The 55,395-nt window shown below is 73.1% G+C and carries 58 protein-coding genes, 1 tRNA gene and 1 pseudogene (1 of these 60 only partly in view); 21 read left to right on the top strand and 39 right to left on the bottom strand.

Going from position 1 to position 55,395, the window contains the following annotated elements; all coding sequences use genetic code 11:
* Positions 1-18, top strand: partial view of an Rv1733c family protein gene (locus AB0L25_RS16155; RefSeq protein WP_500172657.1) — the final stretch only. 654 nt of this gene lie to the left of the window's left edge; 18 of the gene's 672 nt are visible here — the last part of the coding sequence; its start codon lies off the left edge, out of view; its stop codon occupies positions 16-18.
* 3 nt (positions 19-21) lie between these two features.
* Here the strand turns inward: AB0L25_RS16155 and AB0L25_RS16150 are convergent, their stop codons facing one another.
* Positions 22-1,335, bottom strand: a complete 1,314-nt coding sequence (locus AB0L25_RS16150) for a PucR family transcriptional regulator (RefSeq protein ID WP_500172654.1) — start codon at positions 1,333-1,335, stop codon at positions 22-24.
* A 180-nt stretch (positions 1,336-1,515) separates the two neighbouring features.
* Between AB0L25_RS16150 and AB0L25_RS16145 the strand changes: the two genes are divergently transcribed.
* Genes AB0L25_RS16145 through AB0L25_RS16125 form a run of 5 tightly spaced genes read left to right on the top strand, consistent with a single transcriptional unit; the run spans position 1,516 to position 6,460 of the window.
* Entirely contained in the window at positions 1,516-2,331 is an 816-nt protein-coding gene (locus tag AB0L25_RS16145; RefSeq protein ID WP_500172652.1) for an ABC transporter ATP-binding protein, read from the top strand.
* Positions 2,328-3,194 carry an ABC transporter ATP-binding protein gene (locus AB0L25_RS16140; RefSeq protein WP_500172650.1) on the top strand — a complete coding sequence of 289 codons (867 nt, stop codon included), beginning with the start codon at positions 2,328-2,330 and terminating at the stop codon, positions 3,192-3,194. The genes AB0L25_RS16145 and AB0L25_RS16140 overlap by 4 nt, the downstream gene beginning before the upstream one ends.
* Positions 3,191-4,081, top strand: a complete 891-nt coding sequence (locus AB0L25_RS16135) for a branched-chain amino acid ABC transporter permease (RefSeq protein WP_500172648.1) — start codon at positions 3,191-3,193, stop codon at positions 4,079-4,081. Before AB0L25_RS16140 ends, AB0L25_RS16135 begins: the two co-directional genes overlap by 4 nt.
* Entirely contained in the window at positions 4,074-5,198 is a 1,125-nt protein-coding gene (locus tag AB0L25_RS16130; protein ID WP_500172646.1) for a branched-chain amino acid ABC transporter permease, read from the top strand. The genes AB0L25_RS16135 and AB0L25_RS16130 overlap by 8 nt, the downstream gene beginning before the upstream one ends.
* Positions 5,195-6,460, top strand: a complete 1,266-nt coding sequence (locus AB0L25_RS16125) for an ABC transporter substrate-binding protein (RefSeq protein ID WP_500172644.1) — start codon at positions 5,195-5,197, stop codon at positions 6,458-6,460. Before AB0L25_RS16130 ends, AB0L25_RS16125 begins: the two co-directional genes overlap by 4 nt.
* Before the next feature lie 120 nt (positions 6,461-6,580).
* On the opposite strand, the gene AB0L25_RS16120 is transcribed toward AB0L25_RS16125, so the two are convergent.
* From AB0L25_RS16120 to AB0L25_RS16100, 5 genes are all read right to left on the bottom strand, one after another.
* Positions 6,581-7,060 carry a MarR family winged helix-turn-helix transcriptional regulator gene (locus AB0L25_RS16120; protein ID WP_500172641.1) on the bottom strand — a complete coding sequence of 160 codons (480 nt, stop codon included), beginning with the start codon at positions 7,058-7,060 and terminating at the stop codon, positions 6,581-6,583.
* The gene (locus AB0L25_RS16115) at positions 7,057-8,520 is read right to left on the bottom strand and encodes an MFS transporter (protein ID WP_500172639.1); all 1,464 of its coding nucleotides are present in this window, start codon (positions 8,518-8,520) and stop codon (positions 7,057-7,059) included. The genes AB0L25_RS16120 and AB0L25_RS16115 overlap by 4 nt, the downstream gene beginning before the upstream one ends.
* A 92-nt stretch (positions 8,521-8,612) precedes the next feature.
* On the bottom strand, positions 8,613-9,437 hold the full coding sequence (locus AB0L25_RS16110) for an ABC transporter ATP-binding protein (RefSeq protein ID WP_500172637.1): 825 nt from the start codon (positions 9,435-9,437) through the stop codon (positions 8,613-8,615).
* A gap of 2 nt (positions 9,438-9,439) precedes the next feature.
* Positions 9,440-10,492 carry a FecCD family ABC transporter permease gene (locus AB0L25_RS16105; RefSeq protein ID WP_500172635.1) on the bottom strand — a complete coding sequence of 351 codons (1,053 nt, stop codon included), beginning with the start codon at positions 10,490-10,492 and terminating at the stop codon, positions 9,440-9,442.
* Positions 10,489-11,544 carry a FecCD family ABC transporter permease gene (locus tag AB0L25_RS16100; RefSeq protein ID WP_500172633.1) on the bottom strand — a complete coding sequence of 352 codons (1,056 nt, stop codon included), beginning with the start codon at positions 11,542-11,544 and terminating at the stop codon, positions 10,489-10,491. Before AB0L25_RS16100 ends, AB0L25_RS16105 begins: the two co-directional genes overlap by 4 nt.
* Before the next feature lie 130 nt (positions 11,545-11,674).
* On the opposite strand from AB0L25_RS16100, the gene AB0L25_RS16095 reads away from it, so the two are divergent.
* Both AB0L25_RS16095 and AB0L25_RS16090 read left to right on the top strand, forming a co-directional pair.
* Positions 11,675-12,697, top strand: coding sequence for an ABC transporter substrate-binding protein (locus AB0L25_RS16095; protein WP_500172631.1), 1,023 nt, complete (start codon positions 11,675-11,677; stop codon positions 12,695-12,697).
* An 11-nt stretch (positions 12,698-12,708) separates the two neighbouring features.
* The gene (locus tag AB0L25_RS16090; RefSeq protein ID WP_500172629.1) at positions 12,709-13,533 is read left to right on the top strand and encodes a siderophore-interacting protein; all 825 of its coding nucleotides are present in this window, start codon (positions 12,709-12,711) and stop codon (positions 13,531-13,533) included.
* Here the strand turns inward: AB0L25_RS16090 and AB0L25_RS16085 are convergent, their stop codons facing one another.
* Together AB0L25_RS16085 and AB0L25_RS16080 are read right to left on the bottom strand one after the other, a co-directional pair.
* A complete protein-coding gene (locus AB0L25_RS16085) occupies positions 13,534-14,130 on the bottom strand; it encodes a response regulator transcription factor (protein ID WP_500172627.1) in 597 nt (198 codons plus the stop codon).
* On the bottom strand, positions 14,115-14,687 hold the full coding sequence (locus tag AB0L25_RS16080) for a sensor histidine kinase (RefSeq protein ID WP_500172625.1): 573 nt from the start codon (positions 14,685-14,687) through the stop codon (positions 14,115-14,117). The genes AB0L25_RS16085 and AB0L25_RS16080 overlap by 16 nt, the downstream gene beginning before the upstream one ends.
* Here AB0L25_RS16080 and AB0L25_RS16075 point away from each other — a divergent pair.
* Both AB0L25_RS16075 and AB0L25_RS16070 read left to right on the top strand, forming a co-directional pair.
* Entirely contained in the window at positions 14,649-14,942 is a 294-nt protein-coding gene (locus tag AB0L25_RS16075) for a hypothetical protein (protein WP_500172623.1), read from the top strand. The genes AB0L25_RS16080 and AB0L25_RS16075 overlap by 39 nt on opposite strands.
* A gap of 385 nt (positions 14,943-15,327) precedes the next feature.
* Positions 15,328-15,498, top strand: a complete 171-nt coding sequence (locus AB0L25_RS16070) for a hypothetical protein (protein ID WP_500172621.1) — start codon at positions 15,328-15,330, stop codon at positions 15,496-15,498.
* On the opposite strand, the gene AB0L25_RS16065 is transcribed toward AB0L25_RS16070, so the two are convergent.
* The 5 genes and pseudogenes from AB0L25_RS16065 to AB0L25_RS16045 form a co-directional block, all read right to left on the bottom strand.
* Entirely contained in the window at positions 15,473-15,595 is a 123-nt protein-coding gene (locus AB0L25_RS16065) for a DUF6939 family protein (RefSeq protein WP_500172619.1), read from the bottom strand. The two genes, AB0L25_RS16070 and AB0L25_RS16065, sit on opposite strands and share 26 nt — an antisense overlap.
* A 158-nt stretch (positions 15,596-15,753) precedes the next feature.
* Positions 15,754-16,527, bottom strand: a complete 774-nt coding sequence (locus AB0L25_RS16060) for a hypothetical protein (protein WP_500172617.1) — start codon at positions 16,525-16,527, stop codon at positions 15,754-15,756.
* 37 nt (positions 16,528-16,564) lie between these two features.
* Positions 16,565-16,714, bottom strand: a pseudogene (locus AB0L25_RS16055) (DUF397 domain-containing protein); the annotation flags it as partial.
* 62 nt (positions 16,715-16,776) lie between these two features.
* Positions 16,777-16,950, bottom strand: a complete 174-nt coding sequence (locus tag AB0L25_RS16050) for a DUF397 domain-containing protein (RefSeq protein WP_500172615.1) — start codon at positions 16,948-16,950, stop codon at positions 16,777-16,779.
* A complete protein-coding gene (locus AB0L25_RS16045; protein ID WP_500172613.1) occupies positions 16,922-17,758 on the bottom strand; it encodes a Scr1 family TA system antitoxin-like transcriptional regulator in 837 nt (278 codons plus the stop codon). Before AB0L25_RS16045 ends, AB0L25_RS16050 begins: the two co-directional genes overlap by 29 nt.
* 117 nt (positions 17,759-17,875) lie before the next feature.
* Here AB0L25_RS16045 and AB0L25_RS16040 point away from each other — a divergent pair, with 117 nt between their 5' ends.
* Positions 17,876-18,271, top strand: a complete 396-nt coding sequence (locus AB0L25_RS16040) for an ATP-binding protein (protein ID WP_500172611.1) — start codon at positions 17,876-17,878, stop codon at positions 18,269-18,271.
* 137 nt (positions 18,272-18,408) lie between these two features.
* Here AB0L25_RS16040 and AB0L25_RS16035 read toward each other — a convergent pair whose 3' ends face one another.
* Complete coding sequence (locus tag AB0L25_RS16035; protein ID WP_500172609.1) at positions 18,409-18,828, bottom strand: helix-turn-helix domain-containing protein; 420 nt, start codon at positions 18,826-18,828, stop codon at positions 18,409-18,411.
* Positions 18,829-18,894: 66 nt separating this feature from the next.
* Between AB0L25_RS16035 and AB0L25_RS16030 the strand changes: the two genes are divergently transcribed.
* Complete coding sequence (locus tag AB0L25_RS16030; RefSeq protein ID WP_500172607.1) at positions 18,895-19,701, top strand: class I SAM-dependent methyltransferase; 807 nt, start codon at positions 18,895-18,897, stop codon at positions 19,699-19,701.
* Between the two features lie 49 nt (positions 19,702-19,750).
* Here the strand turns inward: AB0L25_RS16030 and AB0L25_RS16025 are convergent, their stop codons facing one another.
* Positions 19,751-20,536, bottom strand: coding sequence for a nucleotidyl cyclase domain-containing protein (locus AB0L25_RS16025; protein ID WP_500172605.1), 786 nt, complete (start codon positions 20,534-20,536; stop codon positions 19,751-19,753).
* A 234-nt stretch (positions 20,537-20,770) separates the two neighbouring features.
* Here AB0L25_RS16025 and AB0L25_RS16020 point away from each other — a divergent pair, with 234 nt between their 5' ends.
* Both AB0L25_RS16020 and AB0L25_RS16015 read left to right on the top strand, forming a co-directional pair.
* A complete protein-coding gene (locus tag AB0L25_RS16020; RefSeq protein WP_500172603.1) occupies positions 20,771-21,784 on the top strand; it encodes a DUF5753 domain-containing protein in 1,014 nt (337 codons plus the stop codon).
* A gap of 84 nt (positions 21,785-21,868) precedes the next feature.
* Positions 21,869-22,696: an SAM-dependent methyltransferase gene (locus tag AB0L25_RS16015; RefSeq protein WP_500172601.1), complete on the top strand. Its 828-nt coding sequence runs from the start codon at positions 21,869-21,871 to the stop codon at positions 22,694-22,696.
* A 232-nt stretch (positions 22,697-22,928) separates the two neighbouring features.
* On the opposite strand, the gene AB0L25_RS16010 is transcribed toward AB0L25_RS16015, so the two are convergent.
* Positions 22,929-23,001: transfer RNA gene (locus tag AB0L25_RS16010), tRNA-Asn, on the bottom strand.
* 150 nt (positions 23,002-23,151) lie between these two features.
* Between AB0L25_RS16010 and AB0L25_RS16005 the strand changes: the two genes are divergently transcribed.
* A complete protein-coding gene (locus tag AB0L25_RS16005; RefSeq protein ID WP_500172599.1) occupies positions 23,152-23,421 on the top strand; it encodes a YtxH domain-containing protein in 270 nt (89 codons plus the stop codon).
* On the opposite strand, the gene AB0L25_RS16000 is transcribed toward AB0L25_RS16005, so the two are convergent.
* From AB0L25_RS16000 to AB0L25_RS15955, 10 genes are all read right to left on the bottom strand, one after another.
* Positions 23,418-23,909 carry a hypothetical protein gene (locus AB0L25_RS16000; RefSeq protein ID WP_125611595.1) on the bottom strand — a complete coding sequence of 164 codons (492 nt, stop codon included), beginning with the start codon at positions 23,907-23,909 and terminating at the stop codon, positions 23,418-23,420. The two genes, AB0L25_RS16005 and AB0L25_RS16000, sit on opposite strands and share 4 nt — an antisense overlap.
* A 17-nt stretch (positions 23,910-23,926) precedes the next feature.
* Positions 23,927-25,234 carry an amylo-alpha-1,6-glucosidase gene (locus AB0L25_RS15995; RefSeq protein ID WP_500172596.1) on the bottom strand — a complete coding sequence of 436 codons (1,308 nt, stop codon included), beginning with the start codon at positions 25,232-25,234 and terminating at the stop codon, positions 23,927-23,929.
* 107 nt (positions 25,235-25,341) lie between these two features.
* A complete protein-coding gene (locus AB0L25_RS15990; protein WP_500172594.1) occupies positions 25,342-26,148 on the bottom strand; it encodes an HAD family hydrolase in 807 nt (268 codons plus the stop codon).
* The gene (locus AB0L25_RS15985; protein ID WP_500172592.1) at positions 26,145-27,257 is read right to left on the bottom strand and encodes a cysteine protease StiP family protein; all 1,113 of its coding nucleotides are present in this window, start codon (positions 27,255-27,257) and stop codon (positions 26,145-26,147) included. Before AB0L25_RS15985 ends, AB0L25_RS15990 begins: the two co-directional genes overlap by 4 nt.
* On the bottom strand, positions 27,254-28,627 hold the full coding sequence (locus AB0L25_RS15980; protein ID WP_500172590.1) for a phosphoribosyltransferase family protein: 1,374 nt from the start codon (positions 28,625-28,627) through the stop codon (positions 27,254-27,256). Before AB0L25_RS15980 ends, AB0L25_RS15985 begins: the two co-directional genes overlap by 4 nt.
* 56 nt (positions 28,628-28,683) lie before the next feature.
* Positions 28,684-29,901 carry an HpcH/HpaI aldolase/citrate lyase family protein gene (locus AB0L25_RS15975; RefSeq protein ID WP_500172837.1) on the bottom strand — a complete coding sequence of 406 codons (1,218 nt, stop codon included), beginning with the start codon at positions 29,899-29,901 and terminating at the stop codon, positions 28,684-28,686.
* 28 nt (positions 29,902-29,929) lie between these two features.
* Entirely contained in the window at positions 29,930-30,508 is a 579-nt protein-coding gene (locus tag AB0L25_RS15970) for a TerD family protein (protein WP_500172588.1), read from the bottom strand.
* A 73-nt stretch (positions 30,509-30,581) separates the two neighbouring features.
* The gene (locus tag AB0L25_RS15965; RefSeq protein ID WP_500172585.1) at positions 30,582-31,697 is read right to left on the bottom strand and encodes a DUF475 domain-containing protein; all 1,116 of its coding nucleotides are present in this window, start codon (positions 31,695-31,697) and stop codon (positions 30,582-30,584) included.
* A gap of 96 nt (positions 31,698-31,793) precedes the next feature.
* On the bottom strand, positions 31,794-32,372 hold the full coding sequence (locus tag AB0L25_RS15960) for a TerD family protein (protein ID WP_500172583.1): 579 nt from the start codon (positions 32,370-32,372) through the stop codon (positions 31,794-31,796).
* 58 nt (positions 32,373-32,430) lie between these two features.
* The gene (locus AB0L25_RS15955; RefSeq protein WP_500172581.1) at positions 32,431-33,006 is read right to left on the bottom strand and encodes a TerD family protein; all 576 of its coding nucleotides are present in this window, start codon (positions 33,004-33,006) and stop codon (positions 32,431-32,433) included.
* Positions 33,007-33,169: 163 nt separating this feature from the next.
* Here AB0L25_RS15955 and AB0L25_RS15950 point away from each other — a divergent pair, with 163 nt between their 5' ends.
* Positions 33,170-34,411, top strand: a complete 1,242-nt coding sequence (locus tag AB0L25_RS15950) for a molecular chaperone DnaJ (protein ID WP_500172579.1) — start codon at positions 33,170-33,172, stop codon at positions 34,409-34,411.
* Positions 34,412-34,430: 19 nt separating this feature from the next.
* On the opposite strand, the gene AB0L25_RS15945 is transcribed toward AB0L25_RS15950, so the two are convergent.
* The 3 genes from AB0L25_RS15945 to dnaG all read right to left on the bottom strand — a co-directional run bounded on the left by AB0L25_RS15945 (position 34,431) and on the right by dnaG (position 38,240).
* Complete coding sequence (locus tag AB0L25_RS15945) at positions 34,431-34,898, bottom strand: YbjQ family protein (protein ID WP_500172576.1); 468 nt, start codon at positions 34,896-34,898, stop codon at positions 34,431-34,433.
* Between the two features lie 151 nt (positions 34,899-35,049).
* Positions 35,050-36,195, bottom strand: coding sequence for an RNA polymerase sigma factor RpoD (rpoD, locus tag AB0L25_RS15940; RefSeq protein WP_500172835.1), 1,146 nt, complete (start codon positions 36,193-36,195; stop codon positions 35,050-35,052).
* A gap of 71 nt (positions 36,196-36,266) precedes the next feature.
* Positions 36,267-38,240, bottom strand: coding sequence for a DNA primase (gene dnaG / locus AB0L25_RS15935; protein WP_500172573.1), 1,974 nt, complete (start codon positions 38,238-38,240; stop codon positions 36,267-36,269).
* A gap of 241 nt (positions 38,241-38,481) precedes the next feature.
* Between dnaG and AB0L25_RS15930 the strand changes: the two genes are divergently transcribed.
* Positions 38,482-39,759, top strand: coding sequence for an ABC transporter ATP-binding protein (locus AB0L25_RS15930; protein WP_500172571.1), 1,278 nt, complete (start codon positions 38,482-38,484; stop codon positions 39,757-39,759).
* Here the strand turns inward: AB0L25_RS15930 and pdxR are convergent.
* Positions 39,740-41,146 carry a MocR-like pyridoxine biosynthesis transcription factor PdxR gene (pdxR, locus tag AB0L25_RS15925; protein WP_500172569.1) on the bottom strand — a complete coding sequence of 469 codons (1,407 nt, stop codon included), beginning with the start codon at positions 41,144-41,146 and terminating at the stop codon, positions 39,740-39,742. The two genes, AB0L25_RS15930 and pdxR, sit on opposite strands and share 20 nt — an antisense overlap.
* Before the next feature lie 81 nt (positions 41,147-41,227).
* Between pdxR and AB0L25_RS15920 the strand changes: the two genes are divergently transcribed.
* Positions 41,228-41,833: a TIGR03086 family metal-binding protein gene (locus tag AB0L25_RS15920; protein WP_500172567.1), complete on the top strand. Its 606-nt coding sequence runs from the start codon at positions 41,228-41,230 to the stop codon at positions 41,831-41,833.
* On the top strand, positions 41,824-42,234 hold the full coding sequence (locus AB0L25_RS15915; protein WP_500172565.1) for a hypothetical protein: 411 nt from the start codon (positions 41,824-41,826) through the stop codon (positions 42,232-42,234). The genes AB0L25_RS15920 and AB0L25_RS15915 overlap by 10 nt, the downstream gene beginning before the upstream one ends.
* On the opposite strand, the gene AB0L25_RS15910 is transcribed toward AB0L25_RS15915, so the two are convergent.
* Complete coding sequence (locus AB0L25_RS15910; protein ID WP_500172563.1) at positions 42,198-42,575, bottom strand: MerR family transcriptional regulator; 378 nt, start codon at positions 42,573-42,575, stop codon at positions 42,198-42,200. The genes AB0L25_RS15915 and AB0L25_RS15910 overlap by 37 nt on opposite strands.
* 150 nt (positions 42,576-42,725) lie before the next feature.
* Between AB0L25_RS15910 and AB0L25_RS15905 the strand changes: the two genes are divergently transcribed.
* Positions 42,726-43,595, top strand: a complete 870-nt coding sequence (locus tag AB0L25_RS15905) for an LLM class F420-dependent oxidoreductase (RefSeq protein ID WP_500172561.1) — start codon at positions 42,726-42,728, stop codon at positions 43,593-43,595.
* A gap of 81 nt (positions 43,596-43,676) precedes the next feature.
* Here AB0L25_RS15905 and AB0L25_RS15900 read toward each other — a convergent pair whose 3' ends face one another.
* The 8 genes from AB0L25_RS15900 to ppdK form a co-directional block, all read right to left on the bottom strand.
* The gene (locus tag AB0L25_RS15900) at positions 43,677-44,117 is read right to left on the bottom strand and encodes a carboxymuconolactone decarboxylase family protein (RefSeq protein ID WP_500172559.1); all 441 of its coding nucleotides are present in this window, start codon (positions 44,115-44,117) and stop codon (positions 43,677-43,679) included.
* Between the two features lie 68 nt (positions 44,118-44,185).
* On the bottom strand, positions 44,186-45,049 hold the full coding sequence (gene sigJ, locus AB0L25_RS15895; RefSeq protein WP_500172556.1) for an RNA polymerase sigma factor SigJ: 864 nt from the start codon (positions 45,047-45,049) through the stop codon (positions 44,186-44,188).
* 1 nt (position 45,050) lies between these two features.
* The gene (locus tag AB0L25_RS15890; RefSeq protein WP_500172554.1) at positions 45,051-45,512 is read right to left on the bottom strand and encodes a GtrA family protein; all 462 of its coding nucleotides are present in this window, start codon (positions 45,510-45,512) and stop codon (positions 45,051-45,053) included.
* Between the two features lie 60 nt (positions 45,513-45,572).
* Positions 45,573-46,763 carry an MFS transporter gene (locus AB0L25_RS15885; RefSeq protein WP_500172552.1) on the bottom strand — a complete coding sequence of 397 codons (1,191 nt, stop codon included), beginning with the start codon at positions 46,761-46,763 and terminating at the stop codon, positions 45,573-45,575.
* A 59-nt stretch (positions 46,764-46,822) separates the two neighbouring features.
* A complete protein-coding gene (locus AB0L25_RS15880) occupies positions 46,823-48,061 on the bottom strand; it encodes an NAD(P)/FAD-dependent oxidoreductase (protein WP_500172550.1) in 1,239 nt (412 codons plus the stop codon).
* An 87-nt stretch (positions 48,062-48,148) separates the two neighbouring features.
* On the bottom strand, positions 48,149-49,423 hold the full coding sequence (locus AB0L25_RS15875; protein WP_500172548.1) for a deoxyguanosinetriphosphate triphosphohydrolase: 1,275 nt from the start codon (positions 49,421-49,423) through the stop codon (positions 48,149-48,151).
* A 61-nt stretch (positions 49,424-49,484) separates the two neighbouring features.
* Positions 49,485-50,168, bottom strand: a complete 684-nt coding sequence (locus AB0L25_RS15870; RefSeq protein WP_500172546.1) for a YdcF family protein — start codon at positions 50,166-50,168, stop codon at positions 49,485-49,487.
* Between the two features lie 220 nt (positions 50,169-50,388).
* The gene (gene ppdK, locus AB0L25_RS15865) at positions 50,389-53,079 is read right to left on the bottom strand and encodes a pyruvate, phosphate dikinase (protein ID WP_500172544.1); all 2,691 of its coding nucleotides are present in this window, start codon (positions 53,077-53,079) and stop codon (positions 50,389-50,391) included.
* 329 nt (positions 53,080-53,408) lie between these two features.
* On the opposite strand from ppdK, the gene AB0L25_RS15860 reads away from it, so the two are divergent.
* Positions 53,409-55,295: a glycoside hydrolase family 15 protein gene (locus tag AB0L25_RS15860; protein ID WP_500172542.1), complete on the top strand. Its 1,887-nt coding sequence runs from the start codon at positions 53,409-53,411 to the stop codon at positions 55,293-55,295.
* Positions 55,296-55,395: the final 100 nt, after the last annotated feature.

The following is a 55,395-nucleotide window of genomic DNA, read 5'->3' as shown; positions in this document are numbered from 1 at the left end:
CACGGCCCCCGCTTCTGAGCGTCAGGGCCGCGCGGCGCCCGCGAACCGGGCCGCATCGAGCGCGAGCGACAGCTCCACCACGTCGCGCGGGCGCTGCAGCGACCGGGACGTCAGCTGCTCCAGCCGCCGCAGCCGGTTGAACACCGTGTTGCGGTGGCAGTAGAGGCGGCCCGCGGTGCGCATCGCCGACCCCTCGCACTCCAGCCACGTCTCCAGGGTCTCCAGCAGGATCTCCCGGTCGGCGGCGTCGAGCCCGTCGAGCGGGCCGAGGACCTGCGCGTTCAGCAGCCCGGCCAGCTCGGGCTGGGCGGCGACGAGGGCGCCGGGCAGCCGGTCGTCGAGCCGGACGACCCGCCGCTCCCCCGGCCGGCAGGTGGCCAGCGCGGTCTCGGCGAGCCAGCGGGCGCGGCCGAGCCCGGCGAGCCCGTCCACGACGGTGCTGACCCCGGCCTCGCCCGGGACGAGGTCGCGCAGCGCGGCGGCGACGTCCTGCGGCTCGCGGTCGCCGAGCGCGACGACGCCGACCTCGCCGTCGGTGCGCATCCGCCAGACGAACCGCAGCCCGTCCACCTCGTCGGGGCGCTCGAAGCCGGGGTCGCGGCGGACCGCGCGCAGCACCACCACCGCGTACCGGCCGCGTTCGGGCAGGTCGAGGGCGGCGGACGCGGCCTGCGCGAGCCCGCCGTCGGCGCCGCGGCCCTCCAGCAGGGCGTCCAGCAGGGCCTGGACGCGCTCGTCGCTGCGCCGCAGCATCTCCGACTCGGTGCGCCGGTACACCTCGGACGCGACCGTGGACTGCTGCTCGACGGTGTGCCAGACGGTGCTGGCGTAGCGCAGCAGCTCGGCCATCGCGTCGGGGCCCTCGTCGGACACCTCCTCGATCAGCGCCTCCCAGACGACGCGCCCGCCGATGCGGAAGCTGCGCAGCAGCGACTCCAGCGGCATGCCCTGCTCGGCGCGGCGCCGCCCGACCCGCTCGGCCTCCGTCAGATCGGGGCGGCGGCCGCTCGCCTCCGGCCCGCGCTGGACGATGCCGGCCTCGAGGCAGGCGCGGACCGACTCCCAGAACTCCTCGCGGGAGACGAAGTCGGTGTAGAGCGGGTCCTCGGCCAGGACCTCGGCGACGAGCCGGTCGGCGAGCTCGGGGATCCGGTCGTGCATCCGGCCGACGAGCGCCCGCAGCATCCGGACGCGCGCCGCGCGGGCGGCGTCGGCCCGCGGGGCGTCCGGGGCTGCGGTTCCGGGCGCGGCGCCGCCGGCGGACTCGGCGGCGGCACCGGTGTCCAGGGCGGCATCGGCGCTGGTGAGCGGCATGTACGACCTCCGGTCAGGCATCTGCCGACACAGTGTCATGGATCACACCGAATGAACGCAATGCCCTGCTTTCGAGGCTGTGCTCCGCACACAACCCGAATGCCGTTCGATTGGACGCCTGCCCCGTCTTGCCGCGCGCCCGTAGACGCCCCCGCGGGGCCCGTGCTGGGGTGCCTGCCACACGACTTGCAGGAGGCGCGCATGGCGAACGGGACCCTCGAGGTCCGTGATCTGTCGGTGAGCTACGGCCGGGCCGTCCGGGCCCTGCGCGGGGTATCGCTGGAGGTTCCCGCGGGCTCGGTCACGGCCGTGCTCGGCGCGAACGGGGCGGGCAAGACGACGCTGCTCCGGGCGATCTCGGGCACGCTCCCGTTCCACCGCGGCGCGGTGGAGTCGGGCGGCGTCCGGTTGGGCGACCGCACACTCTCCGGGCTCCGTCCCGCGGCCGTGGTGGCCGCCGGGGTGGTGCAGGTCCCGGAGGGGCGGCGGGTGTTCGGGCGGCTCACGGTCGAGGAGAACCTGCGGGCCGGCGCCCTCGGCGCCCGCGACCGGTCGGGGACGGCGAAGTCCCGGGCGCGCGTGCTGGAGCTCTTCCCCATCCTGGCCGAGCGGGCCGGGCAGCGGGCGGGCCTGCTGTCGGGCGGCGAGCAGCAGATGCTCGCGATCGGCCGGGCGCTGATGGCGCGCCCGTCCGTCCTGCTGCTGGACGAGCCGACCCTCGGCCTCGCGCCGCTGATGGCCGAGCGGATCGCGGAGACGATCACCGAGATCAACCGGCAGGGCACCGCGATCCTGCTGATCGAGCAGAACGCGGCCCTCGCGCTGGAGCTGTCGTCGACCGCGCACGTGCTCGAGGTCGGCGCGGTGACGCTGCACGGGCCGTCCGCCGAGCTGGCGGCGAGCGACGAGGTGCGGCGCCGCTACCTGGGCGTCGCCGACGACGACGCGGCCGCGGACGCCGCGGAGGCCGAGCGGACGGCCGGCTCCGCCCCGACGCTCGAGAGGTGGGCGGGATGAGCGAGCTGACGGTCACCGGCCTCACGGTCCGGTTCGCGGGGCTGACGGCGCTGGACGGCGTCGCGTTCACGGTCGCGCCCGGCAGCGTGCACGCGATCATCGGGCCGAACGGCGCCGGGAAGTCCACCTGCTTCAACGTCCTGTCCGGCGTCTACAAGGCGACGGAGGGCAGCGTCCGGTTCGACGGGACGGAGCTGACCGCGCTGCGCCCGGACAAGATCGCCGCGCTGGGCGTGGCGCGGACGTTCCAGAACATCGCGCTGTCGCGGAACCTCACGGTCGAGAACAACCTCATGCTCGGGCGGCACCGCCTCACCAAGGCGGGGTTCGTCGCGGCGGGGCTGCGGCTGCCGCACGCCCGCCGCGAGGACGCCCGGCACCGGGCGCGGGTCCGCGACATCGCCCGGTTCGTGGGCGTCGAGGAGTACCTCGCGGCGCCCGTCGCGGGGCTGTCGTACGGCGTGCAGAAGCGGCTCGAACTGGCCCGCGCCCTCGCGCTGGAACCCCGCCTGCTGCTGCTGGACGAACCGGTCGCCGGGATGAACGGCGCCGAGCGGGTCCGGATGGCCGAGGTGATCCGCCGCGCCCGCGCCGACCTCGGCGTCTCGATCCTGCTGGTGGAGCACGACATGGGGATGGTCATGCGGCTCGCCGACCAGGTGACCGTCCTGAACTTCGGCAAGCGCATCGCGAGCGGCCCGCCGGACGAGGTACAGCGCGATCCCGCGGTGATCCGGGCGTACCTCGGCGGCGCACACACAGAGACCGGCACGCAGACCGGTCCCCCGACCGGCGCACAGACCGGCACCGAGACCGGCGCACCGCCCGGCTCGCAGGCCGGCACGGAAGAGGAGAAGGCTTGAGCACCTTCATCGAGCTGGTGATCAACGGGCTCTCGATGGGGGCGGTGTACGCGCTGATCGCCCTCGGCTTCGTGATCATCTTCAAGGCCACCGAGGTGGTGAACTTCGCGCACGCCTCGCTGCTGCTCGTCGGCGGCTTCATCACGGCGAAGCTGCACGAGCACATCGGCTTCTGGCTCGCGCTCGGCGCGGGCATCGCGGGCGCCGCGCTGATCGGCGCGCTCGTCGAGGTGCTGGTGCTGCGGCGGGCGCGCGCCGAGAACCACGCGGTGCTGGCCATCGTCACCATCGGCGTCGACATCGTGCTGACGACCGAGCTGACGCGGCAGATCGGCACCGAGGTGCTGTCGATGGGCGACCCGTGGAAGAACCAGGTCGTCACGATCGGCGGCGTCAGCATCGCGCAGACCCGCATCGCGGCGCTGCTCGTCGCGGCGCTGCTGATCACGGCGTTCCTGGTGGCGTTCCGCTACACGTCGTGGGGCGTGGCGATGCGCGCCGCCGCCGAGGACGGCGAGACGGCCGCGCTCATGGGCATCCGGCTGACCCGGGTGTCGCTGACCGCGTGGGCCATCGCCGGAGGGCTGGCGGCGGTCGCCGCGCTCTTCCTCACCGTGTTCCCCACCCCCGGACTGGATCGCAGTACCTCGTTCGCCGCGATGAAGGCGTTCCCGGCGGCGATCCTCGGCGGCCTGGACTCCACGACCGGGGCGCTGGCGGGCGGGCTGATCATCGGGCTCACCGAGTCGCTCGTCACCGGCTACCAGGGCGACCTGACGTTCCTCGGCCGCGGGATCGGCGAGGTCGCCCCGTTCGTGGTGATGATCGCGATCCTGCTGATCCGGCCCGCCGGGCTGTTCGGCACGAGGGAGCTGACCCGTGTCTGAGCGCGCGTCCCGCCGTGTCGGCGGCCCCCTGCTCGCGACGGTCGCCGCGACGGCCGTCCTGCTCGCCGTCCCGTTCTACGTGGACGCGTTCTGGCTGCAGACCGGCCTGTTCGCGATGTCCGCGGCGATCGGCGCGATCGGCCTGAACCTGCTGACCGGCGCGACCGGGCAGCTGTCCCTCGGGCACGCGTTCTTCCTGGCGGTGGGCGCGTACGGGTACGTGTACCTGGCGTCGGACTCCGACTCCGGCCACGAGCTGAGCGGGCTCGGGCTGCCGACGCCGCTGGCGTTCGTCGGCGCGATCCTGCTCGCCGGCATCGCGGGCGGCCTGTTCAGCCCGATCTCCGGGCGGCTGCGCGGCACCTACCTCGGCATCGCGTCGCTCGCGCTGATCTTCATCGGGCAGCACGTGCTGTTCAACGCCGAGAGCGTCACCGGCGGGTTCAACGGCCGGGACGTCCCGCCGATGGAGATCTTCGGGTTCACGTTCGCCGACAGCCCCGAGTTCGTCCTGTTCAACGTGCCGCTGGGCGCGCTGGAGCGGCTGTGGTTCCTCGGGGTCGCGCTGCTGATCCCGGCGATCTGGATCGCCCGGGGCATCCTGCGGGGCCGTCCGGGACGGGCGATGAACACGATCCGCGACCACGAGGTGGCGGCGTCGGTCATGGGCGTCCCGGTGGCCCGCTACCGCAGCGGCGTGTTCGTCCTGTCGTCGATGTACGCGGGGGCGGCGGGCGCGCTGCTGGCGCTGGCGTTCCGCCGCACCGTCCCCGAGTACTTCGGCATGTTCCTGTCCCTGGACTACCTGGCGATGATCGTCATCGGCGGACTCGGGTCCGCGGCCGGGGCGGTGGCGGGAGCGGTGTTCGTCTCCGTGCTCCCGCAGCTCCTCACCCGCTTCGGCAACGATCTCCCCCTGGTCGCGGAGCCGGGCTCGGAGGGGGTCTCCCCCGCCGAGGCCGCCCGCATCCTGTACGGCGCCGCCGTCGTCGCCGTCGTCCTGTTCCTGCCCGGCGGACTGCTCGGGCTCTGGGCGCGGCTGCGTCTCGCCGCGGCCCGGCGCCGGTCCGCCCGATCCCTGCACCGACTCGACAAACAAGAGGAGCAACCGGCATGAAGCGTAAGGTGCGCATCGCGGCGGCGGCGGCCCTGGCCGTCGTCCTGCCGCTGGGCGTGACGGCCTGCAGCGACAAGGCGACGGGCGGCTCGGGCGGCACCGACGCCGACGGCGTCAAGGTCGGCACCGGGGTCACCGACGACGTCATCAAGATCGGCGTCGAGACCGACCTGACCGGCGTGTACGCGCCGCTCGGCAAGAGCCTCACGCAGGCGCAGCAGATGTACGTCGAGGAGATCAACAAGGCCGGCGGCGTCTGCGGCCGGAACCTGGAGCTGGTCGTCCGCGACCACGGCTACGACGTGCAGAAGGCCGTCTCCGCCTACAGCGAGCTGCAGGGCGAGGTCATCGGCATGCCGCAGTTCATCGGCTCGCCGATGGTGACGGCGCTCAAGCAGCGCATCGAGACCGACAAGATGTTCATCCTCCCCAACGCCTGGTCGACGACGCTGCTCGGCAGCAAGTACATCCAGGTCACCGGCACCACCTACGACGTCGACATGATCAACGGCGTCTCCTGGCTGGTGGAGGAGGGGATGATCAAGAAGGGCGACAAGGTCGGCCACGTGTACTTCGAGGGCGACTACGGCGAGAGCGCGCTGAACGGCTCCAAGGCCGCGGCCGAGAAGTACGGCCTCGAGCTGGTCGAGCAGAAGATCAAAGCGACCGCGACCGACATGACGGCGCAGGCGTCCGCCCTGGAGAGCGCGGACGTGAAGGCGATCCTGATGAGCGCGGGCCCGCGCCAGTCGGCGTCGCTCGCCGGGATCGTCCGCAGCCGCGGCGTGACCGCCCCGATCGTCGCCAGCAACTCCGGGTTCTCCCCGCAGCTGCTGGAGACCGAGGCCGCGCCCGCGCTGCTCAAGGGCTTCTACCTCACCAGCGCCGGCGCGCCGATCGGCTCCGACCTGCCGGCGGTCAAGAAGCTCGCGGACGCGTACGGCAAGAAGTACCCGGGGCAGCCGCTCGACAACGCGGTCGTCAACGGCTACACCAACGCGGTGATCTTCGTGGACGCGCTGAAGGAGGCGTGCGAGGCCAAGGACCTCACCCGCGACGGCGTCATCAACGCCCACCGGGCCCGCAAGTCCTACGACACCGGCTACGGCACCCCGATGGACTTCTCCACGTGGACCGAGCCCGCCACCCGCAAGACCTACATCCTGCGGGCGGACAAGGAGGCCCTCGGCGGCCTGGTCGTCGAGCGGGAGGCCGCGGCGTCCGAGACCGCGACCGCCTACAAGGTCCCGGTCGGCAAGTGACCCGCTGACCGATCGACCTGCCGACCGATCGACCCGGCCCGCCCGGCCGGTCCGCTCCCCCGCGCGCCCGGCGCCCGCCCTCCCCGGCGGACGCCGGGCGCACGCGCGTCCGGGACCCGTTCAGAGTCCGGCGGCGAGGCGGGCCGCGATGCGGTCGAGGGCGGCGAGGTCCTCGGGCGGCAGGTCGTGCAGGGCGGGCGGCGGGGTGTCGAGGATGCGCTCGGCCTCCGCCGCCGCGGCGCGCCCGGCGGCGGTGGCCGTGACGAGCTTGGAGCGCCGGTCGCCGGGGTTGACGGTCCGCTCGGCGAGGCCGCGGCCGACGAGGTCGTCCACCACGAGGGTCGCGTAGGGGCGGTCGGTGACCAGGTCGTGGGCGAGGTCGCGCAGCGTCATCGGGACGGGCGCGGCGGCGATGCGGCACAGCGCCTTCACCCGGAAGAAGCTCATCCCGAGCGCCTCGGTGGCCTCGCGGCGGCGGTCGCCGCGCTCCAGGATCGCGAGCCGCAGGTTGCGCCAGGCGCGGGCGGCGGGATCGGTCCCGGGAGCGGACGCCGGGACGGGCGCGGCGCCGCGGCCCCGGGGGCGCTCGGTCTCGGTCATCGGATGCTCGCTCCGGTGCTGGCCCCGGTCACGGGGCGTTCGGCGGGGTCGAACAGGTCGGCGACGCGCGCCGCGCTGCGGACGGCCCGGCGACCGGTGGTGACCGTCCCGAGCAGCAGCACGGCGGCGGAGCAGCCGACCACCACCCAGTATGCCGGGCGGGCCGCCGCCGCGAAGGCGGGCGCGGCGGACGTCCCGGTGGTTCCGACGGCGAGCACGGCGCCGATGACCGCGACGCCGAGCGCGCTGCCGATCTGCCGGCTGGTGGAGGTGACGGCGGCGGCGACGCCGGCCTGCGCGCGAGGCATCCCGGACACCGCGGTGTTGGTGATCGGCGCGTTGACCATGCCGAACCCGATGCCGAACAGCACGTACGCGGTGAACAGCGCGGCGTCGTGCGCCTGGGCGTCGGCGACGGCGAACAGCAGGGCGCTCGCGAGCATCGTCGCGCCGGCGATCTGCAGCGGGAGCCGCGGGCCCCGGGCTGCGACGATCCGCCCGGACAGCGCGGCGCACACGGCCGTCGTCGCCGCCATCGGCAGCAGGTAGAGCCCGGCGTGCAGCGCGGACAGGCCGCGGACGTTCTGCAGGTAGATCGTGTTGATGAACAGGAACCCGGCGAAGCCGGCGAAACCGGTGATCGCGATCAGCGTCGCGCCGGAGAACGGGACACTGCGGAAGAACCGCAGGTCGATCAGCGGTTCGGGGACGCGGCGGGCGTTCCAGCCGAACGTGCCGAGCGCCGCGACGGCCGCGGCGGCGGCGCCGAGCACGGCGGGGTGCGTCCAGCCGAGCCCCGCCCCCTCGATGATCGCGAACGTCGTCCCGCCGAGCAGCAGGATCATCATGCCCTGCCCGACCGGGTCCGGACGGCGGGGCCGCTCGGCGCGCGACTCGGGGACGAACAGGGCGGTGAGCACGAGCGCGGCCAGCGCGATCGGCACGTTCAGCCAGAAGATCGCGCGCCAGCCGACGGAGTCGACCAGCAGCCCGCCGACGAGCGGCCCGAGCGCCATGCCGAGGCCGACGACGGCGCCCCACACGCCGATGGCGCGGGCCCGCTCGCGCGGTTCGGTGAACACGTTCGTGATGATCGACATCGCGACGGGGTTGAGCATGGACCCGCCGACCGCCTGGACGACGCGGGCGGCGACGAGCCAGCCGAGGGACGGCGCGAGGCTGCACAGCACCGAGCCGAGCGCGAACACGGCGAGGCCCGTCTGGAACGTCCGGCGGCGGCCGAGCCGGTCGGCGGTCGCGCCGGACATGATCAGCAGCGAGGCGAGCACGATCAGGTAGGCGTCGATCGTCCACTGCAGCCCGGACAGCGAGGTGTCGAACTCGCGCTGCAGCGTGGGGAGCGCGACGTTGAGGATGGTGTTGTCCAGGCTGACGATCAGGAGGCTCATCGAGCAGATCGCCAGGACCAGCAGTTTCCGCCGCGGACCGAGTTCGGTCACGACCCTCCGATCGTTGTACGCCTACAATCGTTTTAAGCGTACAACGATCTCGGGGACGCCCCGGGCGGCGCATGGGCCCGGGGCCGGGGCGGTCAGCTCAGCGCGGGGGTGCGGGCGCGGGCGGCCGGGACGACCAGCGGCGTGCCCGTCTCAGGGCAGTCGATCACCCGGCACGGCAGCCCGAACACCTTCTCGACGAGGTCGGCGGTGACGACGTCGGCGGGCTCGCCCTCCGCGACGATCCGCCCGTCCCGCATCGCGATCATGTGGGTGGCGTACCGCGAGGCGTGGTTCAGGTCGTGCAGGACGGCCACGACCGTGCGGCCCTCCTCGTGCAGGCGCGCGCACAGGTCGAGGATCTCGATCTGGTGGGCGATGTCCAGGTAGGTGGTGGGCTCGTCCAGCAGCAGCAGGGGCGTCTGCTGGGCCAGCGCCATCGCGATCCACACGCGCTGCCGCTGCCCGCCGGACAGCTCGTCCACGCTGCGGTCCGCCAGCGTCTCGACGCCCGTCGCGGCCATCGACTCGCCGACGACCCGCTCGTCCTCCTTCGACCACTGCCGCAGCAGGCCCTGGTGCGGGTACCGGCCGCGCGCGACGAGGTCGGCGACCGAGATGCCCTCGGGCGCGATCGACGACTGGGGCAGCAGCCCGAGCGTCCGCGCGAGCTTCTTCGCCGGCCAGCCCGCGATCGGCTCGCCGTCCAGCACGACCGACCCGGCGGACGGCTTGAGGATGCGGGCGAGCGCGCGCAGCAGCGTCGACTTGCCGCACGCGTTCGGCCCGACGATCACCGTGAACGAGCCGTCCGGGACGACGACGTCGAGCTCCCGCGTGATGGTGCGCTTGTCGTAGGCGAGCGTGAGGCCGCTCGCGGACAGCCGCGCGTCCCCGCCGGGACGAGGCTCGTTCTTCATCGTCAAATCCGTCCCCTCTTGCGTTCGGCCACCAGGAGCCAGACCAGATATCCGCCGCCGAGCAGCCCGGTCACGACGCCGACCGGGAGCTGCCGTCCCGGGAAGGCGTTCTGCGCGATCCAGTCGGCGGCCACCAGCAGCGCCGCGCCCATGCACATCGCGGGCAGCAGCCCGGGGCCGGTCGCCCGGGTCAGCCGCCGGGCGAGCTGCGGCGCGGTCAGCGCGACGAACGCGACCGGGCCGGCCGCCGCGGCGGCGAACGAGGTCAGCAGCACCGCGGCGCCCAGCATGATCAGCCGGGCGCGCTCGATCGGGACGCCGAGCCCGTGCGCGGCGTCGTCCCCCATCTCCAGCATCCGCAGCGCGCGGCCGCAGCCGACCACGACCAGCGGCCCGAGCACGGCCAGCGCGACCAGGACGGGCGCGACGTCGGCCCAGTCTCGGCCGTCCAGGCTGCCGGTCAGCCACAGCACCGCCCGGGCCGCCTCGGTGATGTGCGCCTGGGTGAGCAGGTAGCCGTTGACGCCGGTGAGGATCGCGGCGGTCCCGATGCCGACGAGGATGAGCCGCTGCCCGTGCGCGCCGTTCCGCCCGGCCACCGCGTAGATCAGCAGGCCGGTCGCGACGCCGCCCGCGGCGGCGCCCGCCGCGACCGCCACGCCGCCGCCCCCGGCCAGCACGATCATCACCAGGACGCCGGTGGACGCGCCCGAGGTGAAGCCGAGGATGTCGGGGCTGCCGAGCGGGTTGCGGGTGAGCGACTGGAAGATCGCGCCACCGAGCCCGAGCGCCGCGCCGACGGCGAGACCGGTCGCCACCCGCGGCAGCCGGATCTCGTTGACGATCAGCGACTCGGCCGGCCCGCCCCGCCCGAGCAGCGTGCGGATCACCTCGGCGGGCGTCATCGGGAAGTCGCCGGTGCCGATGAGCAGCACCCCGACGGCGAGCGCGACGACCGTGCAGCCGCCCGCGACGGCGAGGGCGCGCGGCTGGTACCGGAGCGAGACCCCGGCGGGCGTGCGCAGCACGGCCGTGCGCGCGGTGCGGGCCGTCACGCGGCCTCCTTTCCGGACCGCCGGCGCGGGCGGCGGACGAAGTAGAGGAACACCGGCCCGCCCACGACGGCCATGACGACGCCCACCTGCAGTTCCGAGGGCCGCACCACGAGCCGTCCGAGCACGTCCGCGGCGAGCATCAGCGCCGGGGACAGCACCGCGCAGTACGGCAGCAGCCAGCGCAGGTCGGGGCCGGTGAGGGCGCGGACGAAGTGCGGCACCATCAGCCCCACGAAGACGATCGGGCCGCACGCCGCCGTGGCCGCGCCGCACAGCAGCGTCACCGTGACGATCGCGGCGGCGCGGGCGCGCGCGGGCCGTGCGCCCAGCGCGCGCGCCGCGTCCTCACCCATCGCGAGGGCGTTCAGCGGACGGGCCAGGAGCAGCGCCATGACGAGTCCGACGGCGACGAACGGGGCGACCCGCACGACGGTGTAGTCCTGCGCGGCGGCGAGGGACCCGACCGTCCAGAAGCGCATGCGGTCCAGGGACGCGGTGTCGAGGAGCTGGACGGCGTTGACGTAGGAGAACAGGGCCGCGTTCAGCGCGGACCCGGCGAGCGCGAGCCGCGCCGGGGTGGCGCCGCGCCCGCCGCCGACCGCGTAGAGCAGGACGGCGACGACGCCGGCGCCCGCGAACGAGAACCACACGAAGCCGGTGAACGAGGTGACGCCGAGGAACGAGATGGCCGAGACGACCGCGGCGGCGGCGCCCGCGTTGATGCCGAGGATGCCGGGGTCGGCGAGCGGGTTGCGGGTGAGCGCCTGCATCACCGCGCCGGCGAGCCCGAGGGCCGTCCCGGCGAGCAGCCCGAGCAGCGTGCGCGGCAGGCGCATCTCGTGGACGACCGTGTAGGCGTCCGACGCCGGGTCGATGAGACCGTTCCACGCCTCGCCGAGCGACAGGGGTTTCGCGCCGACCGCGAGGCTCAGCAGCGCGATCACCAGGAGCAGCGCCGCCGCGCCCGCCAGCCCGGCGGCGCGCGCGGATCCGCGCGGTCCCCTCGGCGGGACGTCCACCGGCACGGCCGGCGGGGACTGCGTCAACGTCACGGGCGGTCTCCGGGGAGGGCGGGACGCCGCGCGGGCCCCACGCTATGGACAACGGCTTAGGTTAGGTTAACCTAAGCCACCGTCGGGGGCGCAATACGACCATCTTATTTGATTGAGAGATAAGTCCGAAATGTCTGGTTTTTCTGCTCGTCCGTTCACCCGCCGCGGTTTCCTCGGCGCGAGCGGCGCCGCGGCGCTCGGCGCCTTCCTGGCGGCCTGCGGCGGTGACGGCGGCGGAAGCGTGTCCTCCGGTGGCGGCGCCTGGTCCTTCACCGACGACCGCGGTGAGAAGGTCGACCTGAAGGCGCGGCCCACCCGCGTGGTCGGCTACGTCGGGACGGCGGCCGCCCTCTACGACTTCGGCGTCGACGAGCAGCTCGTCGGGGTGTTCGGCCCCACCAAGCTCCAGGACGGCTCCCCCGACCCGCAGGCCGGCGAGCTCCCGGTGGACCGCCTGGAGATCATCGGCAACGCGTTCGGCGAGTTCAACATCGAGAAGTACGCCGCGCTCCGTCCCGAACTGCTCGTCGACAACATGTTCGTCGACGGCGAGCTGTTCTACGTCCCGGTCGAGAGCGCCGACAAGATCTACGCGCTGGCCCCGAGCGTCGCGATCTCCACCGGCGCGGTCTCGCTGACCAAGCCGCTGCAGCGCATGGCCGAGCTGGCCGGGGCGCTCGGCGCCGACCTCGGCGCCGCCAAGGTCACCGAGGCGAAGGCCCGGTTCGACAAGGCCGCCGAGTCGGTGCGCGCCGCCGTCAAGGCCAACCCGGGCGTCCGGGTGCTCGCCGCGTCCGCGAGCCCCGACCTGTTCTACGCGTCCAGCCCCGACAAGAACAGCGACCTCATCTACTTCAAGGAGCTCGGCGTCGAGCTCATCACTCCCGAAAAGCCCGGCGCGAACGGCTACTTCGAGGAGCTGAGCTGGGAGAACGCCGACCGCTACCCCGCCGACGTCATCCTGCTGGACAGCCGCACCCAGGCCCTCCAGCCGAAGGACCTCGGCGACAAGGCGTCCTGGAAGGACCTGCCCGCCGTCAAGGCCGGACAGGTCTTCCCGTGGGAGGCCGAGCCCCGCTTCTCCTACCTCGGGTGCGCCCCGATCCTCGAGAACCTGGCCAAGGCCATCGAGTCCGCCAAGAAGACCGGCTGAAAGGCTCCGTCATGACGACTCCCACTGACCCCTACGGCCTGTTCGACCTGCACGTCGTGCGCACCGAGCGGCTCGGCCCGTCCATGGTCCGCGTCACCCTCGGCGGCCCCGGACTGGACGGCTTCGTGTCCGCCGGGCGCGACCAGCGCATCAAGCTGTTCTTCCCGCACCCGCACCAGGACGCCCCCGTCATGCCGCAGAACTGGACGGCCGAGACCTGGTTCGAGGACTGGCGCGCCATGGACCCGGACGAGCGCGGCATCATGCGCTCCTACACCGTGCGGGACCAGCGCCCCGGCGAACTCGACATCGACTTCGCCCTGCACCTGGACGGCGGCGCCGGGCCCGCCGCGAACTGGGCCGCGTCCGCCGCGCCCGGCGCCCGCATCGCCGTCCTCGGCCCGACCGGCCCCGACAACGGCGGCTACGACTTCCGCCCGCCCGAGGGCGCGCCCGTCGTCATCGCCGGGGACATCACCGCGCTCCCCGCCATCGCCGGGAACCTCGCCTGGCTGCCCGCCGGGACCCCCGCGCAGGTGTTCGTCCACGTCCCGCACGACGACGACCGCCAGGACCTCCCCACCAAGGCCGACGCCGAGATCGCCTGGGTCCCCGACCTGCTCGAGGCCGTCCGCGCCGCCGACGTCCCGGACGGCGCCTACGCGTGGATCGCCGGCGAGTCGTCGGCCGTCAAGGCCCTGCGCCGCCACCTCGTGAACGAGCGCGGCGTCCACCGGCGGTCGGTCACGTTCTGCGGCTACTGGCGGCGCGGCGCCAGCGAGGAGGACCTCCTCGCCGAGGTCGTCGCCGGCGGCAGCCCGCACACCGAGGAGTGATCACGGGGCGCGGATCGCCCCGCGCCCCAGGGCCGCCACCACCGCCGCCGTCCGGTCGGACACGCCGAGCTTCGCGAACGCCCGCAGCAGATGCGTCTTCACCGTCGCCTCGCCGATGTGCAGGCGCGCGCCGATCTCGGCGTTCGTGAGCCCCTCCGCGACCAGCCCGAGGACCTCCGCCTCCCGCGCCGACAGGACGGGCGGCGGAACCTCCCGGCCGGGCCGGGCCGGGCGCGGCGCCCGGCGGCCCGCCGCGACGTCCCGCACCGCCGCCGCCAGCTCCGCGCGCGACGCGTCCTTCAGCAGGCACCCCATGGCGCCCGCCTCGATCGCGCGGCCGATCTCCCCCGGATCGTCGTACGTCGTGAGCACCAGGATCCCGCGGCCCGGCAGCCGCCGGATCGCGCTCACCCCGTCCCCCGACGGCATCCGCAGGTCCATGAGGATCACGTCCGGATCGAGCCGCGGCGCCAGCGCGACCGCCTCCTCCCCCGACGCCGCCTCCCCCGCCACCTCGATGTCCCGCTCCGCCGCGAGCATCCCCCGCAGGCCCTCCCGGACGACCGGGTGATCGTCCACGATCAGCACCCGGAGCACGGCACCTCCACCACGATCTCCGTACCGCCCGGTGCGCTCCGCACCTCGAACGTCCCGCCCGACCGCCGCACCCGGGCCCGCATGCTCCGCAGGCCGAACCCCGTCCGCACGTCCCCGGGGGCGAACCCGCACCCGTCGTCCGCGATCGTCAGCCGGACCCCCGCCCCGTACTCGAGCGCCACCCGCACGTTCCGGGCGCCCGCGTGCTTCCGCACGTTCGCGAACGACTCCTGCACCACGCGGAGGAGCGTCACCTCGACGCCGCCCAGCGGGCGCGGGTCCCCGTCCACGCGGAACCCCACCGGGAGGTCGAACTCCCGGGCGAGCCGTCCGAGCGCCTCCGGCAGCGACGTCCCGTCCAGCGCGGGCGGCGCCAGCGCCGCCACGAGCCCCCGCGTCTCGGCGAGGTTCTCCTTCGCCGTCCGCCGCGCGCTCTCCAGGTACCGGTTGCCCCCGACCTCCGCCTCGGCGGCCTGCAGCAGCATGAGGATCCCCGCGAAGCCCTGCGCGAGCGTGTCGTGGATGTCCCGCGCGAGCCGCTCCCGCTCGGCGAGCACCCCGCCTCCCGGCTCACCTCCGCCAGCTCGTCCCGGGTCCGGTCCAGCTCCGCGATCAGCCGCGCCCGTTCCCGGTTCTGCTCGCCGAGCCGTCCGACGAAGACCGCGATCAGCACACCGGACGCCAGCGCCGCGGCCATCACGACCACGCCCAGCGCGACGTCCGCGCCGGACGCCGCCAGCAGCATCACCGTCGGGCCGGAGCACAGCGCCGCCATCACCGCGAGCCCGCGGCCCGCCCGGTACAGCATGTAGGTCATCGGGGACAGAGCGGCCAGCCCCGTCGCGGCCACCGGCGCCAGCAGCGTCGCCGGGACGAACAGCGCGATCAGCGCCGCCGCGAACGCCCGGTGCCCCGGCCACCGCCCGTCCGCCCGCAGCCCCGCCCGTCCCCACCGGGCGTACACGAGCCCCAGGGCCACCAGCAGCCCAACGGCCGCCGCCCGCCGCGGCCGCGGCGCGTCCTCCACCGCCGTCAGCGCGACCGCGCCGACCAGCACCATCGCGAAATACGCTTCCCACAGGGGATACGCGCGGTGCCACACGTCTTCGGCCCGCGCCGCCTCCGGACCGGCCATGCCCATCCCGTCCACCGTTCGGTGGATACCACTGTCCCACCTCCCGGCCGAACATCAAGGGCATGAACAAGAACATCCTGCTCGCCGTGACGATCGCCTACGGTCTCGTCATCGCCCTGCTCGCGGTGCTGGACGTCGAGTCCCTCGGGGTGATCGCCGCGGTCGGCGCGATCGTCGTCGGCGGCGCGTGGGGCGTCCTCGGGATCTTCAGCGGCCGACGTCCCCAGAGCTGACCCACGACCGGACGAGCGCCGCGTCCCGGGACGGGCACGCCCCGTGCGGCCAGAACGGACTGAACCGCACCCAGGGCTCGGGCCCCTTCGACGTCACGTCCAGAACGGCCGCGCCGGAAACTCGGCCTCCAGCGACTTCGCCCCCCGCCGCCGGCTCGCCACCCAGATCGCCATCCCCCCACACTCCCACCCGCCTCCGAATACACGACGAGCCTCACGTGCCCCTCCCACGGCGAGCACAAGCGACCGCCCAGATCAGAACGGCGGCTCGTCCGCCGACGAGGAGGTGGGGAAGTTCGCGCGCCGCTCCGCCTCGCGCTTCTCGTACTCGAGCATCTCCGTGTGGGCGTCCAGCATCGAGGTGTCCTCGCCCCACGACCGCAGGCCGCGCACCGCGGCGAACCGGTAACCCCGGTCGGAGCTGACGGCGAGCTCACTGCGCAGGACGGGAGCGAGTGTCGCCCGGTGGTGGACCAACTCGGGAGCGTCCAGCAGCGGAACCGCCGCCGCGATAGCCGCCTCCCGGACGTCCGGATCACCATCGGCGAAGCAGGCGGACACCCCCGGGAACAAGGCCGGACGCAACGCGCGGACCTCCCGCACACCGGTCAGTGTGCCCCACGAGGGCACCCATCGTTTCCGGCGCGCCTCCTCGGCATCGCTCGCCAGATCGGCCACCGCCGCGAGCCAGTCCAGCAGCTTGAGGCGCAGCGGCACCCGGCCGGCCTCCCACTCGGGAGTCAGCGCGTCCCGGCTGCCGGGGTCCGCGAGGAGCGCGGCGACATACAGCGCCGCCGGGCCCGTCTGCCCGTAGATCGTCCCCTGGTGGAGAAGGTTGTCGGCGAGGTGGAAGAGGGCACCGGCGACGGCCTCCCGGTCGCCGGAGGTCAGAGCCGCCAACGCCACCGGCGTGGACGGCACCGCTCCCCAGGGATGGTCGGACCCCCGCTCGGGAAAGGCGCTGTCCAGCGCGTCCCAGTCGGTCTCCGCGAGCACCGCACGCGGATCCGGCAGCTTAACGATCGTCACCCGACGATCATCCCAACCCGGCGCACAGATGCGAGCGTCAACGCTTCAACGCGGCCACCAACGCCCGGAAGGACTGGCGCTCCAGCGTCAGGTGCCCCGCCTCCGGCGCTTTGGAGTCACGGACGCCGACGCCATCGACGAGTTGAGCCACCTCGACACAAGCACTCCCGGCCTGGGTCCCGCTGTGACTGCTCTTGCGCTACCCGGCGTCCATCACGAATCACCGTCCCACGAACGAACCGGGGCAGGTCAGCGCTTCAATTCGGCCAGCAGCGCCCGGAACACCTGGCGGTCCAACGCAAGGTGCCCAGCCTCCGGCGCCTTGGAGTCGCGTACAGCGATCTCCTCGGCGAAGCGAGCAACCTCAACACACTCGCTTCCTACCTGGGTGCCGCTATAGCTGCTCTTGCGCCACGTCGTCATCACCGAACGCCTCCATCACCTGCTTGATCAACGCTGCGGACTGATGCTCAGCAATGGCCTTGGCACTGATCCGAGCGAAGGTGATCGCAAACTCCGCGACCTCCACTGGCGACGATATAAGACGGCCACCCCCGAGGGATTCGGTGTAGACCACCTCCCCGAAGTCATCGCCGGTCACAAGCTTGAAACCGCCGTCCAACCCGGGATAGGCCCCGGTGGCGAATGTTTGCGGGATCACGTGGACGACCACATTGGGTCGGCTCGCCACGTCCAGAATGTGCGCAAGCTGTGCACGCATGATCTTTGGGCTCCCCACCGGCCAGCGCAGGGCGCTCTCACTCAGCAGCACCATGACGAACGCGGAGTCGAGAATGGTTTGGCGCCCTACCCGCTCTGCAACCGCCGGGTCCGGATCCGAGGCACCCCCGCCCAGGAATAGCGCCCTGGCATAGTCCTCGGTCTGGAGGAGGCCGGTTATCAGCGACGGCTCGAAGATCCTGATCATGCGGGCCTGCTGCTCGAAGGTCTTGTATTCGGCCAGCCACTGGGGATCATGGCCGATGCTGGCGTACCAGACCAGGAGCGAGAAGACGCCGCCTGTATTCCACTCCTTGTCCAGGAGGGCGGCGCGTTGCCCGTCGAGGCGGTCCACGCCGTTCTCGATGCGGGAAACGGTCGCCTTGCTCGTCTTGATGACGCGGCCGACGGCCTCGCCGGACAGGCCGCGCTGGTTACGGCAGAAGCGCAGGTAGAAGGCTATGAAGTCCCACATGCTGCGCTTGGGGTCGGGGGGAGGGTTGGTCGCCACGGGCGTTCTCCACACGTCTCGTGTTGTTACGAGTGCGCTCGGTACACACCCCAGCGTAAGCGCGTTGCGTGACTCTGTGTCGTGGTTCACACATTCTCCGACACGGAGGTCACGCGCATGTCAGGTACGGCTATCGCGCCGGAGGTGCCCACGTTGGTGCTGGAGGCGGACGAGCGGGCGCCGGGGGCGGCTCGGCGGTTCGTGTCCGGGGTGTTCCTGGAGCTGGGGATACCCGACGACTTCACGGGGCGGCTCGTCGTCTGCGAGCTCGTCACGAACGCGCTGCGGCACGGCGCGGGCCCGATCGTGGTCCGGGTGTTCCGGGACGAGCGGGACGGGCTCGTCGTCATCGACGTCTGGGACGCGGGGACGGGACGTCCGGTGGTGCGGCCGGAGAATCACGCCGCGACGTCGGGGCGCGGGCTGCCGCTGGTGTCCGCGCTGACGCGGGAGTGGGGCGTCCGGGAGTTGAACGGGGGCGCGAAGGCGGTCTGGGCGAAGTGCGACTGCTGACCGGTCCCGTCCGTTTCCTCGTCGTGCGTTACCTGCGGCGGGAGGCGATCGGGCGGATGCACGAGGCGTTCGACCTCGCCCGGCGGCAGGACATGACGGGGGCCGCCGACCGGTACGCGGCCTCGCGGGCGGTGTGGCTATGCGTTGAGGCCCTGTCTCCGGGGGATACGGCCGGGCAGGGCGTCGTGCAGGATGGCGCGGAAGGTGGGGCACTCGGTGTGGCGGGGCGCGGGGCAGGCGGCGGCGTGGCGCAGGGAGTCGCGCAGGACGTCGAGTTCCGCGATCTTCCGGTCGAGTTCGCCGGCCTTCGCGGCGAGCATCTCGCGGTCGATGGCGGGGCGCCCGTCCGGCCCGAACATGCGGGCGATCTCGTCCAGGGAGAAGCCCGCGGCGCGGCCGAGGGCGATGAGGGCGAGCCGCTCCAGCACGCCGGGGTCGAACTGGCGGCGCAGGCCCCGCCGTCCGGACGAGGCGATCAGACCCCGGCCTTCGTAGTACCGCAGGGTCGAGGCGGGGACGCCTGCGCGCCGCGCCACCTCGGCGATGTCCATGTCCATCTTGACCTCAAGTCGACTTCAAGTAGCAGAGTGGTGGCAACGGATCGCGAAGTCAAGGAGGCGGACGTGGCGGAAGCGGCGTCGCACTGGAACAAGAACGCCGGGCAGGCGTGGGTCGAGACCCAGGGCCTGGTGGACGAGCTGTTCAAGCCCATCGAGGAGCTGATCGTCGAGGCGGTTCCGGACGGGGGCCGGGTGCTCGACGTGGGGTGCGGGACGGGCTCGACGACCGTGGCGGTGGCGCGGCGGGCGGAGTGCACGGGGATCGACATCTCGGAGCCGATGATCGAGGCGGCGCGGGCCCGTGCCGAGCGGGCGGGGGTCGAGGCCCGGTTCGTCCGGGCCGACGCGGAAGACCACGCGTTCGAGCCGGGGTCGTTCGACACGGTGATGTCGCGCTTCGGCGTCATGTTCTTCGGCGACCCGGTGAAGGCGTTCGCGAACCTGCGGCGGGCCACGAGGGACGGGGGCGCGCTGCGGCTCGTGGTGTGGCGCGGCGCGGAGGAGAACCCGTACATGACGACGGCCGAGCGCGCGGCGGCGCCGCTGGTGCCGAACATCCCCGAGCGGCGGCCGGACGCGCCCGGGCAGTTCGCGTTCGCCGACGCCGACAAGGTCCGCGGCATTCTGGAGGACGGCGGCTGGGGCGACGTCGACATCCGGCCGGTCGACGTGGAGTGCGTCATGCCCGAGAAGGAGCTCGTCACCTACATCACGCGGTTCGGGCCGCTGGGCCTGGTGATGCACGAGGTGGACGAGGCGGCGCGCGAGGAGGTCGTCGAGACGGTGCGGGCCGCGTTCGACCCGTACGTGCACGGCGACGAGGTGCGGTTCACCGCGGCCCTCTGGACGATCGCCGCCCGGGCCTCCTGAGACGTGCGACGCCCCGTCCGGACGCGCCGGGCGGGGCGCTCGGCCGGCTCTATGCGGTCCTCCGCGGCTGGAGCACCGGCGGCATCCAGACGCGGGCCTCGATGCGCATGCCCTTGCTGACGACGCGGAGGCGCCCGTACGCCTCGGGCATGATCAGCCCGCCCTGGCCCGCCGCCTCGGCGAACAGGCGGTCGGGGACGATCAGGCCGGCCTCGGCGTCGGGGTGCGCGTCCAGCAGGTTCTTGAACGCGCGGGCGTCCAGGAGCCGGAACAGCTCCAGCGCGGTGTCGCCGGCCACGCCGTGGGCGTCGCGGACGACGGGCCCGTGGTGGACCGCCAGGCGGAGCCGCAGGCGGGCGTTCGGCCCGGCGTAGCGGTTCTCGCGCCGCAGGACCGCGGTCAGGTGGTACGCGAGCGGGTCCAGGAGGACGTTCGGGTCGATGTCGGCCGGGAACACGATCAGCGCCCCGTCGCCGCGGTCCTCTCGGTGGCAGTCGTCCAGCGCCAAACCGGTGATCTTCAAGGCGTCGCCGAGCACCTGGTACATGCCCAGGCGCAGCCGCCGGCGCAGGCCCGCGTCGCGGGGCCGGGCGCCGAAGCCGACGATGTCGACGGCGACCAGAGATGTGCGCATACAACTCTCCTTCGAGTCGATATGGACGTCCGTTGCTTCGTCGTCGGCCCAGAAGTCCTCGAGTTGCCCGGGAGTCAGTTCCGACACCGGCACATGCGGCAGGGTCCGGCCGGTGCGGACGGCCCAGGAGCTGAACAGCAGCCGGGCCACGTCCCGCCAGCACGCCTCGTCGGCGTCGAATACCGGCAACAGGGGCAACACGCACGGGCCTCTCTGGTCGACGCATCGAAGATGGGACGAATCATGGAGGCGATCAGTCCGGTTCGTACCGACTTTCCGGGCATGTAGAAGAAGAGAGAAGAACGATCTTGCATGGCCGCCCGCCGGCGCCTGAACAGAATCACGTTCTATGGCAGATGACACTGTCGTCCCGTCACGCCACTGGGACGCTACCCTCGACCAGGAGCATTCCCCCTTTACAGAACGAGATTCTCATTGGACCCACGACGCGCCGCGATCCTCGCCGAGTTCCGCAGCCTCCTGGAGAGGGCCTTGGAAATCGCAAAGGTGAACTTCGCCGCCACCGAACGGCTTTCCTTACGGCTCACCGGAAAGCCGGGCATCCATGGAGAGCCCCTGGGGTTCGTCTCGAAGTCGACGTTCCACGCGCACGCGCGCACCACGCGCCGGCAGAGCCTGCCGTCGTGGCCGTGGGTGGTCAACCTGTGGGCGGTCCTCGTCGCGGCGGCCGTCGACAACAAGGTCGACCCGGCTCCGCTCGGCACGCTGAAGGACTGGCAGGACGTCTACGACCGGACCGAGAGCAGGCTGCGCCGACTCCGCATGGAGCCCGCCGGCGCCGACGTGGAGACCGGGCCGGCGGCACCGCCGCCCGACCCCGAGATCGACCCGCTCGCGACCTGGTGGGCCGCGTACGCGGACGTCGTGGGTCCGTCGTTCCGGCGCTTCCTCAACCTCGAACCGCTTTGCGGGGACGTCCGCTGCTACGAGACCGCCTACATTCCCGGGCTCCTGCAGACCGAGGAGTACACCGAGGCGGTCGTCCGACTCCGGCACGGCGACGCGTCCGACGCCGAGGTCCGCCGGCGGGTGGAACTGCGGATGCTGCGCCAGAAGCTCATGCCGTACGGCGGCCGCCGGGTATGGGCGCTCGTCAACGGGCTGGCGCTGGCGAACCCGGCCATCGACACGGCCGTCATGAAACGGCAGTTGCGGCACCTGCTCGACGCGCCGTCCCACATGCCGGTCCAGGTCGTCCCGGTGAACGCCCGCGCCGCCCATCTGGCGAGCGGGCCCATCACGATTTTGCGCTTCGACCACGAGGGCATACCCGACACCGTTTATTTGGAGCACGACGATGGCGCGCTCTATCCGGCCGACCTCCATATACGCGCGGAATACCTCAGGCGATTCAACGACCTCGCGATCATGGCGCATCCCCGCCACGTGTCCCGGCACATCATCGAACGGCTGATCAACGGGATGTGAACGGCCGTCACCGGTCTCCGTGCCGGGGTTGCCCGCACGGGGAGCACCGCAGAGGATGGGGGCTCCCCCCACCTTGGAGAGCACGTGACGAACGGCGACTTCCCCTGGGCCGAGGCTGAAAACGAGCTGTCCGAAATCGACACTTCGGTCCCGCACTCCGCGCGCATCTGGAACTACTGGCTCGGCGGTAAGGACAACTTTCCGGTCGATCAGGCGGCGGGCGACGAATACGTCCGGACGTTCCCCGGCATCCTCGACATCGCGCGCCTGACGCGCGGCTTCCTCAAGCGGTCGGTGCGGTTCCTCGCCGGGGAGGCCGGCATCCGGCAGTTCCTCGACGTCGGCACGGGGCTGCCCACCGTCGACAACACCCACGAGGTGGCGCAGCGCGTCGCCCCCGACGCGAAGGTCGTCTACGTCGACAACGACCCGCTGGTGCTCGCGCACGCGCACGCCCTTCTCACCGGCACGCCCGAAGGCGCCACCGACTACGTCGACGCCGACATGCACGTCCCGGAGAAGATCCTGGAGGCGGCGGAGCGGACGCTCGATCTGAGCCGGCCGGTCGGGCTCACCTTCATGGGCGTGCTCGGCCACGTCACCGACGACGACGAGGCGCGGCGCATCGTCGGCGCCCTCATGGACGGTCTCGCACCGGGCAGCCACCTGGCGGTCTGCGACGGCTACGCCGTCGCCTCCCCCGAGTTCGCCGCCGCCCAGCAGGGCTACGACGAGGGCGGCTCCGTCCCCTACAAGCTCCGCGACGGCGAGCAGATCGCGACGTTCTTCGCCGGGCTCGAGCTCCTTCCACCGGGCCTGGTGGCCGTCTCCGAGTGGCGTCCGGAGACGGAGGCCATCGGCGACCCCCCGCAGGTCCAGCCGCTCGGCGGAATCGGAGTGAAGCGCACCTAACGCCCGCTCATGATCATCAGAACGGCCCCAGAAACCGGAGGACGCCCGACCGTAAGGCGCGACGCCCCGCTCGGTGCGACGGGGCGAAGCACCCTTCGAGCCCCCGGACCCCCGAACGAGAAAACCCCCCGAGCGAATCGGGGGGTTCCGGGGGGGCGCCCCCGGGCGAGCACTGCGGGCCCCGGCGAAGCTGACGCCCGAAGGGCTCAGCGAGCAGGATTCCCCGCCTCGGCTCCCGCGATTGGACTCGAACCAATAACCTGCCGGTTAACAGCCGGCTGCTCTGCCGATTGAGCTACGCGGGATCGTCGTGCGCGTCGGGGGGTTTCGGTCCCCCTCGGCGCGTCTAGGTTAGCGCATCTCGGGGGTGGTTCGCGCACGCGTTATGGGTGGCGACGGCGATCGTGGGTATGGGGTTCGGCATCATCCGCTCTTACCCGGGGGTTGGAACCACCATGAAGCACCGCATGACGTTCATCGCGGGCGCCGCGATCGGCTACGTCCTCGGGACGAAGGCCGGTCAGGAGCGCTACGAGCAGCTCAAGCGGTTCACGCGGCAGCTGCAGGAGAACCCCAACGTGCAGGAGGCCACCGGCATGCTGCGGGCCAAGGGCGAGGAGTTCGCCGGGGCCGCGAAGAGCAAGGCCGGGAACATGCGCAACGCGAAGGGGCACGTGCCGGAGCAGGCCGAGCACCAGGAGCGCCCGACGGTCCACCCCGGTTAGAGGCCCGTCTGGCGCCGCAGGTCCTCGAGGATCTGCTCGGCGCGGGCGCGCAGGCCCGGGTCGTCCGGGTCGAGGCCCGCGTCGAACACGAACGTCCAGCGCACGTCGCCGCCGGTGGCCGGGCGGCGCCCGGCGATGCGGACCCCGCCGCCGCCGGGCAGCTCGGCCCGGTGGCTGACGGCGACGGTCGCGGTGACGCGCTCGCGGATCGTCTCCGGGACGGAACCGGGTTCGGTGAGCCGCACGTGGTGCGCGGCGCGCGAGGTCTCGGTGACGTGCAGCCAGCCGTCCTTCCACGCGGCGGTGTCGACGCGCTCGTAGGGGATGCGGGCGAACCCGCCCTCGGGGGTCGGCAGGTGCAGGGCCGTCGTGGTGGCGGCGACGTGCGAGCCGCCGCGGGTGGGGGCGTGGGCGAGGACGCGCTCGCCCCGCTCGAGCGGGAGCGCGGCGCGGAGGTCGGCGGGCAGGGAGCCCCGGAGTAGGCGCATGCCCCGAATGTAGGCGATCAGGCGGCGCGCGGGGCGCGGCGGGCGCCGAGGAGGTCGAGGACGAGCGCGGCCGACCAGGAGTGGTCGTGGCCGCCGCGGCCGGAGCCGTCGAACGGGTCGAAGAACTCGCGGAAGCCCGACTGGCGGACGAGCCGGAGCGTGGAGCCGTACAGCAGGTCGGCGACGACGGGGAGCCCGTGGACGAGGGCGCCGTACCAGATCAGCCAGTTCGTGCTGATCCAGGTGGGCCCGCGCCAGTAGCCGGTGCGGTCGAACGAGGGCGACTGGATGTCGCACGTGGGGATCGGGTACCCGGCGGCCCCGGCGAAGCGGGCCGACAGCAGCAGGTCGACGAGGGCGCGGACGATCGGGCCGGGCAGTTCGGGGTCGAGCAGGGGCCCGAACGCGTTGATCGTCACGGTGGGCAGGAGCCGGCCGCCGCGCAGGTCGCGGGCGCGGAAGCAGCCGGTGTCGGGGTCCCACAGGCGGTCGAGGAGGGCCCGGTGGACGCGCGCGGCGCGTTCCCGGTGGGGCGCGGGGTCGGCGCCGACGATCTCGGCGAGTTCGGCGAGGGCGTGCGTGGACGCGAGGTAGGCGGCGTTGACGAGCGGGTCCTCGACGGCGAACGGGTGCGTCTCGCGGATGTGGCCGGGGCTGTAGGCGGTGTCGCGGAGCAGGGTGACGAGCCGGACGTACCGGTCGTAGTCCTCGCCGGTGGGGAGCGCGCGGGGGCCGCGGGCGGGCGCGAAGGCGTCCGGCGGCAGTTCGAGGGCGCCGAGCGGACGGTCCCAGGCGGGGCTGTTGTCGAGGCCGGACTCCCACGGGTGGCAGATCGCGATGAGGCCGCTGGACTCCAGGTCGCGCACCTGGGCGAGGTAGCGGTGCTGGGCGGCGAGCATCGGGTAGATGCGGGCGGCGAATGCGGGGTCGGGCGCGGCCTGGTGCAGGCGCAGGGCGACGAGGGCGTGCAGCGGCGGCTGGGTGAGGCCGGACGTGCGGACGCCGCGGGGCGCGGCGGGCTGCCGGTCGCTGCACCACAGTTCGGGGCCGGGGAAGAACGCGCGCCGGTCGAGGTCGGAGTTGAACACGATGTGCGGGAGCATCCCGTCGGCCCACTGGCCGCGGAACAGGGACAGCAGCTCGCGGCGGGCGCGGTCGGGGCGGTGCCGGGCGAGGCCGAGGGCGACGAACGCCGAGTCCCAGCTCCACTGGTGCGGGTAGAGGCCGGGCGACGCGGCGGTCGCGGCGCCGGTCCAGTTGGCGTCCAGCACGCACGCCGCGGCCTGCCACAGCGCGGTCTCGTCTCCGGTCAGCCGGGAGCTCATGTGTTCAGACGGCCTCCTTCTTGACGATTGTGACGCCATATCCGTGCCGCGACGAGCCCTCCGCGAAAGTCGGTTCTCCACGGTTCACGGGGAAGGCCCGTGATTTTTCACGGTGCGGTGGCGCGCGCCAGGAGCCATTCCGCGATGTCCTGCCCCGCGAGGACTCCCGCGGACGCCGTGACGCTCGTGCTCGGGGACGTCCAGCCGGTGTCGTGCAGTTCGCCGTGGGCGGGACGGACGGCGGCGTCGGCGGCTTCGAGGAGTTCGATGTCGAGGAGGGAGTCGCCGGCGGCGAGCATGGTCGCGGCGCCGGTGCGGCGGGCGACCTCTTCGGCGGCGGCGGCCTTGGTGAGGCCGGACGGCAGGCAGTACACCTTGCGGCCCTGCAGGGACGTGCGCCAGCCGCGGTCGGCGCACCAGCCGGTGAGGTCGTCCACCCAGCCGGCGGGGAGCGCGGCGCGGTCGACGACGGTGTAGGCGAACAGGTCGGAGGCGGTGCGGCGCTTGAGGACGAAGTCGCCCGAAACGCCGGTGAGGTGCGCCCGGACCTCGGCGAGCGGCGCGCACCCGGCGGACACCCGGGACCGGACGAGCGCGGACCACTCGGGATCGTCGGCGCCGTCCACCAGCAGGTGCCCGCCGTTCGCGCAGATCGCGTACGCCGGCGGCTTCTCGAGGAGGTGGACGCGGCGGTACTGCTCGGGCGTGCGCGTCGTGGTGGGGACGAACACCGCGGCGGCGGCGAGGGCCTCCACGGTGCGGGCCGCGGCCTCCGTCATGTAGGAGAGCGGTTTCCCCTGGTAGAACTCCACGCACAGGAGGCGCGGCATCGCCTCGTCCGGGCCGTCCAGGGCGAACGCGGCCTGCGAGTAGATGAGCGTGCGGTCCAGGTCGGAGCACACCAGGACGGTCACTGAACGGCCCCCTTGCCGAACTTGGGGTGGATGAAGCCCATGCAGGCGTACGGGAAGGCGTCCGGCCCGACCTCTTCGACGGGGACGCCCCGTTCGCGGGCGAGGAGCCGGATGTGCGTCACTTCCGGGCCCGCGTCGGAGCGGATCAGGATCTTCCAGGGGACGCGGCGCAGCAGCACGCGGGTCGTCTCCCCGATGCCCGGTTTCACGAGGTTGAGGTCGTCGGTGCCCTGCGCGCGCGCCCAGCGCCGGACGGCCTCCCAGCCGGACCAGTCGGGCGTCCGGTCGGCGGCGCGGAGGCCGGGCAGGTCCTTCGCGACGCGTTCGGCGACGTCGTCGAAGCGGGCGCGCACGGTGTCGAGGAAGAGCGCGGAGACGTCGTCGGCGGCGAGGTCCGCATAGAACTTCGCGCCGTGGAAGTCGCCGGGCCCGATCAGATCGGCGTTCAGGACGGTACGGCTGACCAGGCCGGACACCGTCGAGTTCAGGCAGGCGGACGGGACGAGGAAGTCGTCGCGGGTGCCGTGCAGCGGCGTGCAGCGCCCGGGATCGGCCAGGACGGCGAGGTCGGGCCGGAACGGGGTCCCGCGGAGCGCCGCGGTGAGCTCCCGGGTGATCGCGCCCTTGCCCGTCCAGCCGTCGACGAACATCACCGCGGACGGGTCGTGGTGGTCGGCGAGGTACCGGAGGGCGACGGTGTCGATGCCCCGGGCGCGGACGATGCTGATCGCGTAGTGCGGCAGGTCGAGGCCGTGCGCGAAGCGCGCCCAGCCCCGCATCAGGATCCCGACGGGCGTCCCGGCGCGGGCGAGCGAGACGAGGACGGCGTCCGGGCCGCGCTCGGCGAGGACCAGTTCGGTGACGAGGCCCGTCGCGTACGCGATGCGCTCGGCGGAGGCGTCCAGGGCCTCGTGGAACAGCCGCCGGTACTCGGGGCCCGGCTGGTACTCGACGGGCAGGGACTCCGCGTAGTGGGCGCGGCCCGCCTGGATCGCGGCCTCGCGTTCCTCGGTGGGCGCCTCCAGTTCCGCGTGGGAGAGGTCCTTGAGCAGCCACGTGACGTCCGCGGCGGGGTAGCTGCCGAATTCCGGGCCGTGCAGCGGCTTCACGCCTGCCTCCTGCGGGACGGGACGGCGGCGACCGTCACCGGGGCGAGCGCCCGCAGCCGGGGCAGGAGGCCGCCGGCGAGGGCGCCGGTGTCGCCGGCGTCGTCCACGACGAACACGATGCGGTCGAACCTCGGGGACACGTTGTAGGCGTACCGCTCCCCCGGCCCGTCGGCGGGGTCGTCGTGCGCGGGGAACGCGAGGCGGGTGCGGATGGCGTACCCGGGGTCGTCCACGGCGAGGACGGGCGAGCGCGTCGTCGTCGAGTACCGGACGTCCGCGTCCGGCAGGGCGTCCGCGAGCGCCTCGGCGAGGCGCAGGGGCGCGTACATCAGCTCTTCGAAGCCGAGGACGAGCACGCGGGAGAAGCCGTCGCCGAGTCCGTCCGCGATGGCGTCGGCCATGCGCGGCAGGTCCTTCTCCAAGCGCGCGCGGTGCGGGGGGAGGAAACCGTGGCGTCCGCCGTCGGGGAGGCCGGACGGCCAGTCGAGCCGGGCCCGCGTCACCGGGTGCGCGCCGGCGGCCGGGGCCGGCGGGTCCGCCGCGGGCTCGCCGAGGCTCGCCACGAGCGCCTGCCCGGCGTCCAGGATGCCGTCGGGCAGTTCGACGCGTCCCCCGGCGAGCGCGACGGCGTCGATGCGGACGCCCAGGCGGGCGGCGAGCGCGTCCGTGCGGGCCCGGTCGGCGTCGCCCCGCAGGTCGACGAGGGCGGCCACGACGTAGCGGCGGCGGGGGCGGACGGCGTGCAGCGCCTCGATCGTGTTCAGGACGGTGCGTCCGGTCGACAGCTCGTCGTCCACCAGGACGACCGGGACGCCGCGGTCGAGGTCGGCGGGGTCGGCGGGGAGCAGCAGATGGCTCGTGGCGTGGCTGTGCTCCTCCTCGAACCCGCCGTACGCGGTGAAGCCGGGGACCGGGCGGCGCGTGGAGTGCAGGTAGTAGGCGCCGCCCAGAGCGTCCGCCACGGAGTGCCCCAAGGCGGTCGCGGTCTCCGCGTAGCCGAACACGATCGCGTCCAAGGGTTCCCGGGGCTCGCACAGGACGTCCCGTAGCGCGGCCGCCGCACCCGGCGCGCCGCCCAAGGCGTCTCCGAGGAACGAACCCGCGCGGGACGGCGCGTCCACATCGCGCAGGCGCGCGCGCACGAGATCGCCCAGCAGCAGGCCCGCCCCGTACACCAGGCGCGGGTCGGTGGGGACGTGCTTGCCCAGCACCGCCGACACCAGCAGGTGCGCGCGACGCGGGTTGCGGCGGACCGCGAGCCCGACGAGGTCGGACAGCCCGACGCCGACCGGGCGCGCGCCGTCCGACAGCCGCACGCCGAGCCGCTCCGCGACCCACGCGCCGGCCCACGTCGTGTCGGGTCGCGTCATGTCGGGGCGTGCCATCTCGGGTCGCGCCATCTCGGGTCGCCTCCCCACATTTCGCATCATCGCACGTCGGCCGCTTCGAGCAGCTCGACGAACGTGACGTCCTCGGCCGCAACGCCGAACACGCGGGCCCGCAGCATCAGCCGCTCCGCCCACGCCCGGTGCGGCTTCGCCTCGTTCATCTTGTTGGCGTAGGCGCTCGCCATCGCCCCGCCCCCGGCGACGCCGAGGATGTCGGCGGCGTCGCAGTACTCCTCGTGCGTGACGACCGACAGCGCGTGGACGGCCGCGACGTGGCTCGGATGGATCACCGTCTTGCCGGTGAGGCCGTTCGCCTTGTCGAGGTGCACCTCGCGGATCAGCCCGTCCAGGTCGGAGGTGATGAGCCGCTGCCGCAGCGGCGCGGCCCGCTGCTCGTCGAACGGGGTGCGGCGCAGCTGCGGCTTGAACATCCGCTCGCCCGCCGCGAAGTACTCCCAGACCGGCCCGGTGATCACGAAGCCGGTGCCGTCGGCGCGGCCGAGCACGTTGACGACGTCGCTGATCACGCCCGCCACCGGCCCGATGTCGTAGATGGTCAGGTCCGGCGGGCGGCGCAGCCCGTACGCGGCGGACATGTCCGTGGCGCCGAGCCGGACCGCGAGGATCCGGTCGCGGTGCTTGGCGAGCAGCCGCGCGATGTCGTCCAGCATCGCGGCGCGCGTCTCGGCGTACACCGTCTCGGGGCTCTCGATGACCGGCATCGCCAGCAGCCGCAGGCCCGTCCGGACGGCGGTGTCGGCGAGGGCGTCCAGGAACGCTCCACCGGTGGACGCGCCGAACTTCGGCAGCACGAACCCGGTGACCAGCTCTGCGGCGTCGCCGAGCCGGTCGATCAGGTCACCGATCTGCCGGGGGGCGCGGACGCGGACGAACAGCAGCGGTGCCGCGGCGCCGCCCGCGTGCAGGCCCGCGAACGCGTCGATCAGGTTGGCCTCGCCCCGGACGACGTCGGTGTCGGCGATCGCGTCCTCCAGGCACACGACCATGCTCTTCACCCCGCGCCGCGCGGCCTTCACCATGTCGTCGGCGAGGGTCGGGCGGGTGGCCGGGGTGTAGAGCGTCGCGCCGAGCGCGACGGCCAGCACCGCCGGGTCGTCGTGCCGGGTGAACGACCGCGGGTGCCGGTAGAACAGGTGCTTGCGGCGGGCGGCGTCGACATGGTCGAAATGCCGCATCGCCGACCGCCGCGCGCACTCGTCCGGCGTCGCGAGACGTTCCGTGCCGGGGTGGTGCATGCCCGTCACGGCCGCCGGTTCGGGTCGCTCACAGGTGCGCCGACACGGCGGGCAGCAGGTGCTGGAAGGTCCGCCCGGTCGCGGTCGCGCCGATCGCCGTCATCGACCAGCCGCTCCCGTCCCGGGACACCTTCGCCATGATCTGCGCGTTGTGCCGGCCGCCCTCGCTCAGCTCGTACCGGGCGATCTCCTGCCCGGTGCCCTCGTCCACCAGCCGGCAGAACGCGTTCGCGATCTGCGAGAAGTCCTGGCCGGTGAACGAGTTCACGGTGAACACGAGCTGCTGGACGTTGTCGGGGACGCGCTGCAGGTCGACGTTGATGACCTCGTCGTCGCCCTCGCCCTCCCCGGTCAGGTTGTCGCCGGTGTGGCGGACGGCCCCGTCCTTGCTCTGCAGCTGGCGGAACCACACCTGGTCGGCGAGGTTCCCGGCGGCGTCGAACAGCAGGCACGACGCGTCCAGGTCGATGGACTGGGCGCGGCTCTTGCCGAACAGGCCCTTCTTCGCGACGGCGTCCCAGCCCAGGCCCATCCGGACGCGGGTGAGGCTGCCGCCCCCGGGCTTGGCCAGCGAGACCTTCTGCCCCTTCTGCAGCGAGATCGACATCGTCGGCTCCTTCGGTGATCGATGGGGATTCGCGTGAGTCGTCGGACGGGGGACGGGGTGGGCGGGGCGGGGGTCAGACCTTTCCGGCGTGGAGCTCCTTGTCCTCGCCGGACGCGGCGGCCGAGCCGCCGTCCGACCCCCGGTTGCGCAGCACCGAGCTGATGAACGCGGCGATGATGAGGCCCGCGCCGAGTCCGCCGGTGATCCACTCGGGGACGTGGCCGCCGATGCCGATCAGCATGCAGACGGCGAGGGCGCCGATCGCCCAGTGGGCGCCGTGGTCCAGGTAGACGTAGGTGTGCAGGGTGCCCTTGCGGACGAGGAACACCGTCAGCGACCGGATGTACATGGCGCCGATGCCGAGGCCGATCGCGATGACGATCGGGTCGGTGCTGATCGCGAACGCGCCGATGACGCCGTCGAAGCTGAACGAGGCGTCCAGCACCTCCAGGTAGAGGAACAGGAAGAAGCCGGCCTTGCCGGTGGCCTTGGCGAGGTCGCTCGGGCCCCGCCGGATCGTGACCTCGCCCTCGGGGCCCTCGTCGTCATCGCCGAGGTCCAGGCTGCTGGCCTCGGAGAACAGCTCGCCGAGCCCGTTGACGAGGATGTAGGTCACCATGCCGAGCACGCCGGCGATCATGACCTCGCCGGGGTCGTCGGCCCAGATCGAGGCGACCAGCGCCAGCGCGCCGCCGGCGATGACGACCGGGAGCTGGTCCAGCCGGCCCATGATCGCGAGCGGCTTCTCCAGCCACACCAGCCAGTGGATCTCGCGCTCCTCGAACACGAAGTTGAGGAACAGCATCATCAGGAACATGCCGCCGAACGCCGCGATGGTCGGGTAGGCCTGCTCCATCAGGTGGTGGTACCGGTCGGAGTCGTTCAACGCCAGGTCGAACGCCTCGATCGGCCCGAGCTGGGCGGTGATCCCCACGATGACGAGCGGGAACACCAGCCGCATGCCGAACACCGCGATGGCGATGCCGATCGTCAGGAAGATCTTCTGCCAGAAGGGGCTCATCCGGTCGAGCACCTTGGCGTTGACGACGGCGTTGTCGAACGACAGGGAGATCTCGAGGACGGCCAGGACCGCGACGAGCGCGAGCCCCGTGGGCCCGCCGTAGAAGAAGGCGGCCACGAGGCCCGCGGCCGTGACGCCGAAGGACCACCCGAAGGTGCGAAGAATCATACGAGTATTTCTGCTAGTCAGTTGGGCCGGACGGGTCTCGCCCGGCTCGCGGGGGCGGCCGGCGGCCGGCCCGCGTCTCGGTCGGCCGACCTGCGGTCAGCCGACGTTGACGCCGAAGTCCATGGCGATGCCCGCCAGCCCCGAGGCGTACCCCTGGCCGACGGCCCTGAACTTCCACTCACCGTTGTGACGGTACAGCTCTCCGAACACCATCGCGGTCTCCGTCGAGGCGTCCTCGGTCAGGTCGAAGCGCGCCAGTTCGGCGCCGTCGGCGCGGTTGACGATGCGGATGAAGGCGTTGCGGACCTGCCCGAAGTTCTGGTGCCGGTTGTCGGCGTCGTAGATGGAGACGGGGAACACGATGCGCTCGCACTCGGCGGGCACCCCGCTGAGGTCGACGTTGACGACCTCGTCGTCGCCGTCGCCCTCACCGGTCAGGTTGTCGCCGGTGTGCTCGACCGAGCCGTCCGGGCTCGTCAGGTTGTTGAAGAACACGAAGTGGTGGTCGGACAGCACCTTCCCGGACGCGCCGAGCATCAGCGCGGACGCGTCCAGGTCGAAGTCGGCGCCGGTGGTGGCCCGGACGTCCCAGCCGAGGCCGACGGCGACCGCCGTGAGATTGGGCGCGGCCTTCGTCAGCGAGACGTTGCCGCCCTTGGCGAGTGAGACACCCATGTACGGGCCACCCCTTCCGTGCAGACAGATCGGATCCCTGCGACGCTCGAGCGAGCGATCAGATGTTGACGCCGAAGTCCGCCGCGATCCCGGCGAGCCCGGACGCGTAGCCCTGGCCCACGGCGCGGAACTTCCAGTCGGTCCCCGCGCGGTACAGCTCGCCGAAGACCATCGCCGTCTCCATGGAGGCGTCCTCCGAGAGGTCGTAGCGGGCCAGCTCGGTGCCGTCGGCCTGGTTCATCACGCGGATGTAGGCGTTGCGGACCTGCCCGAAGTTCTGGCCGCGCGAGTCGCCGTCGTAGATCGACACGGCGAACGCGACGCGCTCGGCGGTGCCCGGCATCGCGCCGAAGTTGACGTTCAGCCGCTCGTCGTCGCCCTCGCCGGCGCCGGTCGTGTTGTCGCCGCTGTGCTCCACCGCGCCGTCCGGCGTGCGGAGGTTGTTGAAGAACACGAAGTGCTGATCCGTGATGATCTTGCCGGACGCGTCGAGCACGAGCGCGGACGCGTCGAGGTCGAAGTCGGTCCCGGTGGTGGTGCGCAGGTCCCAGCCCAGGCCGACGGTCACCGCCGTCAGCCCCGGCGCCTGCTTGGTGAGCGATACGTTGCCGCCCTTGCTGAGACTGACGCCCACAGGTTCCTCCAAGATCGCTGTCGTCACCGGACGCACCACTGTTCGTACGGGCGTCCAGGTATATCGACGTAGCAGCGATGCTATCCGTTCCAATCGGGCCGCCGGCATTACCGGAGAGGCGGTCCCCTGCGCGACACTGGGCAGTGGACGAAGGGAGGCGGCGTTGCGGGGCGACCAGCGCAGGCGAGGCCGGGGGGCGCAGGAGGCGGCGGCGGCGATCGAGGCGAGGGAGGCGGCCGCGTCCGCCTTCTACGACATGGACCAGGCGCAGAAGTTCATCGACGGCCGCGTCACCGTCTTCGAGGACCTGGACGCCCGCGCGGCCGAGCCGGCGCGGCGCGAGTTCGCGGGCCTGTCGGAGGCCGCGGACGCCGCCGCCCTCGCCTACATCTCCGTCGTCGACGCGCACGACGTGAGCGACCAGGATCGGTCACCGGCGGAGTACGACGCCGCGCGGCGCGCGTTCGTCGGCTGCGAGGAACGGCTGCGGAAGGCCGCCCGCGACCTGAACGGGTTCGCCGAGCGGCTCTCCCCCAAGATGGCGCGGCTGGAGTCGGCCCTCGACCTGCTCCCGCCGAAGCTGGCGACCGCGCGGGACGCGGTGGCCGCCGCCGAGGCCGCGGTGGCGGCGGCGCGGGAGGCCGGGATGGACGCCTCCGACCCGGCGGCCGAGCTCGACCGGGCGCGCGAGTCCCTCGGCGTCCTGTCGTCCCGCGGCCTCGGCGGGCTCGGGCTGGACGGCGCGCTGCGCCAGGCCGAGGAGGTCCGGGAGATCGCCGAGCGGGCGCGGGAGGCCGCGGCCGAGCTGCCGAAGCAGGGTGAGAAGGTCCGCAACTCGCTGAACTCCGTCAAGACTCGGGTGGACGTCGTCGCGAACCGGGTCGAGACGGTCCGGGCGGCGATGAAGACGATGCTGCGCGAGTACTCGCAGGCCTGCTGGCAGGATCTGCGCGGCGCGCCCGAGGCGATCGAGGCGGGGGTGGGGCGCGCCCGGGAGCGGATGGACGAGGCCGCCGAGCACGCCGCCCGCGGCGAGTGGAAGGGGGCGCAGCGGGCGCTGACCGCCGCCCGCACGGAGCTGAACGCCGCCGACCGCCGCGCGGGCCAGGTCACCGGGCGGGTGCGGAGCCTCGCGGAGGTCGCGGCCGACCCGAGCGCGCCCGTCGAGGGCGTCCGGTTCGCCGTGCGGGACGCGCAGCGCCTCGCCGTCGCGCAGCCGGGGGGCGCGGCCCCGCACCACGCGCGCGTCTTGGACGGGCTGGTGGAACGCCTGGAGAGGGCGCCCGAGCGCCTCACCGGCACGCACCCCGACTACTGGGCGTACCTGCGGGAACTGGAGTCGATCAAGACGGCGGCGGGCGACGTCGTCACCCGCATCCGCGAGGAGCGCGCCGCCCAGGGATGACCCCGGGCTGGCCCGGGGGCTAGCGCGGACGGTCGTGCAGGCCCATCGTCAGGTTCCGCGCGGCCATCGGCGGGCCGCCGGGGGCGGCGTCCTTGTAGGGCGGCACCTGCCCGTGCTGCTGCCCGTGCTGCGGCATCGGCGGCGCCTGGTCGCGGGGCTGCGCGGCGGGCTCGGCCCACACGGCCGTGCCGTAGGCGCACACCTCGTACGCGCCGCCGCCGATCGGGGCGGTGTCGAACCGCATGCCGACGACCGAGTTGGCGCCCTTGCGGCGGGCCTCCTCGCCGAGCCGGTCCACCGCCTCGCGGCGGGCCGCGGACAGCCCGGCGGCCGGCCGCTCCCCCGTCACCCGGAACGTGGCGCTGCTGCCGGCGGGCCCGTGCTGCGGCGCCACGCCCTGGTCGGCCTGGACGGCCGTGCCCAGGACGTCGCCGAGCACGCTGCGGATCTCGTAGCCCGCCAGGCCGTCAGTGGTCACGATCAGCATGGCCACAACGGTAATCGACGGGACGGACGAAATGCGACGTGCGTCCTCTTTCGGGCGGCGGCTCCGGTGACCGGCTCCTGCCACCTCCCCGGCACGGGCGGGCGCGCCGGGCGCGCACCGGCCCGGCGCGCACCCGCCCGTGGCCGAGAATTCACTCGAGGTACTCCCGCAGCATCTGCGCGCGGGACGGGTGCCGCAGCTTCGCCAGCGTCTTGGACTCGATCTGCCGGATCCGCTCGCGGGTGACGCCGAACTCCCGGCCGACCTCCTCGAGCGTGCGCGGATGGCCGTCGGTCAGGCCGAAGCGCAGCTGGATGATGCGCTGCTCCCGTTCCGACAGCGTGCCGAGGATGTCCTCCAGCTGGTCCTGCAGCAGGATGAACGCCGCGGCCTCGATCGGGACGACGGCGTCCGCGTCCTCGATGAAGTCGCCGAGGTCGGAGTCCTCCTCGCCGATCGGGGACTGCAGCGACACCGGCTCCTGGGAGATCCGCTGGATCTCCACGACGCGGACCGGCGTCAGCCCCATCTCCAGGCCGATCTCCTCGGGCGTCGGCTCCCGCCCGAGGTCCTGGTGGAGCTGGCGCTGCACGCGGACGAGCTTGTTGATCGTCTCCACCATGTGCACCGGGATCCGGATCGTCCGGGCCTGGTCGGCGATGGCCCGGGTGATCGCCTGGCGGATCCACCACGTGGCGTAGGTGGAGAACTTGAACCCCTTCGTGTAGTCGAATTTCTCGACCGCCCGGATGAGTCCGAGATTTCCCTCCTGGATCAGGTCGAGGAACAGCATTCCCCGGCCGACGTAGCGTTTGGCGATCGAGACCACCAGCCGCAGGTTGGCCTCGATCAGGCGTTGCTTCGCCCGTCTGCCCTCGCGGGCGAGCAGTTCGAGGTCGATCCGTTCGCCGCGGTCGAGGACGGCGGCGCGCGCCGTCTTTTCCTCCGCGAACAGTCCCGCCTCGATCGACTTCGCGAGTTCTACTTCATCTTCTGCCGTGAGCAGCGGTACGCGACCGATCTCTCTCAGATAGATCCGGACCAGGTCGCTCGTCGGCGCCCGCTTGCCGAGGTCTCCCTCATCAACCCGCGCGACGTCCTCGTTCTCCTGCTGGGGTTCGAGGACGTCCACCCCCTGCTCCGCGAGCATCCGGACCACCCGCTCCAGCGAGTCGTCCGGCAAGTCCGAGCGGTCGAGCGCGGCAGCGACGTCCGCGACGGTCACACCGCCGCGCTCTCTGCCGCGTGCGACGAGGTCCGCCACCTGATCAACCGATGGCGCCTCGCTAGGCAGCACCGAAGGGCTCACGCAGACAGTCTGCGATAAATGCGGCCTAGATCACAGGACCCATTTTGCCGGTGCTTGACTCACTGCGCTCCAAGACCGCGCTCACGCAACACCCGTCGCTGCTGCTCAAGCGCTACAAGATCGCCGAAGAGCCGGTTGTACTCTTCCGGATTCTCGGCCGGATTCAGCCGCCCGAGTTTAGATTTCGCGTCGGCGATCATGCGGGTGAGCTGGCGTTCCTGGATTCGGGCCAGCAGTTCCGCGGCATAACGGTCGTCCGCTTCGGCTGCGGACCGTACCGGCTCGACTCCGAGCATGGTGATCAGGTCCCTGACCTGGTCGTTCGGGGACAGTTCCAGGAGCGCCCCGACCCATTCGGTGACCGCGCCGGCCGCCGTCACCCCGCCCGCCGAGCCGATCACCGCGCGGACGGCGGCGTGCTGCGGCGCGATGAACGCCTCGGGCAGGACCTCCTCGTCGAACCCCGGCCCGAGCAGCGCCGGGCGCTGCACGGCCAGTTTGAGCAGCTCCCGCTCCCGCTGCACCTCGGGGTCGTTCGGATCGACGGCCGGACGGGCGGGCGCCCCGGGGCCGCCGCCGGGCCCGCCGTCGCGGCCGTTCGCGTTCCGCCCGTTCGGGCCGTTCGGGGCGCCGCCGGGAGCGCCCCGCCGGGGGTCGCCGGGCCGGCCGGCGTTGCGCCCGTTCGCGGCGCCGCCGTGCCGGCGGACCGCCAGCTCGCGGACGCGGCGCAGCACGAACTGCTCGTCCATGATGCCGAGCCAGCGGTCCAGGTTGATCGCGTACATGTGGCGGCGCGACCGGTCCTTGATCGCGGCGACGACCGGGGCCGCGGCGTCCAGCGCGGCGAGCCGCCCCTCGACGGTGTCGAGGTCGTGCCGCTCGATGGCGCTGCGCACCGCGAACTCGAACAGCGGCACCCGGGACGCCACCAGGTCGCGGACGGCCGCGTCGCCGTGCCGGATGCGCAGGTCGCACGGGTCGAGGCCGTCCGGCTGGACGGCCACGAAGGTCTGGCTGACGAACTTCTGCTCGTCGTCGAAGGCCCGCAGCGCCGCCTTCTGCCCCGCCGCGTCGCCGTCGAACGTGAAGATCACCTCGCCGCGGAACTCGTCCTGGTCCATCAGGAGGCGGCGCAGCACCTTGATGTGGTCGTCGCCGAACGCGGTGCCGGACGTGGCGATGGCCGTCTCGACGCCCGCCAGGTGGCAGGCCATCACGTCGGTGTAGCCCTCGACCACCACGGCCTGCCGCCGCCGCGCGATCGCCTTCTTGGCGAGGTCGGCCCCGTACAGGACCGAGCCCTTGTGGAAGAGCGGCGTCTCGGGGGTGTTGAGGTACTTGGGGCCGTCATCGTCGTCGTACAGGCGGCGCGCGCCGAACCCGATGACGTCGCCGCCGAGGTCGCGGATCGGCCACATCAGCCGGCCGCGGAACCGGTCCATCGGCCCGCGCCGCCCCTCCTTGGCGAGGCCGCCCGCGACGACGTCCCGGTCGGCGAAGCCGCGGCCGCGCAGGTGCCGGACGAGGCCCTCCCACTCGCGCGGCGCGAACCCGACGCCGAACCGGGCGGCGTCGGCGGGCTCGAAGCCGCGCTCGGACAGGAAGCGGCGGGCGATCTCGCCCTCGGGCGCGGCGAGCCGCTCGGCGTAGAACTCGGCGGCGGCCTTGTGCGCCTCCAGGAGCCGGGCGCGCTGCCCGCCGTCCTGGCGGGGGCCGCGCCGCCCGTCGTCCTCGTAGCGGAGCTGGATGCCGGCCTGCGACGCGAGCCGCTCCACCGCCTCGGAGAACGACAGGTGGTCGATCTCCTGGACGAACTTGATGACGTCGCCGCCCGCCTCGCAGCCGAAGCAGTAGTACAGGCCGCGCGAGGGGGTCACGTTGAACGAGGGGGACTTCTCGTCGTGGAAGGGGCACAGGCCCTTCAGGTTGCCGCCGCCCGCACTGCGAAGCTGCAGGTACTCGCCGATCACGGCGTCGATGGACGAGCGCTCGCGGACGAGCGCGATGTCCTCATTGCGAATACGGCCTGCCACGTCGATGGAGTCTACGGCCGGGCGACGACATCCGAGGCATCCCACCGGGAACGGGCGTCCCCCGCGGCCCGGCGGCGGCCGCCCGGGGACACCGTCGAACCGCGGTCGAATCGCCACGTCCGCGCCGCTGACCGGACCCGGCCCGGTTAACCGTCGGTAACCCTGTGACGGCTATGGACAACCGGGACCGGTGCGCGGTGAGATGGCGAACCGAGATTATGCCCACCCCCAGGCGGACCCGATGACGGATGTTGTGCTGGACGGCGTCGAGAAGATCTATCCCGGCGGGCATGCCGCCGTCCGGAACGTGCGGCTCCGGATCAACGACGGCGAGCTGTTCGTGCTGCTGGGGCCGTCCGGATGCGGCAAGTCGACGATCCTGCGGATGATCGCGGGCCTGGAGGAGATCACCTCCGGCGACTTGTGGCTGAACGGCTCCGTGGCGAACGAGCTCACGCCCCGCGAACGGAACGTCGCCATGGTGTTCCAGGAGGGCGCGCTCTACCCGCACCGCACCGTCAAGGGGAACATGATGTTCCCGCTGGAGGTGTCGGGGGACGATCGCGCCGAGGCGTCCGCACGGGTGGTGGAGCTGGCGCGCGCGCTGGGCCTGAACACGATGATCGACCGGCTGCCGGGCACGCTGTCGGGCGGGCAGCGGCAGCGCGCCGCGATCGGCCGGGCGCTGATCCGCGAGCCGTCGCTGTTCCTGATGGACGAGCCGCTGTCGAGCCTCGACGCGGGGCTGCGCACCGAGCTGCGGGTGGAGATCTCCGCGCTGGTGCGCTCCAGCGGCACCACCACGGTCTACGTCACGCACGACCAGGTCGAGGCGATGACGATGGCCGACCGCATGGCCGTCCTGCGCGACGGGGTGCTCGAGGACGTCGGCACGCCCGAGCAGATCTACGAGGACCCGGCGACCGTGTTCGTCGCGGCGTTCCTCAGCTCGCCGCCCATCAACCTGCTGCAGGCGACGCTCTGGGCGGTCGAGGGCGAGGGCCTGCAGCTCGACTTCGGCGCGCAGCGGCTGCTGCTCCCGTGGGACGACCCGCGCGCGTCCTGGCTGATCAGCCAGCACGGCCGCCCGGTGATCGTGGGGATCCGCCCGGACACGCTGACGCCGATCGAGTCCGGCGCGCCGGCCCGGCCGGGCACGGTCCTGTCGGGGCAGGTCCGGTCGCTGGAGTTCCACGGGCACGAGTGGCTCGCCTACGCCGGGGCGGGGATCCCGGTCGTGGACGCGAACCAGGTGGGCCGTCCGGTCCGCGCCGGGTACACCGAGCCCGAGCGGCCGGGGATCCGCGACCGGGTGCGGACGATGCTGGGCCGTCCCGCCGCGGACGCCGCGCCGCCCGAGGAGGAGCACGCGGGCCACCACCGGCGCTCCGACCTCGTCTTCCGCATCGGTCCCGGGCAGCGGCCGAACCCGGGCGACCACGTGGCGCTCACCGTCGCGTTCGACCGGATGCTGATTTTCGACGCGGCCGGGAAGCGCGTCACGCCCGTCCAGCGATGATCCGTTCCAGCCGCGCGAGGGCCGCGCCGATCGCGGCCTCGTCGGCGGCGCCGTAGCCGAGGACGAGGCCGCGCGCGGCGGGCCCGGTCACGGCGAACTCCGACAGCGCGAACAGCCCGACGCCGGCGTCGAGGGCGCGCCGCGCGACGGCGGCGTCGTCCGTCCCGGCGGGCAGCGGCGCGCTCAGGTGCAGCCCCGCCTCGGCCGGGACGGGCCGCGACCAGCGGCCCGCGAGCTCGGCCATCCGCTCGTGCCGGGCCTGGTAGGCGCGGCGCGAGCGGCGGACGTGCCGGGCGAACAGGCCCTCGTCGAGGAACCGGGCGAGCGCGGCCTGCGCGGGCAGCTCGGCGTGCCAGCTCGACGCGTACCGGGCCAGCCGGAGCGCCCGGTGCAGGGACGGCGGCGCGACGAGGAACCCGAGGCGCAGCACCGGCCGCATGACCTTGGAGAACGTCCCGGTGTAAAGCACGCGGCCGTCCTCGTCGATGCTCTGCAGCGGCTCGATCGGGCGCCCGCCGTACCGGAACTCGGTGTCGTAGTCGTCCTCGACGATCACCGCGTCGCGGCGCCGTGCCCAGTCCAGCAGCGCGCGGCGGCGGGGCAGCGACATGGGCATGCCCAGCGGGAACTGGTGGGACGGCGTGACGTAGACGGCGCGGGCCGCGCCGGGCAGCTCGTCCACCCGCAGCCCCTCCGCGTCGACGGGCACGCCGACGACCCGGAGCCCCGCCGCGCGCAGCAGCATCACGACCGGCGGGTAGCCGGGGTCCTCGACGGCCACGACGTCGCCCGGCTCCAGCAGCACCCGGACGATCAGGTCGATCGCCTGCTGCGTGCCCGAGGTGACCAGGACGTCCGCCGCGCCGGCCCGCACCGAGCGGGAGACGCCGACGTGCCGCGCGATCGCCTCCCGCAGGTGCGCGAGCCCGGCCGGGTCGCCGGCCGACGCGGCGTCCCGCAGCCCGGACGGGCGCAGCACACCGGCGGTGATGCGCCGCCACGCCTCGAACGGGAACAGCCGCACGTCCGGGACCCCGGCGCGCAGGTCCCAGCGGATCCCGGGCATGGGGCGCGGCCAGACCTCCAGGCCGTCCCAGATCCGGCGCGGCCGCAGCGGCGACGCGGCCGGGGCCCCGCGCGGCGCCGCGCCCGCGTCCTGGACGAACGTGCCCGCGCCCGCGCGGCCGTAGAGGAACCCTTCGGCGGCGAGGCGGTCGTAGGCGACGGCGACGGTGTTGCGGGAGACGGCGAGCCGCCGGGCCAGCTCCCGCGTCGGCGGCACCGCCTCGCCCGCGCGCAGCCGCCCGTCCAGGATCGCGTCCCGGAGCTGCCGGTAGATCTGCCCGGACAGGTCCTTCCGGCCGACCAGGCTCACGTGAAGGTCCACCGCACGACCGTAAAGCGGCTCAGTCATTTACCGCAATTTTGGCCCTGTCATTGGGCCGATCGGCCCCTCTACGGTGACCGCATGACCCTGATGAAAGAGCTGCTTTCCACCGATTTCCGCGCCCTCGACCGGCGGGCCCTCGACCTCTGGGTCGGCACCGTCGCGCAGGTGAAACCGGACATGCTGGCCCTCCCCACACCCTGCCCGGACTGGACCCTGCACGGCCTGATCCGGCATCAGCTGAACCAGGACGCGGGCTTCGCCGCCGCCGCGCGGGGCGAGGGCGCGCGGCCGTCCGCCTGGCGCGGCGCCGACCTCGGGGACGACCCCCGCGCGTCCGCGGCGGCGTCCGCCGACCTGGTGACCGCCGCGTTCGCCGCGACCGGCCCGCGCGACCCGTTCCACCTGCCCGAGATCGGCGACGGCACCACCGTCCCCGCGGCGCTGGCGATCGGTTTCCACCTCGTGGACGCCGTCGTCCACGCGTGGGACGCGGCCGTCGCGATCGGCGTCCCGTGGGAACCGGACGACGACCTCGTCGAGGCGTCGCTGAAGATCGCCGCGATCGTCCCGGAGGACGGGCGGGTGCCGGGCGAGGCGTTCGCGCCGCGCGTCCCGGTCGCCGACGGCGCCGCACCGCGCGACCGGCTGCTCGCCCTCCTCGGCCGCTCCCCCGCATGGCGGTGAGGACGCACTGGCTCGCCGGTCCCGCGACGGCCCCGGGACCGGTCCTGGTCAGCGTCACCGACTTCACGTGCACCCGCGCGCGCGACCTGCCGGGCGTCGTCCGGGCCGGCATGGCCCTGCGCCGTTCGTGGCCGGAACTGCCGGGCGCCGTCGGGCTCTGGCTGTGGTCGCTCCCGCGGGAACGCCGGTGCGGCTCGGTGTCGGTCTGGAGGGACGGCGCCGCCCTGCACGGGTTCGTGCGGCTGCCGGAGCACGTCGCGATCATGCGGCGGTACCGCGGCCGCGGCGAGATCCGCACGGTGACCTGGGAGGCGGACGCCTTCGACCCGGCCGCGACGTGGGCGCGCGCCGCCCGGGTGATCGATCAGCCGGGGGTGCCGTCGCAGACCGACCCCCGGTAGAGGTCGATCTTCCACTGGATCTGCTTCTGCTGGTCGCGCAGCCGGGCGATCCGCTCCTCGACCCGCCGGTCGTGGGCCTCCAGGAGCTCGACGCGTTCCCGCACGGTCCCGGACCCGCCGCGGGCGAGTTCGGAGTAGCGGAGCATCTCGGCGATCGGCATGCCGGTCTCCCGCAGGCACCGCAGCATGCCGAGCCACTGCAGGTCGTCGTCGCTGAACACGCGGCGTCCCGAGGCGTTCCGCGCGATCCGCGAGAGCAGCCCGATCTTCTCGTAGTAGCGCAGGGTGTCGATGCTGAAGCCGCTCTTCTCGGCGGTCTCGGCCGGAGAGTAGGAACTCACGCCCCCAGCGTTCCACCTGGAGTCCGCTCCAGGTCAAGCGTTCGCGCGTCCCGGCGGCGGGTAGGGGCCCCGGAGCGCGCTTGACCTGGAGCGCGCTCCAGATCGCAGAGTGGTGACGACAGCCGCCATCGGCACTGACGAAGGACAGGCATGCGCATCGGACTTCAGGTTCCCAGCTTCACCTTCCCCGGCGGGCCCGAGCGGATCGGCCCGACGTTCGGGAACGTCGCCCGCGACGCCGACCAGGCCGGGCTCCACTCGCTGTGGGTGATGGACCACTTCTTCCAGATCAGCATGGTCGGACCGGCCGAGGATCCGATGCTCGAGGGCTACTCGGCGCTCGCGTACGCGGCGGCGCTCACGGAGAACATCACGCTCGGGACGCTGGTCACCGGCGTCACCTACCGGCACCCGGGGATCCTCGTGAAGACGGTCACCACCCTCGACGTCCTGTCGGGCGGACGGGCGTGGCTCGGCATCGGCGCCGCGTGGAACGACGAGGAGTCGCGGGGTCTCGGCGTCGCGTTCCCGCCGACGTCGGAGCGGTTCGAGCGGCTGGAGGAGACCCTCGAGATCGCGCACCGGATGTGGAAGGGCGACGAGTCGCCGTTCGAGGGCCGGCACTACCGGCTGGAGCGCCCGCTCAACTCGCCGCCCGCGCTGCGCCGCCCGCACCCGCCGATCCTGATCGGCGGCACCGGCGAGAAGAAGACGCTGCGGCTCGTCGCGAAGTACGCCGACGCCTGCAACGTCTTCGACGGCGACGAGCTGCCGCGCAAGCTAGACGTCCTGCGGGAGCACTGCGAGCGGGAGGGCCGCGACTACGCCGACATCGAGAAGACGTCGCTGACGTACTTCGAGGACGCGCCGTCGGTGGACGCGGCCGTCGACACGATCGGCCGGCTCGCCGAGGCGGGCGTCGACCACGTGATGTTCTCGCAGGGCACCGGCCAGGACCTGGTCGGCCTGCTCGCCGAGGCGCGGGCGCAGACGGAGAAGATCGTCCCCGCCGGCCGGTGAGGCGGGCCGGTGAAGCGCTTGGGGGACGTCCCCGCATGGGGGCGCGGGGACGTCCGCGGCGATCAGCCCTCGATCATCTGATCAGCCCTCGATCATCTCGTGGTAGTGCAGCGGGACGCCGAACAGGTTCAGCGCGTTGATGACCGCCACCAGCCCCACGAGGTCGCCGGCCTCCCGGTCGTCCGGGTAGTGCCGGCGCAGCGTCTCCCACATCTCGTCGGTCACCGGCTCCCGCCGCGTGACCGCCTCGGTGTAGGCGAGCGCCGCCCGCTCGGCGTCGGTGTAGAGCGGCGACTCCCGCCACACGGGCAGGTGGTGCAGGCGCTCCTCCCGCTCGCCGTTGCGGCGCGCGTCCCGGGAGTGAACGTCGACGCAGTAGGCGCACCCGTTGAGCTGGGACGCCCGCAGTTTGACCAGCTCCTGGACGGCGCGGTCGAGCGGCCCGCCGTGGATCACCACGGCCGTCTTGATGATCCCCTGGTAGACCTCGGGACTCGCGTCCTTCAGCAGCATGCGAGGCATGATCGTCTCCTTTCGTCATCAGGGAGACGGCGCACCCCCGCCGGTTGTGACAACCGGGATCGGCCGGTTCAGCCCGTCCCGTCCCGCAGTCCGGGAGCGCCGAGCTTGGCGGGGTTGAGGACGCGGCGGTAGGCGACGACGCGGCCGTCCGCGATCTCGAGCGTGTCGACGGCGGCGAGCCGGCCGTCCCGCAGGATCAGCAGGCCGGGCCCGCCGTTGACCTCGGCGGGGACCGCCCGGAACGTGTGCCGGACGGCCGTCCGGAGCAGCGCGGTGGCGATCCGGGCGGCGCCGAAAATGACCTTGCGGGCGGCGAAGACGCGGCCTCCGCCGTCGGTGGTGTAGGCGGCGTCCGGGTCGAGCAGCTCGAGCAGCGCGGCCTCGTCGCGGCGCTCGTAGGCGGCGCGGAACGCGGCCAGCACGCGGGCGCCCTCGGGCCCGCCGGACGGCGGCGGCGCCGCGGCGACCTTGCGGCGCGCCCGGGACACCAGCTGCCGGCACGCGGCGGGCGTCTTCCCGAGCACCTCCGCGATCCGGTCGTACGGGACGTCGAACGCCCGGTACAGGACGAACGCGACGCGCTCGGGCGGCGACAGCTCCTCCATCACCAGCAGCATCGCGGTGCCGAGCGTGTCGTCGACGAGCACCGGCTCGGCCGCGTCCGGGCCGGTGAGCAGCGGCTCGGGCAGCCACGGGCCCACGTAGTCGACGCGGCGGGCGCGCGCCGACCCGAGGACGTCGTAGGCGCGGCGCGCGGCGACCGTGATCAGCCAGGCGCGCAGGTCGCGGACGTCGTCCAGGGACGCCTTCGCCGCGCGCAGCCACGTGTCCTGGACGATGTCCTCGGCGTCGGCGGCCGAGCCGGTGATGCGGTACGCGGCGCCGAACACCGCCGGGCGGTGCAGCGCCCACTCGTCGTCCAGCCGCCCCATGTCAGCCGGTGGCGAGAGTGAAGACCCACCTCTTGTACGACCAGTAGCGCCACGCGGCGCCGAGGCCGACGCCCGCCAGCAGCGCCGCGTTGTAGGCGAGGCCGCTCTGCAGGCCGAGGGTGTAGTGGGTGAAGCCGGTGCACGCCACCTGGATGAGCATCCCGATGCCGTTCAGCGTGAAGAAGACGACGACCTCGCGGCCGGACCCGTCGCTGTCGCGGTGCCGGAACGTCCAGAAGCGGTTGGCGAGGTAGGACGTCAGGGTGGAGGCGATCCCGGGCACGACGACGCTCGTGATGGGGCTGCCGCCGAGCCAGGCGCGCATCAGGTTGGCGCCCAGGATCATGATCAGCGTGCCGACGCAGCCGACGAAGCCGAAGGTGAGCAGCTCGCGCAGGAATGCGCGGTGCGGCCGGACGGTCGCGACCGTTTCGGGCGGTCTGGACCGTTGTATGGTGCTCACTCGCCCAGACCTTACCCGAGGGGAACTCCTACCTTGGGAGGACCCTCGGGAAACGCGTGGTCAGCGGCCCGCCGTCGCGGTCGCCGGGGCGAGCAGGACGATCAGCCCGACCATCGCGACCGGGACCGCGAGCGCCCAGCCGAGCCCGACGCCCTGCGCGACGAACCCGATGACCGGCGGGCCGCCGAGCACCCCGAGGTAGCCGACGGCGGTGACGCGGGAGATGCCGGTCGCGGCGGGCACCCCCGGCAGGTTCCCGGCCGCGCTGAACGTCACCGGCGCCACCGCCGCGACGCCGAGGCCGAACAGCGTGAACCCGGCGACGGCGGCGGCCGGGTGGTGCACCGCCAGCCCGAGCCCGAGCCCCGCGGCGGCGACGAGCGACCCGGCGCGCAGCACCCGGACGGGCCCGAAGCGCGCGACGATCCGGTCGCCGGTGAAGCGGCCGATCGTCATCGCGATCGCGCAGCCCGCGTACCCGAGCCCGGCCGTGCCCGGACCGGTCCCGAGGTCCTCCCGCAGGTAGATCGCGCTCCAGTCGGCGACGGCCCCCTCGCCGACGAACGAGCACAGCCCGATGATCCCGAGCAGCGCCAGCGACCACCGCGCCGTCCGGACCGTCCCGCCGCGGTCGGGGCCGCCCGGGACGACGGCCTCCGGTTCGGGCGTCGCGTCCGCCGACCGGTCGAGGAGGTCGCGGCAGCCGGCCAGCAGCACGGCCGTCAGTACGGCCGCGACCGCCGCGAAGTGCAGCGGGACCGGCACCGCCGCGTGCGCGGCGGCCGAGCCGATCAGCGCGGCCAGCAGCGTCCCGATGCTGTACCAGGCGTGCAGCCCCGACATCAGCGGGCGCCCGTACGACCGCTCCACCGCGACGCCCTGCGCGTTCATCGCCACGTCCATCAGCCCCAGCGACGCGCCCATCAGCGCCAGTGCGCAGACCAGCGTGCCGAGGTTGCCCGCCAGGCCCAGCGGGATCAGCGACACCGCGCAGGAGACGCCCGTGGCGAGCGTCATCGCCCGGCTCCCCCACCGCCCGATCAGCGCGCCCGCCGACCGGACCGCCAGGACGAGCCCGATCGGGGCGCCGAGCAGCGCGAGGCCCATCGTGCCCTCGCTCAGCCCGAGATCGTCCTTGATCTGCGGGATGCGGGCCACCCACGCGGCGGTGAACAGCCCGTGCACGGCGAAGGCGATCGTGACCGCGAGCCGCGCGCGCGGCGACGGCGGCGCGATCTTGTCGGTAATCACCCGGCCGACTGTACGTCCCTTACCGCACGGCCGACAGAGCCGATTCCGGGACGTTTCCGTCAGTGCAGGTCGGCGAGCGGGACGCCCGGATCGGCGAGCCGCGCCGCGTCCACCGGCCGTCCCGACCGGATGAGGGCCTGGACGTCCGCCGTGACGTCCCACACGTTCACGTTCATGCCCGCGACGACCCGCCCGCCGGCCAGCCAGAACGCGACGAACTCGCCGGACGCCCGGTCGCCCCGGTACACCACCTCGTCGTACTCGCCCGGCGCCGCGACGCCCGACATCTCCATGCCGAGGTCGAACTGGTCGCTGAAGAAGTACGGGACGCGGTCGTAGACGACCTCGCGGCCCAGCATCGCGCGCGCCGCGGCGGGGCCGCCGTTCAGCGCGTTCGCCCAGTGCTCGACGCGGATCCGGCGCCCCAGCAGCGGGTTGTAGGCGTTCGCGACGTCGCCCGCCGCGAACACGTCCGGGTCGGACGTGCGCAGCGACTGGTCCACGAGGATCCCGTCCGACACCTCCAGCCCCGCGGCCTCCGCCAGCCGGGTGTTCGGCCGCACCCCGATGCCGACGATCACGACGTCCGCGGGCACCTCCGCGCCGCCGGACGTCACCGCCGCCGACACCTGCCCGGCGCCCCAGAACCCCGCGACGCCCTGCTCCAGCCGCAGGTCGACGCCGTTGTCGCGGTGCAGGTCGGCGAACATCCCGCCGATCTCGGGCCCGACGGCCTGATGCAGCGGGACCGGCTCCGGCTCGATGACCGTCACGTCGTTGCCGTGCGCGCGCGCCGCCGCGGCCGTCTCCAGCCCGATCCAGCCCGCCCCGGCCACCACCACCCGGCGGCCGCCGTGCACGAGCGCCTGCTTCAGCGCCGCCGCGTCCGCCATCGTCCGCAGGTAGTGGATGCCCTGGAGCCGCGCGCCCGGGACGTCCAGGCGCCGCGGGGTCGCGCCGGTCGCGAGCAGCGCCCGGTCGTAGCCGATCCGCTCGCCCGTCGCCAGCCGGACGACGTGCGCCGCGGCGTCGAGCGCGTCCACCGCCACCCCGAGCCGGACCTCGACGCCGTGCTCGCCGTACCACTCGGGATCGTGCACGTGGGCCTTCTCCCGCGGCTCCGCGCCCAGCAGGAAACCCTTCGACAGCGGGGGCCGCTCGTACGGGCGCTCGATCTCCTCGCCGATCAGCAGGATCCGGCCCGCGAAGCCCTCCTCCCGGAGCGTCTCGGCGGCCTTGGCTCCGGCCAGGCCGGCGCCGACGATGACGAACGTCCCCTCGGGCATGATGCCTCCCATGGTCACCTTGAGTCATCTTCACAGTGACATCCGTGATGAGACAAGGGCCCGGCGGAGGGCGCACCGGACGGGGCGTCCCTCCCGAGGTCAGCCGGTGAGCAGCCGGTGGCGGGCGATCGCGGAGATGTCGGTGAGCGAGGCGATCTGGTCGACGACCGCGCGCAGCCGGCCGGCGTCGTCGCCGGCCTCCTCGAACGCGGCGCGGAAGCCCGGCTCGAGGGTGCCCGGGGCGCCCGCGAGCATCAGCTCGGCCAGCTCGGTGATCAGCGTGCGCTGCCGGGCCCGGACCTCCTCGTGGCTGATCCACACGTAGTGCGCGGTGATGCCCTTGAGCAGCGCGTTCTCCAGCCGGGCCGCGCGCGGGACGATCAGGTCGGCGGCGTAGCGGGTCAGCGGGCGGTCGCCGTGGGCCGCGCGGGTCGCGTCCTCGGCGGCCAGGCAGAACCGGCCGATCAGCGTGCTCGTGAGGTTCTTCAGGGCGGCGAGGCTGCGCGGCGTCCCGTCGTAGCGGGACGGCCAGTACGGCTCGGCGAGCAGCGCCGCGAAGCGCTCCTCGAGTTCGGTCATGTCGGCGTCGGCGCAGTACAGCTTGCGGGCGGTCGCGGCGACGAGGCGGCGCTCGGCGGGGTCGGCGAGCCGCGCGAAGTCGATGTGCCCGGCGACCAGGGCGTCCTCCAGGTCGTGGACGGAGTAGGCGACGTCGTCGCTCCAGTCCATGACCTGGGCCTCGAAGCACGTGCGGCCGGGTTCGGCGCCCTCCCGCACCCAGCGCGCGACGTCCCGGTCGTCCTCGTACACGCCGAATTTCCCGTTTGCGGCGTCGGCAGGCGCCGTGCCGGCCGTCCAGGGGTACTTCATCGCGGCGTCCAGCGCGGCCCGCGTCAGGTTGAGGCCCACGCTGCGGCCGTGCAGGGGCGGGCCGTCGGGCGCGAACGACTTGGGCTCCAGCCTGGTCAGGATCCGCAGGCTCTGCGCGTTGCCCTCGAACCCGCCGCAGCCGCGCGCGACGACGTCCAGGGCGGCCTCCCCGTTGTGCCCGAACGGCGGGTGCCCGATGTCGTGCGACAGGCAGGCCGTCTCCACCAGGTCGGGGTCGCAGCCCAGCGCCTTGCCCAGTTCGCGGCCCACCTGGGCGCACTCCAGCGAGTGGGTGAGGCGGGTGCGCAGGCTCTGCACGGTGTCGTCGCCGGCGTCCGACCCCGGCGACGCGACCTGCGTCTTGGCGGCCAGGCGGCGCAGCGCGGCGCTGTGCAGGACGCGCGCCCGGTCGCGTTCGAAGGCGGTGCGGTCGCGCCGCTTGGACGGTTCGGGCGCCCAGCGGCGCCGGTCGTGCTCGGTGTAGTGCTCGATGTAAGCGGTCATCTCCCGTCCAGGGTAAGCGGCGGCCGTGACACCCCGGGGGCCCGCGGGCGACGGCTCCGCGTCACCGCGCGGACGACCCGGTGCCGCCGTCCCCCGCCGCGCCCTCGGCGGGCCCGCCGGTGGGGCGGTCGTCGGCGGGCGGCGAGGCGGGCTCGCCGTCGCCGCCGAGGAACGCGTACGACAGGTAGGCGCCCGTCTCCCGGACGATGTAGTACGCCTGCGTCTCGCGGGTCTGGACGCTCGGGCCGCTGCGCGTCGGGGACGCCGCGGCCTCGATGCCGTGGTCCGCGGCGAGCCGCTTCGACCGGAACGAGTGCCACGGGTCGGAGACGACAACGCCGGACGACCAGCCGCGCTCGTCGTACAGCCGCCCGACGGCCGCGAAGCTCTCGAGCGTGTCGCGTCCGGTGGGCACCGCGACGACGTCCCCGGCGGGCACCCCGCCCTTCTCGACCAGCCAGCGGCGGCCCGACCCCGCCTCGGTGTAGTTGTCGCCGGGGAGCTTGCCGCCGACGGTGACGATCGTGGGCGCGACGCCGTCCCGGTACAGGTTCAGCGCGTGCTGCAGGCGCCACTGCAGCGTCGGCGACGGTTTCCCGTTGTACTGCGCGGCGCCGAGGACGATGATCGCGTCCGAGCGCGGCCGCTCGTCCTGGCGCGCCTCGTACCAGATGCGCGCGGCGATGGTGATGGGGGTGAGCAGGGCGACGATCAGCAGGCCGAGGACGAGACCGACCGGGATCACCGCCCGGGACGATCCGCCTCGCCGACCGTGCCGTCCGCCCCGGCCCCCGGGTGCGTGTTCCGGCAACTCCAGTTCCAACGTCATCGTGTCGGCCACGCTAGTTAGATGGCCCGGCGGATGTGCGAAGTTCCCGGATCGAGCGTGTCGCCCGCACCACACGTCCGTCCCGATGCCGCTCCGCGCGGTGGCCGGCGCGCCCGGCCGCCGCGCGGAGCGCCGGTCAGCGGCCGCCGGCCGCGTCCGCCGCGGCGATCGCGGCGCGGCCCGCCTCGAGCCGCGCCACGGGTACCCGGAACGGCGAGCACGACACGTAGTCGAGGCCGACCTCGTGGCAGAAGTGGACCGAGTCGGGGTCGCCGCCGTGCTCCCCGCAGATCCCGAGCTTGAGGCCCGGACGGGCGCGGCGTCCCTCCTCGGCGGCGATCCGGACGAGCCGCCCGACGCCGTCGCGGTCGAGCGTCTCGAACGGGGACGCGCCGAAGATGCCGAGTTCGAGGTAGCGGGAGAAGAACGCGGCCTCGACGTCGTCGCGGGAGAAGCCCCACGTCGTCTGGGTGAGGTCGTTCGTGCCGAAGGAGAAGAACTCGGCGGCCTCGGCGATCTGCCCGGCGGTCAGCGCCGCCCGCGGCAGCTCGATCATGGTGCCGATCAGCGCGGAGACGTCCGTGCCGGTCTCCCGGGCCACGTCGGCGAGGACCTCGCGGGCCTCGTCGCGGACGGCCTCCAGCTCCTGCACCGCGCCGACGAGCGGGATCATGATCTCGGGGCGCGGGTCGCCGCCCGCGGCCCGCCGCGCCGCCGCGGCCTCGGCGATCGCGCGCACCTGCATGGAGAACAGGCCGGGAATCACCAAACCCAGCCGCACACCCCGCAATCCCAACATAGGGTTCTGCTCGTGCAGTCGGTTGACCGCCTCCAGGAGGCTGCGGTCCCGGGGGTCCGCGCCGTCGCCGGCGAGCGCGACCTTCACCGACAGTTCGGTGAGGTCGGGGAGGAATTCGTGCAGCGGCGGGTCGATCAGCCGGATCGTGACCGGCAGCCCGTCCATGGCCTCGAAGATGCCCTCGAAGTCGCTGCGCTGCAGCGGCTCCAGGGCGTCCAGGGCGGCCTGCCGCTCCGCGTCGTCCTCGGCCAGGATCAGCGTCTCGACGAGCCGCCGCCGGTCGCCGAGGAACATGTGCTCGGTGCGGCACAGGCCGATGCCCCGCGCGCCGAACCGGCGGGCGCGCGCCGCGTCCTCGGGGTTGTCGGCGTTCGCGCGGACGGCCAGCGCGGCGCGCTCGTCGGCGTGCCGCATCAGGCGGTCGACGGCCGTGACGAGGTCGTCGCCCGCGGCGGCCGCGAGCCCGCCCTCGAAGTACCGGACGACCGGGGAGTCCTCGACCGGGACCTCGCCGAGGTAGACGTCGCCGGACGACCCGTCGATCGAGATCACGTCGCCCTCCGCGACGGTCGTCCCGTCCGGGGCGGTGAAGCGGCCCCCCTTGACGTCGACGTCGAGCTCCTCAGCGCCGCACACGCACGTCTTGCCCATGCCGCGCGCGACGACCGCGGCGTGCGAGGTCTTGCCGCCGCGGGACGTCAGGACGCCCCGGGCGGCCATCATCCCGGCGAGGTCGTCGGGGTTGGTCTCGCGGCGGACGAGGATGACGTCCTCGCCGCGCTCGGCCAGCTCGACCGCCCGCTCCGAGGTGAACACGACCTTCCCGACGGCGGCGCCCGGCGAGGCGTTCATGCCGCGCGTCAGCTTGGTGATGCCGTCGGTGGTGGAGGTGAAGCGGGGGAACATCAGCTGCGCGAGCTGGTCGCCCTTGACGCGGCGGGCGGCCTCGTCGGCGTCGATGAGCCCCTGGTCGAGCAGCTGGCAGGCGATGCGGAACGCCGCGGCGGCGGTCCGCTTGCCGACCCGGGTCTGCAGCATCCACAGCTTCCCGCGCTCGATCGTGAACTCGATGTCGCACATGTCGAGGTAGTGGTTCTCCAGCTTCTCCATGATCTGGAGGAGCTGGTCGTAGGACGCCTTGTCGAGGCGCTCCAGCTCGGTCAGCGGGACCGTGTTGCGGATGCCCGCGACGACGTCCTCGCCCTGCGCGTTCTGCAGGTAGTCGCCGTAGATGCCCTGCTGCCCGGACGCGGGGTCGCGGGTGAACGCGACGCCCGTCCCGGAGTCCATGCCGAGGTTGCCGAACACCATCGAGCAGATGTTCACGGCGGTGCCGAGGTCGACCGGGATGCGCTCCTGGCGGCGGTACAGGATCGCGCGGGGGGCGTTCCAGGAGTCGAACACGGCGCGGACGGCGAGGTCCATCTGCTCGCGGGGGTCGGTCGGGAAGTCGCGTCCGGCCTGCTCGCGGACGATGGCCTTGAACTTCTCGACGAGGCCCTTGAAGTCGTCGGCGGTGAGGTCGACGTCGTCGTCCGTCCCGCGCGCCTTCTTCGCGGCCTCCACGGCGTCCTCGAACAGCTCGCCCTCGATGCCGAGGACCGTGCCGCCGAACATCTGGATGAGGCGCCGGTAGGAGTCCCACGCGAACCGCTCGTCGCCCGCCTGGGCCGCGAGGCCGTGCACGGACTCGTCGTTGAGGCCGACGTTCAGGACGGTCTCCATCATGCCCGGCATGCTGAACTTCGCGCCGGACCGGACGCTCACCAGCAGCGGGTCGTCGCTCTGCCCGAGGCGCTTGCCCATCGCGCGCTCGAGCTCGGCCAGGTGCCGGTCCACCTCGTCCTCGAGCCCGTCGGGGAGGCCCCCGTGCTCGAGGTAGTACCGGCACGCCTCCGTGGTGATCGTGAACCCGGGAGGAACGGGCAGTCCGAGGTTGGTCATCTCGGCCAGGTTGGCGCCCTTGCCGCCCAGCAGATCCTTGAGGTCCTTGTTGCCCTCAGTGAAGTCGTACACGAACTTCGCCACGGGGAGCTCCTTCTCGCTCCGGTTTCTGCCAGGGACAGTGCCGGTCCCGCTCCCCCGGAGGCGCGCGTCATCGCGTTCCCCCAGGCAGTGGCGGGTCCGCTGCCCTGTTTGCCGGGACTGTACCCGCGCTGTGAGGGTTTGTTCGGCGCCCCGTCACCGGAGTGGCGTTCTCGCAGGTCAGATCCTGGATAGTGGTCTATTCCACTAGGACACTCCGGACATGCGTCACAGATTCCCCGGGCGGTGCGCGCCCGGGGCGACATTCGCGCCCGTCGATGGCGTACCCACCGGACGCGAGAGGGAATGATGGAGATCAAGGAGGTGAGGCTGTGAGGCCGAAGGTCGCCGGCGGCCGGGCGGGAGATCCGTTCGCCCCCATCGCCGATTACGGGTTCCTGTCCGACTGCGAGACGACCGCGCTGGTCGCCCCCAGCGGGAACATCGAGTGGATGTGCCTGCCCAGGATGGACTCCCCGAGCGTGTTCGGGTCCATCCTCGACCGTGACGCCGGCTACTTCCGCGTCGGCCCGGCCGGGGTGGAGGTCCCGGCGGCGCAGCGCTACATCCCCGGCACCATGGTCATGGAGACGACCTGGTGGGTGCACGGGGGCTGGCTGGTGGTGACGGACGCCCTGCTCATGGGGCCCTGGCACCACGAGACGGAACGGTCCCACACGCACCGTCGCGCCCCCACGGACTACGACGCCGACCACGTCCTGCTCCGGATGGTGCGCTGCGTGAACGGCCAGGTGCAGGTCCGGCTCGACTGCATGCCGGTGTTCGACTACGGGCAGACGCCCGCCCGCTGGGAGCACACCGGCGCCGGCTACCACGAGGCCGTCGCGCGCGGGAACGGTGTCGGGCTGCGGCTCACCACCGACATGAACGTCGGTTTCGAGGGGTCCCTGGCGACCGCCCGCACCCTGCTCAAGCAGGGCGAGGCCCGGTTCGTCGCCCTGTCCTGGAGCGAGCACGCCGCCCCCGCCACCTACAAGGAGGCGCAGGAACGGCTCGTCTGGACGGTCCACCACTGGCAGCACTGGCTGGACCGGGGCCGGTTCCCCGACCACCCGTGGCGCGCCCACCTGCAGCGCAGCGCCCTCACCCTCAAGGGCCTGACGTTCGCGCCGTCCGGCGCGGTCGCGGCGGCGGCGACGACCTCGCTGCCCGAGACGCCCGGCGGCGACCGGAACTGGGACTACCGCTACACCTGGATCCGCGACTCCACGATGGCGCTGTGGGCGTTCTACACGCTCGGCTACGACTGGGAGGCCAACGACTTCTTCTACTTCATCACCGACGTCGCCGAGGCCGCCGAGGGCAAGCTGCAGATCATGTACGGGCTGGACGGCCGGGAGGAGCTGCCCGAGTCGACGCTCGACCATCTGTCGGGCTACGACAACGCCCGTCCCGTCCGGATCGGCAACGAGGCGTACATGCAGGCCCAGCACGACGTCTGGGGCGCGATCATCGGGTCGGTGTACCTGTTCGTGCGCAAGCGCGACCGGCTCGACGACCGGCTGTGGAAGATCATCGTCAAGCAGGTGGAGGACGCGCTCGCGAACTGGCGCTCCCCCGACTGCGGGATGTGGGAGGTGCGCGGCGAACCCCAGCACTTCACCTCGTCCAAGGTCTTCTGCTGGGTGGCGGCCGAGCGCGGCGCCCGGCTGGCCCGCATCCGCGGCGACGCCGAACGCGCCCGCCGCTGGCAGGCCGCGGCCGACGAGATCCACGCCGACGTCCTCGCCAACGCCCTCGACGACCGCGGGGTCTTCACCGCCCACTACGGCGCGACGGCCCTGGACGCGTCCGCCCTGCTGATCCCGCTGCTCGGCTTCCTGCCCGCCGACGACAAGCGGGTCCGCGAGACCGTCCTGGCGATCGCCGACGAGCTCTCGGAGGACGATCTCGTCCTGCGCTACCGCGCGTCCGAGACCGACGACGGGTTCGAGTCCGACGAGGGCACGTTCACGATCTGCTCGTTCTGGCTGGTGTCGACGCTCGTCCTGATCGGCGAGCTGGACCGCGCCCGGGCGCTGTGCGAGAAGCTGCTGTCGTACGCGAGCCCGCTGCACCTGTACGCCGAGGAGATCGACCCGCACACGGGCCGCCACCTCGGCAACTTCCCGCAGGCGTTCACGCACCTGGCACTGATCAACGCGGTCATGCAGGTGATCCGGGCGGAGAACGACGAGGAGCAGCCGCCGCTCGCCTGACCGTCCCCGCCGTGGGCGGGGCCCCCCCCCCCCCCCCCCCCCGGTGAGCAAAAACGCCCATAAATGAGATAGGGACAGCGGCGTGTTGGGGAAAAGTGTA

Source organism: Spirillospora sp. NPDC052242 (assembly GCF_040679555.1).
Lineage (GTDB): Bacteria > Actinomycetota > Actinomycetes > Streptosporangiales > Streptosporangiaceae > Spirillospora.
Note: the sequence above shows the minus strand (reverse complement) of the source record. Positions and strands in the feature narration are given on the sequence as shown.

Coding starts and splice junctions, on each gene's coding strand:
- AB0L25_RS16040 (WP_500172611.1), top strand. CDS start 17,876: ATGTCAGGTACGGCTATCGCGCCGGAGGTGCCCACGTTGGTGCTGGAG.
- AB0L25_RS15875 (WP_500172548.1), bottom strand. CDS start 49,423: ATGACCGCTTACATCGAGCACTACACCGAGCACGACCGGCGCCGCTGG.
- AB0L25_RS16005 (WP_500172599.1), top strand. CDS start 23,152: ATGAAGCACCGCATGACGTTCATCGCGGGCGCCGCGATCGGCTACGTC.
- AB0L25_RS15995 (WP_500172596.1), bottom strand. CDS start 25,234: ATGAGCTCCCGGCTGACCGGAGACGAGACCGCGCTGTGGCAGGCCGCG.
- AB0L25_RS15980 (WP_500172590.1), bottom strand. CDS start 28,627: ATGACGCGACCCGACACGACGTGGGCCGGCGCGTGGGTCGCGGAGCGG.
- AB0L25_RS16000 (WP_125611595.1), bottom strand. CDS start 23,909: ATGCGCCTACTCCGGGGCTCCCTGCCCGCCGACCTCCGCGCCGCGCTC.
- AB0L25_RS15880 (WP_500172550.1), bottom strand. CDS start 48,061: ATGGGAGGCATCATGCCCGAGGGGACGTTCGTCATCGTCGGCGCCGGC.
- AB0L25_RS16145 (WP_500172652.1), top strand. CDS start 1,516: ATGGCGAACGGGACCCTCGAGGTCCGTGATCTGTCGGTGAGCTACGGC.
- AB0L25_RS15975 (WP_500172837.1), bottom strand. CDS start 29,901: ATGCACCACCCCGGCACGGAACGTCTCGCGACGCCGGACGAGTGCGCG.
- AB0L25_RS15915 (WP_500172565.1), top strand. CDS start 41,824: ATGGCGGTGAGGACGCACTGGCTCGCCGGTCCCGCGACGGCCCCGGGA.
- AB0L25_RS15945 (WP_500172576.1), bottom strand. CDS start 34,898: ATGCTGATCGTGACCACTGACGGCCTGGCGGGCTACGAGATCCGCAGC.
- AB0L25_RS15920 (WP_500172567.1), top strand. CDS start 41,228: ATGACCCTGATGAAAGAGCTGCTTTCCACCGATTTCCGCGCCCTCGAC.
- AB0L25_RS16120 (WP_500172641.1), bottom strand. CDS start 7,060: ATGACCGAGACCGAGCGCCCCCGGGGCCGCGGCGCCGCGCCCGTCCCG.
- AB0L25_RS15905 (WP_500172561.1), top strand. CDS start 42,726: ATGCGCATCGGACTTCAGGTTCCCAGCTTCACCTTCCCCGGCGGGCCC.
- AB0L25_RS16070 (WP_500172621.1), top strand. CDS start 15,328: ATGAACAAGAACATCCTGCTCGCCGTGACGATCGCCTACGGTCTCGTC.
- AB0L25_RS16125 (WP_500172644.1), top strand. CDS start 5,195: ATGAAGCGTAAGGTGCGCATCGCGGCGGCGGCGGCCCTGGCCGTCGTC.
- AB0L25_RS16110 (WP_500172637.1), bottom strand. CDS start 9,437: ATGAAGAACGAGCCTCGTCCCGGCGGGGACGCGCGGCTGTCCGCGAGC.
- AB0L25_RS16095 (WP_500172631.1), top strand. CDS start 11,675: ATGTCTGGTTTTTCTGCTCGTCCGTTCACCCGCCGCGGTTTCCTCGGC.
- AB0L25_RS16050 (WP_500172615.1), bottom strand. CDS start 16,950: ATGACGACGTGGCGCAAGAGCAGCTATAGCGGCACCCAGGTAGGAAGC.
- AB0L25_RS15960 (WP_500172583.1), bottom strand. CDS start 32,372: ATGGGTGTCTCACTCGCCAAGGGCGGCAACGTCTCGCTGACGAAGGCC.
- sigJ (WP_500172556.1), bottom strand. CDS start 45,049: ATGGGGCGGCTGGACGACGAGTGGGCGCTGCACCGCCCGGCGGTGTTC.
- AB0L25_RS15970 (WP_500172588.1), bottom strand. CDS start 30,508: ATGTCGATCTCGCTGCAGAAGGGGCAGAAGGTCTCGCTGGCCAAGCCC.
- AB0L25_RS16035 (WP_500172609.1), bottom strand. CDS start 18,828: ATGGACATGGACATCGCCGAGGTGGCGCGGCGCGCAGGCGTCCCCGCC.
- AB0L25_RS15930 (WP_500172571.1), top strand. CDS start 38,482: ATGACGGATGTTGTGCTGGACGGCGTCGAGAAGATCTATCCCGGCGGG.
- AB0L25_RS15965 (WP_500172585.1), bottom strand. CDS start 31,697: ATGATTCTTCGCACCTTCGGGTGGTCCTTCGGCGTCACGGCCGCGGGC.
- AB0L25_RS15900 (WP_500172559.1), bottom strand. CDS start 44,117: ATGCCTCGCATGCTGCTGAAGGACGCGAGTCCCGAGGTCTACCAGGGG.
- AB0L25_RS16140 (WP_500172650.1), top strand. CDS start 2,328: ATGAGCGAGCTGACGGTCACCGGCCTCACGGTCCGGTTCGCGGGGCTG.
- AB0L25_RS16150 (WP_500172654.1), bottom strand. CDS start 1,335: ATGCCTGACCGGAGGTCGTACATGCCGCTCACCAGCGCCGATGCCGCC.
- AB0L25_RS16090 (WP_500172629.1), top strand. CDS start 12,709: ATGACGACTCCCACTGACCCCTACGGCCTGTTCGACCTGCACGTCGTG.